Origin of the sequence: Pseudomonas sp. RIT-562 (assembly GCF_026241895.1) — a bacterium.
GTDB lineage: Bacteria > Pseudomonadota > Gammaproteobacteria > Pseudomonadales > Pseudomonadaceae > Aquipseudomonas > Aquipseudomonas mandelii_F.
Map to the genome: position 1 here is coordinate 1 of NZ_JAPJIV010000030.1, position 56,497 is coordinate 56,497.

General features: G+C 60.6%; 53 protein-coding genes and 1 pseudogene (1 of these 54 cut by a window edge). 29 read left to right on the plus strand and 25 right to left on the minus strand.

Going from position 1 to position 56,497, the window contains the following annotated elements; translation table 11 throughout:
- Positions 1-28: 28 nt before the first annotated feature.
- The 5 genes from ORL50_RS26415 (at position 29) to ORL50_RS26435 (ending at position 8,540) form a co-directional block, all read left to right on the plus strand.
- Positions 29-1,477, plus strand: a complete 1,449-nt coding sequence (locus ORL50_RS26415; protein ID WP_266019396.1) for a sensor histidine kinase — start codon at positions 29-31, stop codon at positions 1,475-1,477.
- 185 nt (positions 1,478-1,662) lie between these two features.
- Positions 1,663-4,470, plus strand: coding sequence for a multicopper oxidase domain-containing protein (locus ORL50_RS26420; protein ID WP_266019398.1), 2,808 nt, complete (start codon positions 1,663-1,665; stop codon positions 4,468-4,470).
- Positions 4,467-5,495, plus strand: coding sequence for an SCO family protein (locus ORL50_RS26425; protein WP_266019399.1), 1,029 nt, complete (start codon positions 4,467-4,469; stop codon positions 5,493-5,495). Before ORL50_RS26420 ends, ORL50_RS26425 begins: the two co-directional genes overlap by 4 nt.
- 158 nt (positions 5,496-5,653) lie before the next feature.
- The gene (locus tag ORL50_RS26430) at positions 5,654-7,144 is read left to right on the plus strand and encodes a sensor histidine kinase (protein WP_266019400.1); all 1,491 of its coding nucleotides are present in this window, start codon (positions 5,654-5,656) and stop codon (positions 7,142-7,144) included.
- Entirely contained in the window at positions 7,113-8,540 is a 1,428-nt protein-coding gene (locus ORL50_RS26435; RefSeq protein WP_266019402.1) for a sigma-54-dependent transcriptional regulator, read from the plus strand. The genes ORL50_RS26430 and ORL50_RS26435 overlap by 32 nt, the downstream gene beginning before the upstream one ends.
- Positions 8,541-8,545: 5 nt before the next feature.
- Here the strand turns inward: ORL50_RS26435 and ORL50_RS26440 are convergent, their stop codons facing one another.
- Complete coding sequence (locus tag ORL50_RS26440) at positions 8,546-8,923, minus strand: hypothetical protein (protein ID WP_266019404.1); 378 nt, start codon at positions 8,921-8,923, stop codon at positions 8,546-8,548.
- A 183-nt stretch (positions 8,924-9,106) separates the two neighbouring features.
- On the opposite strand from ORL50_RS26440, the gene ORL50_RS26445 reads away from it, so the two are divergent.
- Together ORL50_RS26445 and ORL50_RS26450 are read left to right on the plus strand one after the other, a co-directional pair.
- Positions 9,107-9,913 (plus strand): class I SAM-dependent methyltransferase, encoded by an 807-nt coding sequence (locus ORL50_RS26445; protein WP_266019406.1) that lies wholly within the window; start codon positions 9,107-9,109, stop codon positions 9,911-9,913.
- A gap of 59 nt (positions 9,914-9,972) precedes the next feature.
- Positions 9,973-10,353, plus strand: a complete 381-nt coding sequence (locus ORL50_RS26450) for a c-type cytochrome (RefSeq protein WP_266019408.1) — start codon at positions 9,973-9,975, stop codon at positions 10,351-10,353.
- Between the two features lie 1,169 nt (positions 10,354-11,522).
- On the opposite strand, the pseudogene ORL50_RS26455 reads toward ORL50_RS26450, so the two are convergent.
- The 3 genes and pseudogenes from ORL50_RS26455 to ORL50_RS26465 all read right to left on the minus strand — a co-directional run.
- Positions 11,523-11,843: pseudogene (locus ORL50_RS26455) on the minus strand (phage infection protein); the annotation flags it as partial.
- 122 nt (positions 11,844-11,965) lie between these two features.
- Entirely contained in the window at positions 11,966-12,538 is a 573-nt protein-coding gene (locus ORL50_RS26460) for a chorismate mutase (RefSeq protein ID WP_266019412.1), read from the minus strand.
- A gap of 151 nt (positions 12,539-12,689) precedes the next feature.
- On the minus strand, positions 12,690-13,307 hold the full coding sequence (locus ORL50_RS26465) for a LysE family translocator (RefSeq protein ID WP_266019414.1): 618 nt from the start codon (positions 13,305-13,307) through the stop codon (positions 12,690-12,692).
- Positions 13,308-13,562: 255 nt separating this feature from the next.
- Between ORL50_RS26465 and ORL50_RS26470 the strand changes: the two genes are divergently transcribed.
- Positions 13,563-14,030 (plus strand): Lrp/AsnC family transcriptional regulator, encoded by a 468-nt coding sequence (locus ORL50_RS26470; RefSeq protein ID WP_266019416.1) that lies wholly within the window; start codon positions 13,563-13,565, stop codon positions 14,028-14,030.
- Positions 14,031-14,193: 163 nt separating this feature from the next.
- On the opposite strand, the gene ORL50_RS26475 is transcribed toward ORL50_RS26470, so the two are convergent.
- A complete protein-coding gene (locus tag ORL50_RS26475; protein WP_266019418.1) occupies positions 14,194-14,595 on the minus strand; it encodes a hypothetical protein in 402 nt (133 codons plus the stop codon).
- A 175-nt stretch (positions 14,596-14,770) separates the two neighbouring features.
- Between ORL50_RS26475 and ORL50_RS26480 the strand changes: the two genes are divergently transcribed.
- The 3 genes from ORL50_RS26480 (at position 14,771) to ORL50_RS26490 (ending at position 17,743) form a co-directional block, all read left to right on the plus strand.
- The gene (locus ORL50_RS26480) at positions 14,771-15,367 is read left to right on the plus strand and encodes a histidine phosphatase family protein (RefSeq protein WP_266019420.1); all 597 of its coding nucleotides are present in this window, start codon (positions 14,771-14,773) and stop codon (positions 15,365-15,367) included.
- A gap of 109 nt (positions 15,368-15,476) precedes the next feature.
- A complete protein-coding gene (locus ORL50_RS26485) occupies positions 15,477-16,823 on the plus strand; it encodes an MATE family efflux transporter (RefSeq protein ID WP_266019422.1) in 1,347 nt (448 codons plus the stop codon).
- A 356-nt stretch (positions 16,824-17,179) separates the two neighbouring features.
- Positions 17,180-17,743 carry a YceI family protein gene (locus tag ORL50_RS26490; RefSeq protein WP_266019424.1) on the plus strand — a complete coding sequence of 188 codons (564 nt, stop codon included), beginning with the start codon at positions 17,180-17,182 and terminating at the stop codon, positions 17,741-17,743.
- Positions 17,744-17,784: 41 nt separating this feature from the next.
- Here ORL50_RS26490 and ORL50_RS26495 read toward each other — a convergent pair whose 3' ends face one another.
- Entirely contained in the window at positions 17,785-18,678 is an 894-nt protein-coding gene (locus tag ORL50_RS26495) for a LysR family transcriptional regulator (protein WP_266019425.1), read from the minus strand.
- A gap of 103 nt (positions 18,679-18,781) precedes the next feature.
- Here ORL50_RS26495 and ORL50_RS26500 point away from each other — a divergent pair, with 103 nt between their 5' ends.
- Entirely contained in the window at positions 18,782-19,255 is a 474-nt protein-coding gene (locus ORL50_RS26500) for a (R)-mandelonitrile lyase (protein WP_266019426.1), read from the plus strand.
- 90 nt (positions 19,256-19,345) lie between these two features.
- On the opposite strand, the gene paoC is transcribed toward ORL50_RS26500, so the two are convergent.
- From paoC to paoA, 3 genes are read right to left on the minus strand one after another with little or no spacing between them, the layout of a single operon-like run.
- Positions 19,346-21,544 (minus strand): aldehyde oxidoreductase molybdenum-binding subunit PaoC, encoded by a 2,199-nt coding sequence (gene paoC, locus ORL50_RS26505; RefSeq protein ID WP_266019428.1) that lies wholly within the window; start codon positions 21,542-21,544, stop codon positions 19,346-19,348.
- Entirely contained in the window at positions 21,541-22,497 is a 957-nt protein-coding gene (locus ORL50_RS26510) for an FAD binding domain-containing protein (RefSeq protein WP_266019430.1), read from the minus strand. Before ORL50_RS26510 ends, paoC begins: the two co-directional genes overlap by 4 nt.
- Positions 22,494-23,135 (minus strand): aldehyde dehydrogenase iron-sulfur subunit PaoA, encoded by a 642-nt coding sequence (gene paoA, locus ORL50_RS26515; RefSeq protein ID WP_266019432.1) that lies wholly within the window; start codon positions 23,133-23,135, stop codon positions 22,494-22,496. The genes ORL50_RS26510 and paoA overlap by 4 nt, the downstream gene beginning before the upstream one ends.
- A gap of 194 nt (positions 23,136-23,329) precedes the next feature.
- Here paoA and ORL50_RS26520 point away from each other — a divergent pair, with 194 nt between their 5' ends.
- A complete protein-coding gene (locus ORL50_RS26520) occupies positions 23,330-24,010 on the plus strand; it encodes a GNAT family N-acetyltransferase (RefSeq protein ID WP_266019434.1) in 681 nt (226 codons plus the stop codon).
- Between the two features lie 273 nt (positions 24,011-24,283).
- Here the strand turns inward: ORL50_RS26520 and ORL50_RS26525 are convergent, their stop codons facing one another.
- A complete protein-coding gene (locus ORL50_RS26525; protein ID WP_266019436.1) occupies positions 24,284-25,588 on the minus strand; it encodes an ATP-binding protein in 1,305 nt (434 codons plus the stop codon).
- The gene (locus tag ORL50_RS26530; protein WP_266019438.1) at positions 25,585-26,325 is read right to left on the minus strand and encodes a response regulator; all 741 of its coding nucleotides are present in this window, start codon (positions 26,323-26,325) and stop codon (positions 25,585-25,587) included. Before ORL50_RS26530 ends, ORL50_RS26525 begins: the two co-directional genes overlap by 4 nt.
- Before the next feature lie 306 nt (positions 26,326-26,631).
- On the opposite strand from ORL50_RS26530, the gene ORL50_RS26535 reads away from it, so the two are divergent.
- Together ORL50_RS26535 and ORL50_RS26540 are read left to right on the plus strand one after the other, a co-directional pair.
- Positions 26,632-26,895 (plus strand): DUF2790 domain-containing protein, encoded by a 264-nt coding sequence (locus tag ORL50_RS26535; protein ID WP_266019440.1) that lies wholly within the window; start codon positions 26,632-26,634, stop codon positions 26,893-26,895.
- A gap of 162 nt (positions 26,896-27,057) precedes the next feature.
- Complete coding sequence (locus ORL50_RS26540) at positions 27,058-28,266, plus strand: cytochrome c biogenesis protein DipZ (RefSeq protein WP_266019442.1); 1,209 nt, start codon at positions 27,058-27,060, stop codon at positions 28,264-28,266.
- Between the two features lie 130 nt (positions 28,267-28,396).
- Here ORL50_RS26540 and ORL50_RS26545 read toward each other — a convergent pair whose 3' ends face one another.
- Complete coding sequence (locus ORL50_RS26545) at positions 28,397-29,371, minus strand: AraC family transcriptional regulator (protein WP_266019444.1); 975 nt, start codon at positions 29,369-29,371, stop codon at positions 28,397-28,399.
- Between the two features lie 181 nt (positions 29,372-29,552).
- Between ORL50_RS26545 and ORL50_RS26550 the strand changes: the two genes are divergently transcribed.
- Together ORL50_RS26550 and ORL50_RS26555 are read left to right on the plus strand one after the other, a co-directional pair.
- On the plus strand, positions 29,553-29,822 hold the full coding sequence (locus ORL50_RS26550; protein ID WP_266019446.1) for a DUF4242 domain-containing protein: 270 nt from the start codon (positions 29,553-29,555) through the stop codon (positions 29,820-29,822).
- A gap of 36 nt (positions 29,823-29,858) precedes the next feature.
- Positions 29,859-30,671: a class I SAM-dependent methyltransferase gene (locus ORL50_RS26555; RefSeq protein WP_266019447.1), complete on the plus strand. Its 813-nt coding sequence runs from the start codon at positions 29,859-29,861 to the stop codon at positions 30,669-30,671.
- A 123-nt stretch (positions 30,672-30,794) separates the two neighbouring features.
- Here the strand turns inward: ORL50_RS26555 and pcsA are convergent, their stop codons facing one another.
- Positions 30,795-31,517 carry a phosphatidylcholine synthase gene (gene pcsA, locus ORL50_RS26560; RefSeq protein ID WP_266019448.1) on the minus strand — a complete coding sequence of 241 codons (723 nt, stop codon included), beginning with the start codon at positions 31,515-31,517 and terminating at the stop codon, positions 30,795-30,797.
- 264 nt (positions 31,518-31,781) lie between these two features.
- Between pcsA and ORL50_RS26565 the strand changes: the two genes are divergently transcribed.
- From ORL50_RS26565 to ligD, 4 genes are all read left to right on the plus strand, one after another.
- Complete coding sequence (locus ORL50_RS26565; RefSeq protein WP_266019449.1) at positions 31,782-32,504, plus strand: tellurite resistance TerB family protein; 723 nt, start codon at positions 31,782-31,784, stop codon at positions 32,502-32,504.
- A gap of 225 nt (positions 32,505-32,729) precedes the next feature.
- Complete coding sequence (locus tag ORL50_RS26570; protein ID WP_266019450.1) at positions 32,730-34,115, plus strand: iron-containing redox enzyme family protein; 1,386 nt, start codon at positions 32,730-32,732, stop codon at positions 34,113-34,115.
- 11 nt (positions 34,116-34,126) lie between these two features.
- Positions 34,127-35,119, plus strand: a complete 993-nt coding sequence (locus tag ORL50_RS26575; protein ID WP_266019452.1) for a class I SAM-dependent methyltransferase — start codon at positions 34,127-34,129, stop codon at positions 35,117-35,119.
- A 3-nt stretch (positions 35,120-35,122) separates the two neighbouring features.
- Positions 35,123-37,735, plus strand: a complete 2,613-nt coding sequence (ligD, locus tag ORL50_RS26580) for a DNA ligase D (protein ID WP_266019454.1) — start codon at positions 35,123-35,125, stop codon at positions 37,733-37,735.
- Positions 37,736-37,741: 6 nt separating this feature from the next.
- Here the strand turns inward: ligD and ORL50_RS26585 are convergent, their stop codons facing one another.
- The 3 genes from ORL50_RS26585 to potE form a co-directional block, all read right to left on the minus strand.
- A complete protein-coding gene (locus ORL50_RS26585; RefSeq protein ID WP_266019455.1) occupies positions 37,742-38,143 on the minus strand; it encodes a hypothetical protein in 402 nt (133 codons plus the stop codon).
- A gap of 129 nt (positions 38,144-38,272) precedes the next feature.
- On the minus strand, positions 38,273-40,558 hold the full coding sequence (locus ORL50_RS26590) for an Orn/Lys/Arg family decarboxylase (protein ID WP_266019457.1): 2,286 nt from the start codon (positions 40,556-40,558) through the stop codon (positions 38,273-38,275).
- Complete coding sequence (gene potE / locus ORL50_RS26595; RefSeq protein WP_266019458.1) at positions 40,555-41,964, minus strand: putrescine-ornithine antiporter; 1,410 nt, start codon at positions 41,962-41,964, stop codon at positions 40,555-40,557. Before potE ends, ORL50_RS26590 begins: the two co-directional genes overlap by 4 nt.
- 183 nt (positions 41,965-42,147) lie before the next feature.
- Between potE and ORL50_RS26600 the strand changes: the two genes are divergently transcribed.
- Together ORL50_RS26600 and ORL50_RS26605 are read left to right on the plus strand one after the other, a co-directional pair.
- On the plus strand, positions 42,148-42,477 hold the full coding sequence (locus tag ORL50_RS26600) for a hypothetical protein (RefSeq protein WP_266019459.1): 330 nt from the start codon (positions 42,148-42,150) through the stop codon (positions 42,475-42,477).
- Positions 42,478-42,698: 221 nt separating this feature from the next.
- On the plus strand, positions 42,699-43,352 hold the full coding sequence (locus ORL50_RS26605) for a peroxiredoxin (protein ID WP_266019460.1): 654 nt from the start codon (positions 42,699-42,701) through the stop codon (positions 43,350-43,352).
- Position 43,353: 1 nt separating this feature from the next.
- Here the strand turns inward: ORL50_RS26605 and ORL50_RS26610 are convergent, their stop codons facing one another.
- From ORL50_RS26610 to ORL50_RS26630, 5 genes are all read right to left on the minus strand, one after another.
- On the minus strand, positions 43,354-43,875 hold the full coding sequence (locus tag ORL50_RS26610) for a cytochrome C (RefSeq protein WP_266019461.1): 522 nt from the start codon (positions 43,873-43,875) through the stop codon (positions 43,354-43,356).
- Positions 43,876-44,106: 231 nt separating this feature from the next.
- Positions 44,107-44,628, minus strand: a complete 522-nt coding sequence (locus tag ORL50_RS26615; RefSeq protein ID WP_122838498.1) for a methylamine dehydrogenase light chain — start codon at positions 44,626-44,628, stop codon at positions 44,107-44,109.
- Positions 44,629-44,646: 18 nt separating this feature from the next.
- Entirely contained in the window at positions 44,647-45,267 is a 621-nt protein-coding gene (gene mauD, locus ORL50_RS26620) for a methylamine dehydrogenase accessory protein MauD (RefSeq protein ID WP_266019462.1), read from the minus strand.
- 3 nt (positions 45,268-45,270) lie between these two features.
- Entirely contained in the window at positions 45,271-45,810 is a 540-nt protein-coding gene (locus ORL50_RS26625) for a MauE/DoxX family redox-associated membrane protein (protein WP_266019463.1), read from the minus strand.
- Positions 45,811-45,822: 12 nt separating this feature from the next.
- Positions 45,823-46,971 carry an amine dehydrogenase large subunit gene (locus ORL50_RS26630; protein WP_266019464.1) on the minus strand — a complete coding sequence of 383 codons (1,149 nt, stop codon included), beginning with the start codon at positions 46,969-46,971 and terminating at the stop codon, positions 45,823-45,825.
- A 379-nt stretch (positions 46,972-47,350) separates the two neighbouring features.
- On the opposite strand from ORL50_RS26630, the gene feaR reads away from it, so the two are divergent.
- On the plus strand, positions 47,351-48,271 hold the full coding sequence (gene feaR, locus ORL50_RS26635) for a transcriptional regulator FeaR (RefSeq protein ID WP_266019465.1): 921 nt from the start codon (positions 47,351-47,353) through the stop codon (positions 48,269-48,271).
- 93 nt (positions 48,272-48,364) lie between these two features.
- On the opposite strand, the gene ORL50_RS26640 is transcribed toward feaR, so the two are convergent.
- Positions 48,365-49,687, minus strand: a complete 1,323-nt coding sequence (locus tag ORL50_RS26640; protein ID WP_266019466.1) for an alginate export family protein — start codon at positions 49,685-49,687, stop codon at positions 48,365-48,367.
- 276 nt (positions 49,688-49,963) lie between these two features.
- Between ORL50_RS26640 and ORL50_RS26645 the strand changes: the two genes are divergently transcribed.
- Positions 49,964-50,353 (plus strand): c-type cytochrome, encoded by a 390-nt coding sequence (locus tag ORL50_RS26645; RefSeq protein WP_266019468.1) that lies wholly within the window; start codon positions 49,964-49,966, stop codon positions 50,351-50,353.
- Positions 50,354-50,400: 47 nt separating this feature from the next.
- Complete coding sequence (locus ORL50_RS26650; protein WP_266019469.1) at positions 50,401-51,891, plus strand: aldehyde dehydrogenase family protein; 1,491 nt, start codon at positions 50,401-50,403, stop codon at positions 51,889-51,891.
- Between the two features lie 87 nt (positions 51,892-51,978).
- Here the strand turns inward: ORL50_RS26650 and ORL50_RS26655 are convergent, their stop codons facing one another.
- Together ORL50_RS26655 and ORL50_RS26660 are read right to left on the minus strand one after the other, a co-directional pair.
- Positions 51,979-52,419, minus strand: a complete 441-nt coding sequence (locus ORL50_RS26655) for a helix-turn-helix domain-containing protein (protein ID WP_266019470.1) — start codon at positions 52,417-52,419, stop codon at positions 51,979-51,981.
- Between the two features lie 3 nt (positions 52,420-52,422).
- Entirely contained in the window at positions 52,423-52,746 is a 324-nt protein-coding gene (locus ORL50_RS26660; protein WP_266019471.1) for a DUF4258 domain-containing protein, read from the minus strand.
- A gap of 104 nt (positions 52,747-52,850) precedes the next feature.
- Between ORL50_RS26660 and ORL50_RS26665 the strand changes: the two genes are divergently transcribed.
- Positions 52,851-54,050 (plus strand): alkaline phosphatase family protein, encoded by a 1,200-nt coding sequence (locus ORL50_RS26665; RefSeq protein ID WP_266019472.1) that lies wholly within the window; start codon positions 52,851-52,853, stop codon positions 54,048-54,050.
- Positions 54,051-54,068: 18 nt separating this feature from the next.
- Here ORL50_RS26665 and ORL50_RS26670 read toward each other — a convergent pair whose 3' ends face one another.
- Complete coding sequence (locus tag ORL50_RS26670) at positions 54,069-54,947, minus strand: LysR family transcriptional regulator (protein ID WP_266019474.1); 879 nt, start codon at positions 54,945-54,947, stop codon at positions 54,069-54,071.
- A 151-nt stretch (positions 54,948-55,098) separates the two neighbouring features.
- Here ORL50_RS26670 and ORL50_RS26675 point away from each other — a divergent pair, with 151 nt between their 5' ends.
- On the plus strand, positions 55,099-55,524 hold the full coding sequence (locus ORL50_RS26675; protein WP_266019475.1) for a VOC family protein: 426 nt from the start codon (positions 55,099-55,101) through the stop codon (positions 55,522-55,524).
- Between the two features lie 111 nt (positions 55,525-55,635).
- Positions 55,636-56,497, plus strand: the 5' portion of a protein-coding gene (locus ORL50_RS26680) for a cation:dicarboxylate symporter family transporter (protein WP_266019476.1). Its footprint extends 389 nt past the window's final position; 862 of the gene's 1,251 nt are visible here — the first part of the coding sequence; the start codon lies at positions 55,636-55,638; its stop codon lies off the right edge, out of view.

A 56,497-nucleotide genomic window follows, 5' to 3' on the forward strand; every position in this document is an offset into this window, starting at 1 on the left:
ATAGGGGAATCCGTCCGGAACACTATCCATGGCCAGGTCGACTCAAACACTCGCGTCCCACCAAGGCGATGCCCGCGTTGGCTCGCGCAAGCAGCCGTTCAATCTGCTGCGCTGGTTTTCGCTGATCAGCATGGCGGTGATCGGTACGGTGGCAATCGCTCTGGGCGCGGTGTCGACTCGTTTTGTCATCACCGAAAGCATTCAGCGTGATGCCTTGCTGACTTCACAGTTCATCCAGGCGATTGCGTCGGCCGAAGTGCGCCACGTCTCCATCCCGCATGTACGGACCATGGGCGAGCTGCTCGACCCGCGCCAGGACCGCAATTTCCCCGACGTCGACCCCCTGGCTCGGGCCAGCGCCCGCGGCGAATTCCTCGACCATATCGAGCACCTGCCGGACGTGATCCTGGCCAACATCTACGCCCCTGACCGCACGGTAATCTGGTCGACCAACCCGTCCCTGATGGGCACCACCATTCATGCCGACGAAGACCTCGACCAGGCGTTCAGTTCGCGGATCCCGGTGTCCGCCAGTTATCACGACGTCGACAAGAACCGCATGGAGCAGAAGTTCGTCACCCCGCCGGAATACATCTTCATCGAGAACTACATCCCGCTGTTCGATGCCGACGGCGACAAGGTCACGGCGATGGTCGAGATCTACAAGGAACCCAAGGACCTGATCGATCGCATGGAGCGTGGCCTGGTGCTGATCTGGCTGGCCACAGCCTTGGGCGGCGGGCTGATTTACCTCGGGCTGTATTGGATCGTGCGGCGTGCAGCGAATTTGCTGGCGACTCAGCAGAAGCAACTGATCACCAATGAAACGTTTGTCGCCCTGGGCGAGATGTCCTCGGCCGTCGCCCATAGTCTGCGCAATCCCCTGGCGACCATTCGCTCCAGCGCCGAGCTGGCGCTGGAATTCGACACGGGCGCAGCACACAAGAACATCAACGACATCATCGGCCAGGTCGATCGCATGTCGAAGTGGGTGCGCGAGTTGCTGCAATCCCTGCGTCCGCTGAGCGAAGAAGCCGAGCCGGTGAACCTGGTAGCGGCGTTGCACGACAGCCTGATGGCCTTCGAACAGCAGATCGCCAAGGGGCAAATCACTGTTGTGTTCGAGCCCACCCAGACGCCCATGGTGCGCAGCCAGCAGGTGCAACTGAACCAGATCCTCAACAGCCTGGTATCCAATGCCCTGGAGGCCATGGACAAGGGCGGCACCTTGACCATACGGCTGGAGCCGATCGATGTGCGCAGTGTCAGCGTGGTGATCAGCGACAACGGCAAGGGCATGAATGCCGAACAGCGCACCATGGCCTTCCGCCCGTTTTTCACCACCAAGCAGGGTGGGCTGGGCGTCGGGCTGGTGTTGGTCAAGCGGATCATGGAGCGCTTTGGCGGCTCGGTGAAACTGGAAAGCCGCGAGGGCGAGGGCACTTGTGTGCGCCTGTCATTCAAGCTGATTCCCTGAACTTGGGGATGATTTCCCCCCGTTAGCGGGTGGCATTCCCCAGTCCGCCGGCCAGGGGTATGGCACATTGATGTTGTTAAGCCATTGTATTTAATGCCATCGATATCTTTGTAAAACTTGGTTACAAATTTGGCGAGCTCCTTGCACTTCCACCAGTACCCCTTCTGACTGTGAGGCGGCTGGTGATGGACAGGAAATCGACGTACCCCTGCAAACGAATCAACAAATGGTTCACGCCCCTTGGCATCCTCCTGATGACGCTGGGTGCTTCCACCTTGCGTGCCAGCCCGATCGACGACGAGCGACAGCCCGAGCCCTCGGACCCTTCGGCATATTACGATGAGCCCGAGGACAAGGCGGGCGCGCTCAACGCGATTCTCAGCATGCCCGAGGCCAACGAGGACTCCTTCGACTTGCCCGATGGCGTCAAGGGCAGCCGCGACACGCCGCGTCAGGAAAATATCCTGCCGCCGGCGGTGCAGACCAGTTTCAACTACCCCACCAATGGCAAGCCGAGCCCATTGTTCGGTGCGCAGCCGTTTACCCAGCAACTGGTACTGTTCGAAGAGTTCGGCCCGGAAAAACTCGACCCGACGACCCCGGCCGCGCCCCTGCCATTTCCACCCGTGGCCATCGGCCCGGCGCCGCAACAGGACCCGACCAATGCGGCGCGCAGTGCACCCCCCAGCGCAGCCCTCGACGCGTTCCTGCGGCAACCGGGGCTGACGCCGTTCCCCGGTCAGTTCGCCAACGTGGTGGACCGCAACCCCTGGCAGGCGCAGATCGAGTTCTTCCTCAACCGGCACATCGGCTCATCCGCAGAAGGGCGTCCGCCGGGAAAAGGCTGGTCGCATCAGCGCTGGAACGAGTTCTACCCGCAGCTGGCCTACAAGACCGTGCAGACCGGCGCCCGGGTTAACGGCGGGCTGCGTGACAGCCGGCAGATGCATGGTTATGCGCTGGGCGAATTCGGCCCCGGCGGCCTCTACCACAACGTCGCCGGGGTGCCGGCCACCGACGGCACCGCCAAAGGCGTCGACGCGCGCTTTCACCCGAACATGCCGGTGCAAAACCATAATTCGGTGTGGACCTTCGACGGCACCTTACCGCCAAAATTGTTGATGGTGCGCTACGGCCAGCCGGTGCTGATGCGCCATTACAACGGCTTGCCGATCGACCCGGCAGCCAACATGGGCTTTGGCCTGCACACCATCAGCACCCACGAGCACAACGGCCACGCGCCTGCGGAAAGCGACGGCTATGCCAACGCGTTTTTCTTCCCCGGCCAGTACTACGACTATCGCTGGCCAATCCAGCTGGCCGGCTACGACAGCATCAACACCGACGCCCAGGATCCGCGCGCGGCATTCCCCTGCGCGCCGGGCGAGACCCTGTGGACCAACGACCTGACGCCCAGCCGCAAAACCTGCGACCACGGCACGATCAAGATCCGTGGCGACTGGCGCGAGACCATGAGCACCCACTGGTTTCATGATCACATGCTCGATTTCACCGCGCAGAACGTCTACAAGGGCAACGCGGCGATGATGAACTACTACAGCGCCCTGGACCGCGGCAACGAGTCGGTCAACGATGGCGTCAACCTGCGTTTCCCCAGCGGCAGCGCCTTGCCGTGGGGCAATCGCGACTATGACGTCAACCTGGTGATTGCCGACAAGGCCTGGGATCAAAGCGGCCAGTTGTGGTTCAACCCGTTCAACACCGACGGCTTCCTCGGCGACCAGATACTGGTCAACTGGCAGTGGAAACCGACCCTCGACGTGCGTGCCCGCAGTTATCGCCTGCGCATCCTCAACGGCTCGGTTTCACGTTACTTCAAGCTGGCCATCGTCCGCGAAATCAAGGGCAGCAGCGGCGAGTTTCCGGGCCCGAAAAACTCCGGGGTGTCCTATAGCCGGGTGCCGTTCCACATGATTGCCAACGACGGCAATATCATGGAGCACAGCGTGCCGTTCGACGGCAGCATGGACCTGGATGCCGACGGTGATAAACAGAATCACAACGCGATCCTGCCGACCCAGGGCATTGCCGAGCGCTTCGATATCATCGTCAACTTCGCAAAAAACGGGATCAAGCCGGGGGACAAACTGTTCGTGGTCAACTTGCTGGCCCACGACGACGGCAAGGGCCCGAAAGAACCGATCCCGCTGGGCGATGTGCTGTCGGAAAAATACCTGGCGGTGATCAAGCAATCGAGCAAAGGCCCGCAGTGGGACAAGGGTGACCCGGGCGTGGGCAAACTCCTGCAGCTCAACGTCAAGGCTTACACCGGCCAGGACCTGGCGATGGACCCCGCCGCCTATGAGCCGGCCAAACCGGGCAAGGCGGAAGGCATGGTGATGATCCCGCTGAAGATCCATCGCGACAACGCCGCCGACAAGGTGCTGCTGTCCCAGGCTCGTCACCGCACCTTCACCTACGGTCGCTCGGACGGCACCGACGCCGCGCCCTGGACGGTCAAGACCGACGGTGGCTTCGGCTTCCACATGGACCCGCGGCGCCTGAACACCTCGATCCAGCTGAAAACCGGACCTACCGACGCTGGAGTCAGTGGTTTCGGCACCCTGGAAGTGTGGAACATCAAGGCCGGTGGCAAGGGCTGGAGCCACCCGGTGCACGTGCACTTCGAGGAAGGGATCATCCTCAGTCGCGGCGGCAAGGCGCCACCGGAATGGGAAAAATGGGCACGCAAGGACGTTTACCGCATCGGCTCGGAAAACGATGGCCTGGACAGCGTGGAATTCGCGATCAACTTCCGTGAATTCGGCGGAACCTACATGGAGCACTGTCACAACACCCAGCACGAAGACAACTCCATGCTACTGCGCTGGGACCTGGAAAAACCCGGGCAATTGCAGCTGATGCCGACGCCTTTGCCGAGCTGGGACGGGGTGCGCTACGTCAACTCTGCCGCACTGCCAACCTTCCGCACCGGCGATGGCTTCGGCCCGCAAGTGACGGTGAAAAAATGAACCGCCCGGGAGCCGACCAGCCACTGCACACGCCGCGCTCCCGCGCCCTGGGCATGCACCTGGTGCTGATGTTGGTAGCCTGTCTGCTGGCTAGCCGCTTGCTGGTTGCGCACGAGGTGGCGCCAGCGGCGGATGGCTCGGGGACGCCCTGGGGCGCCGACTATTTCCCCAACACCTTGCTGACCGATCAGGACGGTCGGCAGGTGCATTTCTTCGATGACCTGATCAAGGGCAAGGTGGTGGTGATCAACTTCATCTTCACCTCCTGCAGCGATTCCTGTCCGCTGGAAACCGCGCGCTTGCGCCAGGTACAAAACTTGCTGGGGGATCGGGTCGGCAAGGACATTTTTTTCTACTCGATCAGCATCGATCCGCTGAGCGATACGCCCGCAGTGCTCAAGGCCTACGCGCGACGCTTCAAGGTCGGGCCGGGCTGGCAGTTTCTCACTGGTGATTTCGCTGATGTGACCGAGTTGCGACACAAGCTCGGGCTGTTCATCGAAGGCGTCGACAACGGTCGCAACAAGGACCACAACCTGAGCCTGATCGTCGGCAATCAGGACACCGGGCGCTGGATGAAAGCCTCGCCCTTTGAAAACCCGTGGATCCTCGCCGATCAACTGGCCAACACCCTGCAGAACTGGAAGCAGCCGAGCATTGAGCAAAGTTATGCCGACGCGCCGCAGATTCGCCCGCCGAGCAGCGGTGAAGAATTGTTTCGCACCCGTTGTGCCTCGTGTCACAGCCTAGGTCCGCAGGATGGCCAGGGCATTGGCATGCGCAGCATCGGCCCGGACCTGGTCGGTGTGACCGGCCGCCGCGATCCGGCCTGGCTCAGTCGCTGGATTCGCGAGCCGGACCGGATGCTGGCCGAGCGCGATCCGATTGCGACGGCGCTGTTCGAACGCTTTGAAAAAATCCCGATGCCCAACCTGCGCCTGGATGAAAACTCGGCGCAGGCGATCATCGAGTTTCTGCGCGAAGAGACCGATCGCCAGCAGACGCTGGCGGCGCAAACACAATAGCGGCTATTTACTATCATTGGACCGTCGGTGGTGATGAATGCCACCTACACTGATCTGCAACGCGACGGTGGGAACACGACTTGCATGGCTTGCAGAAAATGGCGTCAAACAGTTCGCCATCGCCGGCAAGCCGGGCTCCTACGAACCGGGATAGGCTCATGCACAAACCAGAACAACAAAAAGTATCTGTGCCAGCACTGGCCGCAGTGCATGAAGGCTGGCCCGGTCAGTTCAATCTGCTGCGTTGGTTTTCCGTGGGCAGCTTCGTCATCATTGCCGCCGTCGCCTTGGGCCTGGGCTATATCTCCACGCGGTTTGTGGTCGAGGAGAGCATCGAGCGTGATTCCATGCTGACCGCACAGTTCATCCAGGCCATCGGCGAGGCTGAAATCCGCCATGCCTCGATCAATCCGCGCCGGACCATGGGCGAGATGCTCGACCCGCGGGATGACCACGCTTATACGGATGTCAGCCCCGAGACCCGCGCCTCGGCCCGCACTGAATTTCTCGATCACGTGGAGCACCTGCCGGACATACTGCTGGCCAACGTCTACGCGCCGGATCGCACGGTGGTGTGGTCGACCAACCCCGAATTGATCGGCGTGCACATCGCCGACGACGATGAGCTCGACGAGTCCTTCAAGATGAAGGAAGCGGTGTCCACCAGCTATCACGAGGTCGATGACGAGCGACCCGAACAGCGCTTGCTGCGCGAGCCGGATTACCTGTTCATCGAGAACTACATCCCGATGTTCAACGCCGACCGCAGCAAAGTCATTGCCATGGTGGAAATCTACAAGGAGCCGGTAGACCTGGTGGCACGTATCCAGCGCGGGTTCAAGGCCATCTGGCTGGCGACTGCCCTGGGCGGCGCGGCCATCTACCTGGGCTTGTTCTGGATCGTGCGGCGCGCCGCCAGGCTGCTGCAGGCCCAGCAGAAATTGTTGATCGCCAACGAGACCTTCGTCGCCCTGGGTGAAATGTCGTCGGCGGTGGCGCACAGCTTGCGCAACCCGCTGGCGAACATCCGGTCCAGCGCCGAACTGGCCCAGGACATCGCCAGCCAGAGCGCGCAGAAAAACATCGGCGACATCATCAGCCAGGTTGATCGAATGTCGCGCTGGGTCCGCGAGCTGCTGGTGTCGCTGCGCCCGGCCAATGATGACTCTGAAGCGGTGGATCTGCTGCTCGCCGTCGAGGACACGCTGAACGCGTTTGAACCGCTGATCCAGCGCTCGAACGTCGAGGTGCGCTTCACCCCGCGATCGATCGAACCGGTCGTCAGCCAACGGGTGCTGCTCACGCAAATTCTCAATAGCCTGTTTGCCAATGCTCTGGAAGCCATGCCCAAAGGCGGCGTACTGACCATCGACCTCGATTCGTCGCAGCCGGGGCAGTTGAGCCTGACGTTGAGCGACACCGGCAAAGGCATGAACGCGCAGCAACAGCAAATGGTCTTCAAGCCGTTTTTCACTACCAAACAAGGCGGGTTGGGCGTGGGCCTGGCCCTGGTCAAAAGAATAATGGAGCGTTTCGAAGGCTCGGTCGAACTGACCAGTCGGGAGCTGGAAGGAACCCGCGTATGTCTCAACTTCAAAGTGGCAACGGGAGGGGAATATGGAGCACAGCATACTGCTGGTCGAGGATGACGAACTTCTCGCCGAGAATATTCAGACCTACCTGGAGCGCAAGGACTTCGAGGTCACGGTCTGCCACTCGGCTGAAGATGCACTGGAGCAATTGCGCACGTTCGCGCCTGATGTGGTACTGACCGACAACTCCTTGCCGGGCATGAGCGGTCACGACCTGATTCAGAAGCTGCGCATCAGCGCGCCGGATCTGAAAGTGATCATGATGACCGGCTATGGCAACGTCGAAGATGCCGTGGTGGCGATGAAAGAGGGCGCCTTTCACTACGTGACTAAACCGGTGGCCCTGCCGGAGCTCAAGCTGCTGCTGGACAAGGCCCTGGCGACTGATCGCATGGAGCGTACGCTGTCGTTTTATCAGGAGCGCGAAGCACAGAAATCCGGGGTGCAGGCGTTGATCGGCGAATCGGCACCCATGCAATACCTCAAGGGCACCATCGCCCAACTGCTCGACGCCGAACGGCGGATGGCCAACACCGACTTGCCGCCGGTGCTGGTGGAGGGCGAGACCGGCACCGGCAAGGAACTGGTGGCCCGTGCCTTGCATTTCGACGGGCTGCGCAGCAAAGGGCCGTTCATTGAGTTCAACTGCGCCTCGATTCCATCGAACCTGGTGGAGTCAGAGCTGTTCGGCCACGAAAAAGGCGCCTTCACCGATGCCAAGGACCGGCGGGTCGGGCTGGTCGAAGCAGCCGACGGCGGCACCCTGTTCCTTGATGAAGTGGGGGAGATGGACCTGCTGCTGCAAGCCAAGCTGCTCAAGTTGCTGGAAGACCGCACTATCCGCCGGGTCGGTTCGGTGAAGGAACGCAAGGTCGACCTGCGGGTGATCAGCGCCACCAACTGCAACCTCGAACAGATGGTCCAGCAGGGCAAGTTCCGCCGCGACCTGTTCTTCCGCCTGCGCATCATTTCGATCAAGGTGCCGCGCCTGTATGCCCGTGGCGAAGATATCCTGCTGCTGGCCCGGCACTTCCTTGCGTCGCACGGCAAGCGATATGGCAAACCGCATCTGCATTTCAGCGACCAGGCCGAAGAACTGCTGCTCAGCTACAGCTGGCCGGGCAACGTGCGCGAGCTGCGCAATATGCTTGAGCAGACCGTGCTGCTGGCCCAGAGCGACACCATCGCCGCCCATCAATTGAACGTGTGCCTGAGCCTGGTGGACGACCCACCGATCATCCAGGAGGCGCAACACCACGAGCCGCGCCCGGTGTACAACGGCACCGAGTCGATGAACCTGCCGGAAGTCGAGCGCGACATGGTGCGTAAGATGCTCGACAAGACCGACTGGAATGTCACCAAATCTGCACGCCTGCTGGGCCTGAGCCGCGACATGTTGCGCTACCGCATCGAAAAGCTCGGCCTCTCGCGTCCGGACAAGCGCCAGTGGTAGCCAGGCTACAGCGCCGGGCCCTGGCGGCTCAGGCAGGCCAGGAGGCACGTCGGGTCGCTGACTTCTTCGTTGACGTACACCCCGCGCTCCGGGTCATAGGAGCGAATGAACACCCGCACGCTGGCGTCCGCGATGGTTGGCAGGCGTGAGTCGGAAAATTCGTGCTGGCTGGCAATCGGGATGAAGTCCTGGGGCGAGCGCGAGATGTATGACCCGGGCGGTACGGTGCTGATGGAGGGCGGCGAGGGGTGGGCGAAGGGTTGATCCGCGCCGTAGTAGTTGAACTCGCTGTTGTAGGTTTGCGTCTGCATCGGACTGTCATCGGCCTGGGCGCTGTTGACGGCGAGCAGGCATACAGTGAACGTCAGCATGATTTTTTTCATGGAATCACCCGGTTTTTGGCATTTCCCCAAGGTCATTAACTATAGACCCTGCTGCGCACAGACACGTTCATCCGGGCAAACAGCACTCACTTACAACAATCCAACAATCCCCCAATAGGATTTGCCAAATCCCTCGCCTAAACTCCTCCCCGGTCAATCGAGACCCGACCTCTGGAGCCTGCAATGGAAATGCCGACCAAAGAAAATGCCATCGCCAGCAATCGCGAGGCCTGGAACGATTCTGCGCGTCATCACCGTGACAACCCTGAATGGCCGGCGCTGCTCAAAGCGGTGGAACGTGCGGATTTCAGCTGCATCGACGACACCTTGCGCACAGTGCTGGAGCAAGTCGGCGTCGCCGGAAAAGACTTCGTCCAGGTCGGCTGCAACAACGGCCGTGAAAGCCTTTCGCTGTTCGCCCTCGGCGCTCGCAGCGTAGTGGGCATCGACCAATCCGCCGAGTTCCTCGAACAGGCGCGGGAACTGGCCGCGCGCTCACCTCATAACGCCCAATTCGTCGCAGCGGACATTCATCACCTGCCCAGCGAGCTGCACAACCGGTTCGATGTGGCGCTGATCACCATCGGCGTATTGAACTGGATGCCGGACATCGGCGAGTTCTTCCGTCACGTGGCCCGCATCCTCAAGCCCGGTGGCGCGTTGGTGATCTACGAGACTCACCCGTTCCTGGAGATGTTCGACCCCGAGACAGATGATCCTTATCGCCTGCAAAGCTCGTACTTTCGCCGTGAGCCATTTGTGCAAACCCAGCCGATTGTCTATGAAGGCAAAGTGGAACAGCAGTCGGCGGCGTCCTACTGGTTTGTCCATTCCCTGGGCGACATCTTCACCGGTGCCCTCGATGCAGGTTTGGCGATCAGCCATTTCAAGGAGTACCCGCACTCCAACCGTGAAGAACTGTACGACCGCTATGAACAGCAGGAGGCGCAGTTGCCGTTGTGTTTCACCTGGGTGGCGCTGAAAAGTTGATTGAGAACCCGTATCCTGTGACGCCAGGTTCAACGGTGCCTGGTTGATCAGGAGTGAAAATGAACACCACCGCCGGTCTCACGGTTGCCCTGTTGATGCTGTTCGCCACACCGGCCAATGCCGCCGGTGATGCGCAGGCAGGGCAGAAACTGTTCGGACGCATCTGTGGCGGCTGCCATCAGGTCGGCGAGTCCGCCAGGGCGTCGTTCGGTCCGCAGCTCAACCACATCTTCGGGCGGATGTCCGGCAGCACGTCGGATTACCAGTACTCCGACGCGATGAAATCCGCCGGCATCGTCTGGACCACCGAAACGCTTACCGCGTACCTGGAAGCACCGAAAAAAGTAGTGCCCGGAACCCGTATGATCTTCTGGGGCCTCAGCGACCCGGAGAAAGTCGCCGATGTGCTGGCTTACCTGCAGACATTCCAGAAAATCTGAACCGATCCCCCGAAATCGCCATCGCCGGCAAGCCGGGCGCCTACGGATCCGCGCCAAGCCCAAACCCCGCATACACCCTAGGCCCCTGTAGGAGACTGGCTTGCCAGCGATGGCGTCCTTGAAATCGCCATCGCCGGCAAGCCGGGCTCCTACGGGTCCGCGCCAAGCCCAAATCCCGCATACACCCTCGGCCCTTGTAGGAGTCTGGCTTGCCAGCGATGACGTCCGCAAAATCGCCATCGCCGGCAAGCCGGGCTCCTACGGATCCGCGCCAAGCCCAATCCCGCATACACCATAGGCCCTTGTAGGAGACTGGCTTGCCAGCGATGACGCCCGCAAAATCGCCATCGCCGGCAAGCCGGGCTCCTACGGATCCGCGCCAAGCCCAAATCCCGCATACACCCTAGGCCCTTGTAGGAGACTGGCTTGCCAGCGATGACGTCCTTGAAATCGCCATCGCCGGCAAGCCGGGCTCCTACGGATCCGCGCCAAGCCCAAATCCCGCATACACCCTAGGCCCTTGTAGGAGACTGGCTTGCCAGCGATGGCGTCCGCAAAATCGCCATCGCCGGCAAGCCGGGCGCCTACGGATCCGCGCCAAGCCCAAATCCCGCATACACGCTAGGCCCTTGTAGGAGACTGGCTTGCCAGCGATGGCGTTTTCGAAATCGCCATCGCCGGCAAGCCGGGCTCCTACGGATCCGCGCCAAGCCCAAATCCCGCATACACCATAGGCCCTGGTAGGAGACTGGCTTGCCAGCGATGACGCCCGCAAAATCGCCATCGCCGGCAAGCCGGGCTCCTACGGATCCGCGCCAAGCCCAAATCCCGCATACACCCTAGGCCCTTGTAGGAGACTGGCTTGCCAGCGATGACGTCCTCGAAATCGCCATCGCCGGCAAGCCGGGCTCCTACGGATCCGCGCCAAGCCCAATCCCGCATACACCCTAGGCCCATGTAGGGGTCTGGCTTGCCAGCGATGGCGTCCTTGAAATCGCCATCGCCGGCAAGCCGGGCTCCTACGGATGGGTGTCGTGGCCCAACTCCACTGCTAACTCAACGCGCTGTATTTGCGATGTTCCTGACAACCAATAAACAACAGGCATAAAAAAACCCGGCTGTTGAGACCGGGCTTTTCGTCGAAGATTTCTCGTTAAAGCATGCATTCATGCGTTGCGGCTTTCGATCAGACGATCAGAACCGCCTTCCGCAACACGACGTTCCAGCAACCGATCAGAACCGCCTTCCGCAACACGACGTTCCAGCAACCGATCAGAACCGCCTTCCGCAACACGACGTTCCAGCAACCGATCAGAACCCCCTTCCGCAACACGACGTTCCAGCAACCGATCAGAACCACCTTCAGCCACACGACTTTCTATCAGGCGATCCGACCCACCTTCAGCGACGACGGGCTGAGCGGAAGTGGCGGCAAAAGCGTTAACTGCAAGAACCGAGAATGCGATGCTGAGAAGGACTTGGCGTTTCATGGTGGTGTGCTCCGGGGTGTTTATTGGTTGGTATGGAGCAGATGTTACGCCGTGGATTTTTTATGAGAACTTCATTGAGTTGATGGTGACTATCGACGCCAGCAATGGATGCCCATCACCCATCACTGGGCGGTGATGCACAGATCACCCGTCGCCCGAATCAACGCCTGGCCATGCAGGGTATCCTTGATCAGGCGAGACCGGGCAGTCGCCAGCCACGCCGGGCAGTTCGGGTCTGTACGATAACGCGCGAACGCGCTGTACTCGTTCAACAGCCGGACCTGCAGTTGATCCAGGCGCGGCCTCACCTGCGTGGAAAGGTCCGGCCGTGGTCTATCAGGTGCCTTGCCAGCCGCCTGCCAATGGGCGAGCAGCCCGTATTGCACCAACTTGCTGGCCTCAATCTGCGCGGCGATCAACTCGGCCACCTCATCCGGGTCGAGCTTGCGCTCGAGCGCCTGCTTCCTGGCGTTGGCAATTACCTGCGTCTCACGGGCAGTATCCTGCGTCGGTTGGCGCGTGTCCCATTTGCTCAGCGCCACCTGATCGGCAATGTTCAACCGTTCATTCATCGTCACCAGCAGCGGTTGTAAACTGTCGGGCGCCGGGGAGGACGCAGCCGCCTGCGCTTCACATATGAACAGACCGAGCATGGCGACGGATAACAGCTTGGGTAGTGACGGGCAGAAGCGCATTGGGAAAAACCTCATGGGCACAGTGTTTACTACTTATTGGTTATGTAACACAGGTACACCAGAGGGGGTAAGCGGCTGATCGGGTTTGCCTACAAAAAAGCCCGCCTTGCTGAGGGCGGGCTTTTGGTGTGCATTGATCCAGAGACGTTCTTTATTCGACTTGTGCGAGCGACCAAGCGATCGTTGCGACCATTAAAGTGGCGAAGCTAACATTCAGTATTCGACTGCAAACAGGATTGACGAATAGGGTGCGAAGCTTGCTTCCTGCGAAGAGCCATAAAAAATCTGACGTGATGCAAATAATGATACAGATCATCGCTTTTGTAGCTTGCTCCCATTGCTGGGTTAACCCCAGCGTAAAACTGCCGAGGAGGGCGGCAAATGCGATATATGCTTTAACGTTTGTAATGCCTATTGTAAGGCCCAAGCCGAAACCAGGTGATAGCACAAACTTTTCATCTTTTATGGGTGCAGCCATGGCGATGCAGTAGGCCAGATATAAAATATATAGTGCGGAGATCGTCATGAGTATATTGCCCAGGAAGCTAAAATTTCTAACGATGACGTATAGCCCGCTAGCGACGCAAAATATGGCAAGTATCAAGCCAAAAATTACTCCGAAGTAAAACTTTAAAGATTTTTTTATCCCGTATGCGGCGCCACTGGCAGCTAGGGCGAGTGTGGCTGGACCAGGCGTGGCCAGTAGTACAATTGCAGCAATGATGAAAGTCAGCGTTGAATGGTAGATTGTCTCCGTTATCTCGATCATTGCAACTTCCTGTCAGTGGTATGTTAGTGGTGTTTCGTGTTAATGGCAGAAATTAATTGTCCGGTGGTTTGCCCTGTTGAGTGGATTCCCCGGTTCCTAAGCGAAGGCTCTTACTTGTTATTTAAAATGCGCGAAAAGTTTGTCGAGGAAAAACATAATTGCCCCAGTTGGAAAAATCCATTTTTTTTTTTTTTGACGTAGCTGTGGTATGTAAGGTTTAAGATTTTTTTACTCGAAATTTGTAAGGTGCATCGTATGAAAAAGCTTACAGGCGATGATCAGAAATTCGATTCAATTGACCGCGCTTTGATCTGCGCGCTTCATTCCAACGCCCGGGCGTCGCTTCGCGCGCTCAGTCGTGAAATTGGTTTGTCTGCTCCCGGATGCACCGAGCGGCTAAAACGTCTGGAGAATGCAGGTGTGATTGCCGGCTTCAGTGTCGACCTGGACGCAGAGGCGCTTGGATTTCCTCTACAGTCGATGGTCCGTGTGAAACCTTTTCCTGGAAAGCTGCTGGAGGTAGAAAAACTATTAAGGGAGATGCCCGAAAATATTGCCTGTTTCAAAGTCACGGGAGATGACGGGTTCGTATGTCATCTGTATCTACGCTCGGTTAGCCATTTAGATGAGGTGTTGCATAGAATTATAAAGTTTGCCGATACCAATACATCAATAATAAAAATGGTCGAGAGGAAACTTCCTCCTCTAAAGGTTTCGAAGTAGACAAGAATCCCTACTGGCATCGTCTTGGATTGACGTCGATTGCTGTATTGAATTTTTAACGTCAACTTGCCATTTTATGTAGCTGATTTCGAAAAAATTCAGGCGTAAAAAAACCGGCTGATTAAGCCGGTTCTTTGTCGGGCGCCGCAAGGAAGACGTCCACTCATACGGTGCGGTTCTGGATCAGGCGATCAGAACCACCTTCAGCAACACGGCGTTCCAGCAGACGATCGGAACCACCCTCAGCCACACGGCGTTCCAGCAGACGATCAGAACCACCTTCAGCAACACGGCGTTCCAGCAGACGGTCAGAACCACCCTCAGCCACACGGCGTTCCAGCAGACGATCAGAACCACCTTCAGCAACACGGCGTTCCAGCAGACGATCAGAACCACCCTCAGCAACAAGGCGTTCCAGCAGACGATCCGACCCACCTTCAGCCACACGACTTTCAATCAGGCGATCCGAACCACCTTCAGCGACGACAGGCTGAACGGACGTAGCGGCAAAAGCGTTAACTGCAAAAACCGAGAATGCGATGCTGAGAAGGATTTGGCGTTTCATTATGGTGTGCTCCGGGGTGTTATTGGTTGGTATGGATGCGATGTTACGCCCCAGGATTTTTATGAGAACTTCATTGGGTTGATGGTAACTATCGACGCCAGCGATGGACTAAACATAGGATTCGAAACAGCCTGATCTGGCTTTCCCATACCTATTCCCCCAAGAGATGGACTTCATGCACCTGCACGTCATACGCCACGGAGAAACGGCCCCCAACCTCGAGCGACGTTACGTCGGTTCACTCGACCCGCAACTCACCGAAAAGGGCAGGGCCCAAGCGCAGGAGCTGGTCAGTCGACTTCCCGTCACCATTGACGCAATCATCGTGTCCCCGCGCTTGAGAGCGCAACAGACGGCGCAGATTCTCAACGCACACTTGAACCTGCCGCTACTGACCATGGACTGCTTCGCAGAACGCAATGTCGGAGTTTTCGAAGGGCTGACCCAGACTGAAGCACGAGAGCGCTTCCCGCAGCTGTGGTCGCAGAACATCACTCGTCAGTGGCACAGCGCACCAACGGGCGGTGAGTCGGTTGCCGAGGTGGTGAGCCGGGTGCGAGAAGGCTTGATCGAGTTGGCCACCGCCTATCCCTCGCAAACCGTGGTCCTGGTTGCCCATGGGTTTGTCGCCAAGGTCATCCGCGCGCTGGAGAAATCGGACTTCAGCGACTTCTTCGACTGGCAGCTCGCGAACGGTAAAGTGCTGGCGCTGGAAAACTTCAGGACTCCATCGTGCACCCTTGAGCATCTGCGCACGTCGCTGCAGACCTAGCTGCGCGATTTACATTTCGCGCCGTTCCTGCACCTTTGATTCCATTGCCCCCGGCCCTGGGGCTATCCTTGCGCACTCACCCTGCGCAGTCGAGACGGACCTCCCCTTCATGTCAACCCAGCCTCTCTGGAAAACCTACCTGCTGTTCCTCGCGCCCATGGTCCTGTCCAATTTCCTGCAGTCCATGTCGGGCACCATCAACAGTATCTACATCGGTCAGATGCTCGGCACCCAGGCCCTCGCTGCGGTCTCCGGGATGTTCCCGATCGTGTTCTTTTTCATTGCGCTGGTGATCGGCCTCGGCGCCGGGGCCGGCGTGCTGATCGGCCAAGCGTGGGGCGCGCGGGAGCCGCACATGGTCAAGGCCATCGCCGGCACGACGTTGTTGCTGGGGGCGATGATCGGCCTGACTGCCGCCGTGCTTGGCAGTGTATTCGCCCGGTCGGCGTTGCAGGGACTGGGGACGCCGGCTGACGTGCTGGACGACGCGGTTGCCTATGCCCACGTGATGATGTGGATCATGCCGTCGTTGCTGGTGTATGTGCTGTTTACCCAGTTGCTGCGCGGGGTCAGCGATACGATGTCGCCGCTGATGGCGTTGCTGGTATCGACCTGTATCGGCCTGGCACTGACGCCGGCGTTGATTCGTGGCTGGCTGGGTTTGCCGCCGATGGGGATTCAGAGCGCCGCGTACGCCGGGCTGGCGGGTAACCTGACGGCGATGGGGTGGCTGGCGTGGCGATTGATCGCCAGGGGGCACCCGCTGGCGCCGGACCGGGAGATGTTCAGGGCGATGCGGCTGGACCGGGTGATCCTGGGCAAAGTGTTGCGCATTGGCTTGCCGACGGGTTTGCAGATGGTGGTGCTGTCGTTGTCGGAGCTGGTGATCCTGGCGCTGGTGAACCAGCACGGTTCCCAGGCGACGGCGGCGTATGGCGCGGTGACGCAGATCGTCAATTACGTGCAGTTTCCGGCGCTGTCGATTGCCATCACCGCCTCGATTCTCGGCGCCCAGGCGATCGGGGCCGGGCGTCTGGAGCGCATGGGGCCGATCCTGCGCACCGGGCTCTGGATCAACGTGTGCCTGACCGGTGGCCTGGTCCTGTTGGGCTATCTGTTGTCGCACTGGTTGCTGGGGTTGTTTCTCACCGACGACTCGACCCGGGCGATGGCCGAACACTTGCTGCACATCATGCTCTGGAGTCTGTTGATCTTCGGTTTCCAGGCAATCATCGGCGGCATCATGCGCGCCAGCGGCACGGTGCTGGTGCCGATGGCAATCTCGATCGTCTGCGTGCTGCTGGTGCAGTTGCCCGTGGCGTATGGGCTGGATGGGCAGTTTGGTCTGCAAGGGGTGTGGATGGCGTTTCCGGTGGCGTATCTGGGAATGCTGGCGTTGCAGATGGCGTACTACAAGTTCGTCTGGCTGCACCGCCGTATCGAGCGGCTGGTTTAGAAATACATGAAGCGCTCGGCGACTTGCTGAGGTGAACTTCAGGCCGCCATCGCTGGCAAGCCAGGCTCCTACAGGGGGCAGGGTGTTCGCGGAATAACCGCTCGACACAAATCCGTAGGAGCCTGGCTTGCCGGCGATGGCGATTTCGCGGGCGCCATCGCTGGCAAGCCAGCTCCTACAGGGGGCAGGGTGTTCGCGGAATAACCGCTCGACGCAAATCCGTAGGAGCCTGGCTTGCCGGCGATGGCGATTTCGCGGGCGCCATCGCTGGCAAGCCAGGCTTCTGCGACAGTGGAACAACGCGGGTTTCTTTGCTTTAGTCCATCTACCGCACTCGCCCTTTCCCGGAGCATCCCATGCGCCTCCGATTCCCGTGTTCCATCGCCTTGGCGGTGACTGTCATCATGGGGGCGTGGGCCCAGGCCACCGAGTACACCCGAGTAAACCCCACGGCGAGCGCCATCAGTTTTACCTTCAAGCAGATGGGCTCCGAGGTTTACGGCACGTTCAGCCGGTTCGAAGCGACCCTCGAGTTCGACACCGCTAACCCGACGGCGGCCCATACCCGGCTGGTCATCGACATGGCCAGCATCGACGCCGGCAGCAGTGACGCCAACCTCGAACTGCAGAAACCCGCCTGGTTCAACACCCCGCAATTTCCTCAAGGCGTGTTCGAATCGACCCGGGTCAAGGACGTCGGCGAAAACCGGTATGCCGTGGACGGCGACCTCACGATCCGCGGCATGACCCGGCAAGTGCAGGTCCAGGTCGAGTTAAACCCGCAGAGTGGCATTGGTCTGTTCAATGGCGAGTTCATTCTCGACCGCGATCTCTTCGGGATCGGCGCAAGGGAGTGGGCGGACTCCGTGGTGTCCAAGGATATTAAAATCAAGTTTCGGATCGTGGCCCCTGAGCGTTAAGGAGTGGATGGCAATGCGCGATCAAAAGGCCTGCCAAGGCTTCAGGGTCGGTACCGCAACGCCTCCAGCAGCAACGCAAACGCCGGCGAAGCCTGGCGTCTGCTCGGGTAATACAGGTGGAACCCGGCAAACCAGGGGCTCCAGTCCTCCAGCACGTGCACCAGTCGCCCGGCTGCAACGTGCGGCGCGACCAGGTCTTCGGGGATGTAGCTGAGGCCGAATCCATCCAGCGCGGCATCCAACAGTTGATACACGCCGTTGAACGTAACCTGGCCCGACACCCGCACGTTGAGGGTATCCTGGCCCTTCTTGAATTCCCAGGTATACAGCCCGCCATTGGTGGGTAGCCGCAGGTTGTTGCAGGGGTGGTCGGTGAGATCGCGTGGGGTCTGCGGAATTTGCCGATGGGCAAAATAGCTGGGCGAGCCCACCACTGCCATGCGCATGTCCGGCCCGATGCGGGTAGCGATCATGCCCTGGGCGACATCCTCACCCAGGCGCACGCCGGCATCAAAGCCTTGGGCGGCGATGTCGACGAAGCCATAGTCGCAACAGACTTCCACCGAGATGTCCGGGTACTTTGCCAGGAAGGGCTTGAGCACCGGCCAGAGAATGTAGTCCAGCGCATGGTCCATGGCGTTGATGCGGATATTACCCGCAGGCGTGTCGCGCAGGTCACTGAGCGCCGCCAGTTCGATTTCGATCTCTTCGAAGTGCGGGCCGACCGTCTCCAGCAGGCGCTGGCCGGCCTCGGTCGGCGATACGCTGCGGGTCGTGCGTGTCAGCAGGCGCAACCCCAGGCGCGCTTCCAGGCCGCGAATGGTGTGGCTCAGCGCCGATTGGGACACTCCCAGTTTGCCGGCCGCCTTGGTAAAGCTGCGCTCCCTGGCCACGGCCAGGAAGGCGAGCAGGTCATTGGCATTTTCCCGCAACATTCATGAGTCCCCTTCATAGGTCTAACCTGATTCTAGCGGCTAATCATTGCAACGCGTAGACGGTAAATTGGTCCGGATTTCAATCAACTTATCGAGGACAGCCATGAAGCACCTTGCAGCTACCGCGCTCTCGCTCTCACTGATGGCCTTTGAGTCCCAGGCACAGGAGGCTCCGATGCTGACCGTCACTCCCAACGGTTCCCAACCCTCGGCCAAAGGTCCGGCCGACTACTTCACCGGCACCGTGCGCGTCGATGCGCCGTTTAAGGGCACCGCACCGGCGGCCGTCAGTGGCGCCACCGTGACCTTCGAACCCGGTGCGCGCACGGCCTGGCACACTCATCCGCTGGGACAGACGTTGATCGTCACTGCCGGCAGTGGCTGGGTCCAGGAAGCAGGCAAGCCGGCGCAATCGATCAAACCCGGCGACACGGTGTGGATCCCCCCGCATGTGAAGCATTGGCATGGGGCCACGGCGAAAACGGCCATGTCGCACATTGCCATTGCCGAGGTGCAGGACGGCCAGGTAGTGGAGTGGATGGAGCAGGTTGGGGAAGAGGAATATCCGCAGTTGTAGGAGCCTGCTTGCTGGCGATCGGTCTTGAACCATGTACCGCCCTGAAGACCGCATCGCCGGCAAGTCGGGCTCCTACCCAGGCATGGGCCATCAGATCATTGGCGGCAACTGGTCGATGATCTTGTCCAGGGTGATGGGGTAGTCGCGGACCCTGGCACCCGTCGCGTTGTAGATCGCATTCGCCACCGCCGCACTGACCCCGCACAGCCCCAGTTCACCGACGCCCTTGGCTTTCATGGGCGAGGACATCGGGTCCATTTCATCAAGGAAAATTACCTCCTGATGCGGGATGTCGGCGTGTACCGGCACCTCGTAGCCGGCCAGGTCGTGGTTGACGAAGAACCCCACTCGCTTGTCTACCGCCAACTCTTCCATCAACGCCGCGCCGACCCCCATGGTCATCGCGCCGATGACCTGGCTACGCGCTGAAGTCGGATTGAGGATGCGTCCTGCGGCGCACACCGCCAGCATGCGCCGCACGCGAGTTTCCCCCGTGGCGCTGTCCACCGCGACCTCGACGAAGTGCGCACCGAAGGTCGATTGCTGGTACTGCTTGCTCAGCTCGGCAAACTCGATCGAATCCTCGGCGACGATTTCACTGGCTTGTGCAGCGCTGCCCAGTGGCACGCTGTTGCCGGCAAAGCGTACCTGGCCATCGGCAAACACCGCTTCATCGGGGTTCATGTCCAGGCGCTGGGCGACCGCTTCGCGCAGTTTCACGCACGCCGCGTAGACCCCCGCGGTGGAGCAGTTGGCGCCGAACTGGCCGCCTGAACCGGCCGACACCGGAAAGCTCGAATCGCCCAGGCGTACCACCACTTTGTCCAGCGGCACGCCCATCATTTCTGCGGCCGTCTGGCCAATGATCGTGTAACTGCCGGTGCCGATGTCGGTCATGTCGGTTTCCACCGTGACGATCCCCTGATCATTCAGGCGCACTCGCGCCCCGGATTTCACCAGGGCATTATTGCGAAACGCGACCCTCACGCCCATGCCGATCAGCCAGCGCCCCTCGCGTTGAGTGCCGGGTTGCGCATGACGCTTGCTCCAGCCGAACTTTGCCGCACCGGTGCGCAGGCATTCGATCAACTGGCGGGTCGAATAGGGGCGCTTGGGATTGGTCGGATCGACCTGGGTGTCGTTGCGCACGCGAAACTCCACCGGGTCGAGCTTGAGCTGCTCGGCCATCTCGTCCATGGCAATTTCCAGGGCCATCAGCCCGGGCGTTTCCCCAGGGGCTCGCATGGCATTGCCTTCGGGCAGGTCCAGGTTCGACAGGCGCATGGTCACCAAACGGTTTTCCCCGGCATAGAGCAATTTGCTCGGCTGCGCGGCGCGTTCGACCTTGCCGCCGGGCAAGTCGCCGGACCAGCCTTCGTGGCCCATGGCGGTGATCTTGCCGTCGGCGGTGGCGCCAATACGAATGCGCTGGATGGTCGCCGGGCGGTGCGTGGAGTTGTTGAACATCATCGGCCGTGCCAGCGCGACTTTGACCGGCCTGCCGGACAGGCGCGCGCCCAATGCCGCGAGCACCGCGTCGCAGCGAATGAACAGTTTGCCGCCGAAGCCGCCACCAATGTAGGGCGATATCAGTCGCACCTTGTCCTTCGGGATGCCGAGGGTGGTGGCCAGGTCGGTGACGGACCAGTCGATCATCTGGTTGGAAGTCCACAGGGTCAGCTGATCGCCCTGCCAGGAAGCCATCGAGGCAAAGGGTTCCATCATGGCGTGGGCCTGGTCCGGGGTGGTGTAGGTCTGGTCCAGCTGTACCGGCGCAGCGGCAAAGGCTGCGGCGAAGTCGCCGTGGCTGACGTCGGCCATCTGGTCCTTGGCCTCGACCCCGGACTCGCGGGTGCTGGCGAGATCGAAAGCGCCCTCGGCGCTCACGTATTGCACCTTGACTCGCTCGGCAGCGGCGCGAGCCTGTTCGAAGGTTTCCGCAACGACCAGGGCAATCGCCTGGTGATAATGCTGAATCTGCGGCCCGCCGAGCAGCTTGGCGGTGTTGTATTTGCCGAGGCCGAGCTTGCCGGCATTTTCCGCCGTCACGATGGCGATTACCCCGGGCGCGGCCTGGGCATCGGCGAGGTCCATCGAGGCAATGCGACCCTTGGCAATGCCCGCGCCGACGGCCACCCCGTAGGCCTGGTTGGGCACGGCGGTATGGTGTTCGTAGGCGTAAGGTGCAAGGCCGGTGGTCTTCAGGGGACCTTCGATCCGGGTGGTGGGCTTGCCGACCACTTTCATCTGGTCGATGGGATTGGTTGTCGCGGGGGTATCGAATTTCATGCTTGGGCCCTCGCTTGCGCCATCACCGAGGCAAGCGTGCGCTCCACCAGTGTCAGTTTGAACGCGTTGTCATGGGTAGGGGTGGCACCGGCGAGCAGTTGTGCGCTGACGGCTTTGGCGCCTTGGCTCATCGCCGCCTCGGCTGCTTCGACTCGCCAGGGTTTGTGCGCAACACCACCCAGGGCAACTCGTCCGGAACCGTCGGCCTGAATCACCGCGGCCACCGAAACCAGGGCGAAGGCATAGGAGGCACGGTCACGTACCTTCTGGTAAATGTGCGTTCCGCCCAGGGGCGCCGGCAGTGTCACGGCGGTGATGAGTTCATGGGCGGCGAGGGCGGTTTCGATGTTGGGTGTATTGCCCGGCAGGCGATGAAAATCCGCCATCGGAATCACTCGCGTGCTGCCGTCGGGCCGCACCGTTTCCACCTGCGCATCAAGGGCGCGCATTGCCACTGCCATGTCGCTGGGGTGCGTGGCGATACAGGCTGCGCTGACGCCGAGGATGCCGAGCGGGCGACTGAACCCGCCAATGGCCGCACAACCGCTACCAGGCTGGCGTTTATTGCAGGCCTGATGAGTGTCGTAGAAATACGGACAGCGTGTGCGTTGCAGCAGGTTGCCTGCAGTGGTCGCCATGTTGCGCAACTGTCCGGAGGCCCCGGCCAGTAGAGCGCGGGACAGCAGGCCATAGTCCTGCCGGACCCGGGAATCGGCGGCGAGGTCGGTATTGCGCACCAGCGCGCCGATCCTCAGGCCGCCGTCGGACGTGGCTTCAATGCGGTCCAGGGCCAGGCCGTTGACGTCGATCAGGTGGGTCGGGACCTCGATGTCGAGTTTCATCAGGTCCAGCAGGTTGGTGCCGCCGGCAATGAACCTTGAGCCGTCAACCTGGGCGGCCAGTGCGGCGGCCTCGGCGGGGGACTTGGCGCGAAGATAGGTAAAGGGCCTCATGCGCTGGCCTCCGCCACTTCAGTGATGGCTTCGATGATGTTGGAGTACGCGCCGCAGCGGCAGATGTTGCCGCTCATGCGCTCCTGGAATTCACTGGCGATCAGTTGGGGCTTGTCAGTCAGGCTGGCGCTGACGTGGCTGGGAATGCCGTCGCGGATTTCCCCGAGCACCGCCACCGCCGAACAGATCTGCCCGGGAGTGCAGTAGCCGCACTGGTAGCCGTCATGCTTGATGAAAGCGGCCTGCATCGGGTGCAATTGGTCGGGGGTACCGAGGCCTTCGATGGTGGTGATGTTCGACCCTTCGTGCATCACCGCCAGGGTCAGGCACGAATTGACCCGCCGGCCATCGGCAAGCACCGTGCACGCACCGCACTGACCGTGGTCGCAACCTTTCTTGGTGCCGGTCAGCAGCAGGTGTTCGCGCAAGGTATCGAGCAAGGTGGTACGGGTATCGAGATCCAGGTTGCGCAACTGGCCGTTCACCGTCAGCGCCACCGTGGCCTTGATCGGTCGCGCCGCATTGGCCGCGCTGGCCTGGGCACAGATAAAGGGCGGCAATGCCAATGCCGTGGCCGAGACGGCGCCGACAATCAGGAATTTTCGTCTGGATATCGAAAGCGGGTCACGGTCGTCCATTGGTTCGATTCCTGTCATGGTTCGGCTTGGCCGATGATCGTCTGAAAGACTGACCCCCATAGTGGCAGAATGTTTTTGCGTATATCGGGCATAGAGTTATGCGCGCAGCTCATGAATTCGCGGCTGCCCACCTGACTTCCCCGCACCGCGTTATGATGAGCACCTTCAAGCGCCACCCAGACCCAGAGCCGCACATGCCCCAGATCAGCCATTTCAAAACACCATGCCCGGAGCATCTGACCAGTCAGATCCTGCAGCTGGTGGTCGACAACCTCACCGACATCAGCATGATTGCGATCCCGCCGAGCAACCTGCTGTACAACGTTTATCAGTACGCGATCGGCTATGAAGTGCATCTGTATCTGCAGGCGTTGAACGGCACCCAGGGCGTTGCCGTGGAGTTGCTGGTCGCCACCGATGACGATGACCCGGAGCAAGTCGTGGGTTTCCTGCTGTACCTGCCCATCCAGGACGACCCGGACGCGTGTGGCGTGGCGTACATGGCAGTGCAGGCCAATCATCGGCGGCAAGGGATCGCCCGGCGGATGTTGCGTGAGATGGTGGGGCGCTATCCCCACGCCGAACTGACGTGCGCGGTGGCCAAGGTGCCGTGGTTCGAATCCATGGGCTTCCAGGTGGTAGGCGTGCGCGGCACCCAGGTGCTGATGAACACCCGGGATCACAGCAGCGACGGGCTCATGGGCTTGCTGGACGTAGCGCCGATCTACAGCTCGCTGGAGGTGCGGCAGATTCATACTTACCTGCTGCAAAAGCACGGTAAGCGGGCGATGATCGATGCCGAAAAGCAGCGCGACCGACATCTGGATCAGCTGACGCACAAGGCCCACGAATTCGTGCGTGGGCGTGTCGTCTAAACGGGGATAACGCATGACCTGGTAGCAGCTGGCGAAACCTGTGGGAGCAAAGCTCGCTCGCGATGACGCCTGTCCATCCAATATCAATGTTAAATGTTATGCCGCCATCGCGAGCAAGCTTTGCTCCCACAACTGAGTCAACTGGTAAATCCGGTATATGCGGTTTATCAGGAAGGCCTCACCAGCAGGGTTTACGACTGCTTCGTCCGATCGCGGCCCGAACCGAACGCAGGCTTCGCCAGCTGCTACAAGGGTGGCGTCAGACGCAGGATGCTACAGGGCTGTTGGCAACCTCAACTCCGCGCACAGGCCGCCGCCTTCGCGGTTACTCAAGGTCAGTGAACCGCCCAGTGCCTGCGCCAGCTGTTGGGCGATTGCCAGGCCCAGGCCGGTGCCGCCGGTGCTGCGGTTGCGCGAGTTTTCTACTCGATAGAAGGGCTCGAGCACTTGGGCCAGCTCCTCCTCGGCGATGCCCGGGCCACGGTCCAGCACTTTGATCGATAAGGTGCCATCCGTCGGTGATTGCACCTGCAACTGCGCAGCGCCGGCGAACTTGAGGGCGTTGTCGGTCAGATTGACCAGCACCCGACGCAATGCGTGGGGCCGGGTGGTGATCACCGAGTGGCTCTTGCCTTCGAGGGACACCTCCTTGCCCATGTCCTGATAGTCAAACACCAGGCTGTCGAGGAATGAGTCGAGATTGGTCCGGCACACTTCCTCGGTGGCGCCATGCACGCTGCGCGCATAGGCAACGCCCTCGCGCACCAGGTGCTCGATCTCGCCCAGGTCGTTGCACAGTTTGTCCTTCTCGCTGGAGTCGTCCATGAATTCGGCGCGCAGCTTCATCCGGGTGATCGGGGTTTGCAGGTCATGGGAAATGGCGGCCAGTAGCTGCATGCGCTCTTTCAGGTACGCCGCAATTCGCGCCTGCATCGCGTTGAACGCCTTGGCCGCATGGGCGACTTCGGTGGGGCCTTTTTCGTCCAGATGCACCGGGCGAGCGTTCGGGTCGAGGGTTTCCACCGCTTCGGCAAGGCGGGTGAGGGGGCGGATGGCGATCCTCACGGCCAGCCAGGTGCACAGGATCAACAATGCCAATTGCCCCAGCAGAACCGCCGGTAACCACGGCGACAACGGCGCCATTGCCGGTCGGACGTCGATGGTCAGCGGGCTGCCATCGGTCAATTTCAAGTGCACCTGGAAATGCTTTCGGTCCCCCGGAATGTCGGTATAGGTCATCGGATAGTCTTTGCCGATGGCCGCCTTGATCGAGGTCATAGCCATTGGCGAATCGGTCAAGGCCACCCCAGGCGACCCTTGGCCGAGCAGATAACCGTAGTTGGGCCTGTTCAGCTGTTGCAGCCAGCTTGCGCGTTCATCCGCAGGCAGGCGGTCGAGGATGGCGATCGAGGTCGACACGTCGGTTTCCAGATTGCCGAGCATGGTGTTTTTCGCGCTTTCATAACGCTCGTAGTACTGCACGCCGAAGGACAGCGCCTGCGCCAGGATCAGCCCGACCAGGAAGATCAGCGACAGCCGCGAGGCGAGGGTGCGGGGCCAGCGCAGTGACAAACTCACGAGGGCGCCCCGATGATTTCAACCGCGAGGGAGAACACATAACCCTCGCTGCGCACGGTCTTGATGTACGCCGGCTCCCGCGCATCATCCAGCAGGCGCTGGCGCAAACGGCTCACCAGCAGATCGATGGAGCGATCGAACAGGTCGGCGTCGCGGCCCTGGGTGAGGTTCAGTAACTGGTCGCGGGTGAGCACCCGCTGGGGATGGTCGAGGAACACGCGCAGCAAGCGGTATTCGGCGCCACTGAGCGCGACCATGGTGCCATCTTCATCCAGCAGGTGCCTGGCCGAGGTGTCCAGGCGCCAGCGTCCGAAGGCCAGCAGGCGCCCGCTTTCGGTGACTATGAGATTAGGCGGGAGCATTCGCGTGCGGCGCAACACCGCGCTGATGCGGGCGAGCAGTTCGCGGGCGGCGAAGGGTTTGACCAGGTAATCGTCGGCGCCCATCTCCAGGCCAATGATGCGGTCGGTTTCGTCGCTGCGGGCGGTGAGCATCAATACCGGAGTGGCCTTGTGTTTGCCGGCGCGCAGCTCGCGGCACAGCAGCAGGCCATCGTCGCCCGGCATCATGATGTCCAGCACGATCAGGTCCACGGGAGTGGTTTCGAGGAATGCGCGCATTTGTCGGCCGTCGGCGACCACCGTGGTGCGCAGTCCGTTTTTTTTCAGGTAATTGCCGACCAGTTCGCGAATCTCGCGGTCATCGTCGACGATGAGAATGTGATCAACGTGTTCCATGGGCCGGGCCTCTATGAACGGGGGAATGTCGGGCAGTCTATCGAGCCTTCGCGCCGGCGACTCCTGCCCTTTGTATTGCAGTGTATCTGGCCTGTTGGCGGACACACGCAGACTCAAAAAGGATGATTTTCCGGGGTTTTGTATCGCTGTGTATCGGGAGGCGGTCCTGATACGTAACGATGAACCCGCGCCTGTTTACGACACAGAAGGGATACCTGGAGGGCTTTAAATGAGCTCCATCGAGGCCAACCCAAACCGCCTCGGCTCAATACCACGATTGACCCATTGAAGCCTTGAGGAACCGCCATGAACACCAAAGCCATCTACGCCGCCTGCCTGTTTGCCGCGCTGAACATCTGCACCCTGTCGGCTCGTGCCGAAGCCACGGTCAAGCCTGAAACCTACACCTACGGCACGCACCTGGACATCAAGAAAGTCCTCTCGATGACACAGGACGCCACGCCGTCCTGCGGAATCATCAACGCGCAGCTGACCTACCTCGATTCCCAGGACAACACCAAGGTCCTGGACTACCGCAAATTCGCCGACGGCTGCCAGGAAGACAACTGAGCCTGAAAGTTATGTCACCGCCACGCCACCATGCCTGTGTAGGAGTGAGCCTGCTCGCGATAGCGCACTTTCAGTCAACCCACGTTGAATGTTACGACGCCATCGCGAGCAAGCTCGCTCCTGCAAAGGGGCGTTGAACCGCTCATTATCTAGGTGATTCCCATGTTCCTCATCGCTTTCCTGGGCGGTATCCTCACCGTCCTCAGCCCGTGCATCCTCCCGGTCGTGCCATTCCTGTTCGCCGGAGTCGAGCGTAGCCGCCGCTCCATCCTGCTGACCCTCGGCGGCATGGTCCTGACCTTCGCCCTGGTCGCCAGCCTGGCGGTGGTCAGCAGCGAGTGGGTGGTGCAGGCCAATAACACCGGCCGCCACGTGGCCCTGATTGTCATGGCGCTGTTTGCCCTGTCGCTGATTTCCGCGCGCATTGGCGGCTGGCTGGCTCGGCCCTTCGTGCTGCTGGGCAATCGCCTCGATCCCGACACCCGTAAAATGTCCGGCCCATTGGGCTCCATCATGATCGGCGTGGCCACCGGCCTGCTGTGGGCACCCTGTGCCGGGCCGATCCTCGGGGTGATCCTCACTGGCGCCATGCTGCAAGGGGCGAATGCTGGCACCAGCCTGCTGCTGGTGGCTTATGGATTGGGCAGCGCGCTGTCGCTGGGTACCCTGATCTTCGCCGGGCGTGGCCTGGTCAACCGCCTCAAGGCCTCGATCCCGATCACCGGCTGGCTGCGCCGTGCTGCCGGCGTGACTGTACTGGCCGCCGCAGCGGTGATCTCTACCGGTGCCGACAAGACCCTGCTGGCCGGCACTTCGTCCGCAGGCATCAGCAGCGTCGAGAAAGGCCTGCTGGAAACCGTACCGAAGGTGCTCGACTACTTCGTCAGCAAGGTCAAGGCCGATACCCTGGATAACGCCCAGGGCGCCATGCCCTCGCTGGCCGGCGCGGTCCAATGGCTGAACTCCCCGGAGCTCAGCGGCGAATCCCTCAAAGGCAAAGTGGTGCTGGTGGATTTCTGGACCTACGACTGCATCAACTGCCAGCACACCCTGCCGTACGTGAAAGACTGGGCGAAGAAATACCAGAAGGATGGCCTGGTGGTGATCGGCGTGCACACCCCGGAATATGGCTTTGAACGCATCATCGACAACGTCAAGGATCAGGTGAAAAAGCTGGGCATCACCTACCCGGTGGCGATCGATAACAACTACGCAATCTGGCGCAATTTCGACAACCAGTACTGGCCTGCGCATTACCTGATTGATGCCAAGGGCCAGGTGCGCTACACCCACTTTGGCGAAGGCCGTTATGACACCCAGGAGCAAATGATTCAGCAGTTGCTCAAAGAGGCCAAGGCGTCAGGGGCATAATCGCGTAATCCCTGTAGGAGCTGCCGAAGGCTGCGATCTTTTGATCTTTGATCTTCTGATGTTTGGCATGGACGATACCCCCGAAAATCAAAAGATCGCAGCCTTCGGCAGCTCCTACCGGGTGTCAGGCTTACGGTCGTTGCTGCGCGGCCCCTGCCTGACACCGGCGCCAGGCCGCAGGCGGGGCGCCGAACTCGCGCCGGAAGGCGCGGCTGAAGGCGGTGTCCGTCTGGTACCCGACTTCCTCGGCAATGCGCGTCAACGAAGTATTGCTGCGGCTGAGCAGATTGGCCGCCAGCAGCATTCGCCACTGGGTCAGGTACTGCATCGGCGAGCTGCCAACCAATTGCTGGAAACGCTCAGCCAGCACTGACCTCGACGTACCGGCGGTGCGGGCCAGTTCTTCAAGCGTCCAGGCGTTCGCGGGGCTCTTGTGCAGGGCGTTCAGGGCGGCGCCGACAATCCGGTCGCCGACTCCCGCCAGCCACCCGGTGCGGCCTTCGCCGTGTTCATTCATGTACAGGCGCAGCACCTCGATGAACAGCACTTCCGCCAATTTTGCCAACACGCCTTCGCCACCAGGCCGGGGCGAGCGGGCTTCGGCCAAGGCGTAGCGCACGGACGACTCCAGCCAGATTCCGGAGTCCGAGCCGCGGACATTGACCCGCACGATGGCGGGTAGCCCGGTGAGCAGCATGCCCGCCAGCCGCGTATCGCACGCCAGGTAACCGCACACCAGGCGGGTGACGACGCCGCCTCCGCCGTAACTGAGTTGCCGCGGACGGCGCGCCAGCACCGCGTCCAGGCGCGCTCCCGTAGCAGGGGGCAGGCCCGGTGCCGAGCACATCCGATGGGCATCGCCCTGGGGAAATACCACCACATCGCCTGCGCTCAGCAGCAATGGCGGATCATCGCCGAGTTCGACGTAGCACTCGCCTTCGGTAATCAGGTGAAAGATCACCACTGGTTCGGCGCCAGGTTCCAGAAAGGGCGCGGCCGAGTCGGCGCTTGGCGACTGATAGCACCAGGGTGCAGTGAACCTGGCGTTGATAAAGATCGCGCCGACCAGGCGCACGACACGCAGGGTCTGGGACAGGGCGTCCATGGGGGTTTACCCGTGCAGGCGGGGGCTTTTTAAGTGTGGCCCGCCTGCCGCGCAATGCGCAATCTCCGGACGATCGGGCAGTCTTGCCCGACGATCGGGCAGGACGCCGCCCCGCTGCGGCGCGATAGTTTGTCTACAGGGCACAAGACCCTGTCACCCATAACAAGAATGAGAGGTTGTCATGCCTAAATTCGTCATTGAACGGGAGATAGCAGGTGCAGGAGCACTGTCGGAGCGGGATTTGAAAGCGGCGGCGCAGAAGTCCTGCCGGACCTTGCGTGATTTGCCCCAGGTGCAGTGGCAGCAGAGCTACGTCACCGGTGACAAGCTCTATTGCGTGTACATCGCACCGGATGCACAGCAGATCGAGGAGCACGCCAGGCTGAGCGGGTTTCCGGCCAACCGGATTTCCCAGGTGATGCACGTCATCGATCCCACCACGGCTGAATAAGCCAACTGCGTTCGTACCCGCAATGGAGCGGAATTCATGAGTACACCCATTGATCTCACTGCCTTGAAAAACCGCCAGATGGCCGCCTGGGCCAGTGGCGACTACGCCGTGATCGGCACTACCTTGCAAATCGTCGGTGAGCAGTTGGCCGAGGCCTGCGACCTGCTGTGCGACGAGCGCGTGCTGGACGTCGCCGCCGGTAATGGCAACGCAACGCTTGCGGCGGCCAGGCGTGGCTGCATCGTCACTTCCACCGACTACGTGGCGGCCCTGCTGGAGCGCGGCGAGGACCGCTCGCGGGCGGAGCGCCTGCAGGTGACCTTCCAGGTTGCCGATGCCGAGGCGCTGCCTTTTGAAGATGCGAGTTTTGATGCGGTGCTGTCGACCTTCGGCGTGATGTTCACCCCGGATCAATCGAAAGCCGCTGCGGAACTGGCCCGGGTTTGCCGCCCCGGAGGCCGCATCGGCCTGGCCAACTGGACGCCGGAAGGCTTTGTCGGCCAGGTGTTCAAGACCTTGGGCCGGCACATGCCGCCGCCACCGGGCGCGCAACCACCCTCACAGTGGGGCACCGAGGCCTGGCTGCATACGCACTTCGACGACCGTAACTTCCTGGTCCAGGTCACTCGTCGTACTTTCAATTTCCGTTATCGTTCGGCGTCGCATTTCATCGACACGTTCCGCAGCTGGTACGGCCCGGTCCACAAGGCGTTCGCGGCGCTGCCCCCCGATGGCGCCACGGCGCTGGAAGCGGATCTGACGGAGTTGTTGAATCGGATGAACAGGGCGGGAGAAAAATCGCTGGTGGTGCCGAGTGAGTACCTGGAGGTGGTCATCACCCGACGCTAGAAGCCCCCCCGTAGGAGCTGCCGCAGGCTGCGATCTTTTGATCCTGGCGATTGTAAAATCAAGATCAAAAGATCGCAGCCTGCGGCAGCTCCTACCTGGGGATAGTGTCCGTTCCACAAAGGGTTATTTATGCCGCGCCCCGTCGAACCACTCCAACGCCGTGCGCCAGATGCAGATCCCCAGGAAGTACGCCGACATCAGAAGCCACAGACCCATCACCAGCGGGTTGATCACCGGGTGGTTAACCACCAGCGACAAACTGCACAACAGCCAGATGGCTGTCACGGCAATGTTGATCGGCATGAACTTGCGCACGCGGAACGGGTGCAGGAACTTCATGCGGGTCACGGTCAGCAGTGCCAGGCCGATTACCGTGAGGAAGGTGATCCACGGCGAAGGCGCAATGATGTACAGGCACAACGCGACCACGTTCCAGGCAGCGGGAAAGCCCTGGAAGTAATTGTCCTTGCTCTTCATGTTGACGTTGCAGAAGCAGAACAGCGAAGAGACCAGGATCAGCGATACCGTGAGCAGCAGCGTGTAGTCCGGCAGCGGAATGTATCGATAGATAAAGAGTGCCGGAATGAACACATAGGTCAGGTAGTCGATGACCAAGTCGAGGATCGAACCATCGAAACTCGGCAGCACCGACTGCACATTGACCTTGCGCGCCAGCGCACCATCCAGGCCGTCGACGATCAGCGCGACGCCGAGCCACAGCAGGCAACTGGTCGGCCGGTTCTCCAGCAGGGCGAGGGTCGCGAGGAAGGCGGTGACCACGCCAGTGGCGGTAAAACCATGGGCGCCCCATGCTTTGAGCCTGGCGATGTGTAGGGTCGATATCACGGGGGCGTTCTCCAAAAAGTGAAGCAAGCCAGTCATCACCCTCGAGAGCGAGGGCGGCGGCAAACCGGTTCGGGTTGCAGGTATCGACCGAAAATCCGCGAATAAGGTTCACCGTCTGTAAATCTTAGCTGCGCCTGCGCAAATTACTTCGGCTAAATCCACGACTCAGCCGGCCGGGGCCCGGCAGCCCAACGGCGGTGGCAGATTGGCCGGCAGGTACTATTGTTTCCTGACCGTATTTCTTCCATCAATAAGGACGACGTCATGAACACCAGCGATCTGCTCGAACAACTGCTCAGGGGCCAAGCCTCGCAGCGAACGGGTGCCGCTTCCTCCCAGGGAGGCATCGGCGGTGATCTTGGCGGGTTGCTTGGTGGCCTGTTGGGGGGCGGTAGCGCCGGTTCCAGCATGGGCGGCGGGGGACTGGGAGGTTTGCTCGGTGGATTGCTCGGTGGCGGTTCAGCCTTGGGCGGGGCTCCCCAGGGTCGAGCCGGCCGCAGTGGCGGCATGAATTATGCGGCCCTGGCCTCGCTGGGGATGATGGCATTTCAGGCGTATCAGGCCTGGCAGCGCAATCAGGCGTCTGCGCCGCAGGACACTCCGCAAACCGCGAACCTTCTGGCCGGCCCGGAACTCGAAGAGCACAGCCACGCCATCCTGCGCGCACTGATCGCGGCGGCGAAGGCTGATGGCCGGATCGACGATAACGAAAAACACATGATCAGCAGCGAAATCGGCCGCCACACCGATGACCCGCAATTGCAGCAATGGCTGGATAACGAAGTGGCCCGGCCCTTGAGTGCCGCCGACGTGGCACAGTCAGCCACGGACCCAGGCATCGCTGCGGAAATGTACCTGGCGAGCGTGATGCTGGTGGACGACCAGCAAGATGCCGAACGCGCCTACCTGGACGAATTGGCAGCCGCCTTGAGCATCGATCCGCAGCTGCAAGTCCAGCTGGAACACCAGGCCAAAGGCACCGCCTGACCACTGGGCGCATGCTCGTCGGCAGACCCAACGCCGCCTGTAGGAGCCCGCTTGCTGGCGATCAAAACGCCGCGGTGTATCAGGTTGCTCCCACAGGCCACCCAAGCCCGTCTGTCCGGGCTTTTTTAACCCCGATTGAATTTTCTCCCCGGCTCATCGCTCTGCTGATGTAGAGACGTGTTGATTCAGCGTCCTGCCACTGGCCATAGACCGAGAGATGCGCCCATGACTGCCCTGACAAGACTTGAATCCCAGCCTGCCCGCGTAGAGTCGATTCCGACCGCCGGTAGCCTGAAGAATACCTACGCACAGCTGCTGCTCAACGTCGACCACGGCGAGCGCAAAAACCTTGCCCGGGAGTTCCTGGCCGAGCAACTCGAACAGGCGCAAGAGCTGCCTGAAGAGATGCCCCGGGACGTGTCGGCCCTGCAGGGTTTCGTCGAACAGCATTGCACCCACGTGGCTCGCCAGTACGCCGATTACCTGCAACAGCGCAAGGACGGCGGCCCCCGGCAGTTTTTCAGCAACAAGGCTCACGCACTGTTCTTTCTGCAAGCGGTCGGCCCCACCAAACTGGTGGATGGTGCCTGGCTGTACGGCTTGCTGCGCCATTGGCGCGACCCGCGTTTCGACGGGCTGATCTGCACCTACCTGGAAGAGTTGGGCGACGGCAATCCGGCGCAGAACCACGTGGTGATATATCGCAAATTGCTCGCCGAGCACGGCCTGGATGATACCAGCGCGCTGCCCGATGACCGCTACTTGCAAGGTGCAATACAACTGGCGCTGGGCGAGTGCAGCGATGAGTTCATGCCGGAGGTGATCGGCTACAACCTCGGCTATGAACAATTGCCTCTGCACCTGCTGATCAGTGCCTACGAGCTGAGTGAATTGGGCATAGACCCTTACTATTTCACCCTGCACGTCACCATCGACAATGCCAGCACCGGCCATGCGCAAAAAGCCGTGCAGTCGGTGCTGCAGTTGCTGCCGCTGGAAGGTGATCGCGAGGAATTTTTGCGCCGCGTCGCTGCCGGTTATCGACTCAACGATCTGGGGCAGGGCAGTCGCGCGATCATCGAGTCGTTCGACCTTGAGGAAGAACTGCTGGGCATGCTCGAACGCAAGCGTCCGTTCGGGCAGCACATGCATTCGGACTATTGCCGCTTCGAAGGCCAGACGGTTAATCAATGGTTGTCCTCACCCGAGCAACTGCCAGGCTTCCTCAGCGCCATGGAAAACAAGGGCTGGATCAAGCGGCACCAGGACCCCCAGGCCAGTCGCTTCTGGCAGCTGATTGTGGGCGATGGGGCGGCCATGTTCGGCGTGTTCAGCCCTTATGAAAAACAATTGCTGCACGACTGGATCGCCGGGGACTGGACGCCCGAGCGCGCCAAACCTGCGCATCGCCGGGTTGTCAGCAGCGCCAAGGTGCCCGAGCTGCCCGTCAGCGACCCTGACGTCCAGACCCTGCAAGCGTCGCTCGCCGGGCTGGATCCCCATGCGCAGATGGCGGTGTTGATCCCGTGGTTGTCAGCCCACCGTCATTCGCACCCTGCGGGCCTGCTGGCCACGCGGCGCTACATCGAACTCAAATCCAGTCTGCGTTAAGGGAGCGGCACATGAATCAGGAAGAACGACTGGACGCCGACGAGCTGGCGTTGCTGCAGCTGGGACGCCGTCTGCAGGCGGATGGTTATCGCTTTATCACGCCTACTCCACTGACTCACCAACGGGTGCTCGACCGCAGCGCGGCAAGCCCCGCCAAGAACCTGCGGGATGTCTACGGTTGGTCGCGCACGTTCGAGCCGGGGTTGCTGCCGGGCGATGAACAGCGCCAGTTGCAGCAGGCTGGCGTTCTGGTCGAGAGCGCTGGCCGGCTGAAGAGTCGCGTGCGCTGGTCAAGCCTGGACGGCCTGCTGTTCGCGCACTCGGGGTTTCCCACCGAAGCGGCAGATTCAGTGTTTTTCGGCCCCGACAGCTACCGTTTCGCGCATTTGATTCACAGCCACTTGCAGCACTGTTTTGCGCCCATCCGCCGTGCGGTGGATATCGGCTGCGGTGCCGGCGTCGGCGCAATCGTAATTGCCCGGGCGCGCCGTGAGGCCGAAGTGCTGGCGGTGGATATCAACCCAGCGGCGCTGCGCCTGACGGCGGTCAATGCCGCCTTGGCCGAAGTGGCCAACGTCACCGTGGAGACCAGTGATGTGCTGCAGGACGTCGACGGCCTGTTTGATCTGATCGTCGCCAACCCGCCGTACATGGCCGACCCAACCGAGCGCGCCTACCGCCATGGCGGAGGCGAGTTCGGCGAACAGTTGTCGGTGCGCATCGTCGAGCAGGCCCTCAACCGTCTGGCGCCTGGCGGCTCGCTGGTGCTCTACACCGGAGTGGCGATGGTCGAAGGCCGCGACCCATTCCTGGAGGCGCTGACGCCGCGCCTGGCCTCGCCCTTGCTGGCCTGGACGTATCGCGAGATCGATCCCGATGTGTTTGGCGAAGAACTGCTGACTCCCGGCTATCAGCGGGTCGAGCGGATCGCGGTGGTGGCGCTGATCGTCACGCGTAGCGGTCCCGGCATTGGGGGCAGTGTTGCAACAGCAATAGGGGCGTGAGCCATGGGCAAGAATCTCGATGATTACAATCGCATGCGCGATTTCTCCGCGACCTCGGAGCCTGCGGCGAAGCGCCCCGGCAAAAAGACCGCGAAGGACCATGCCTTGCAGTTCTGCATCCAGAAGCATGACGCTTCGCGCCTGCACTACGACTTCCGCCTCGAGCTCAATGGCGCCCTGAAGAGCTGGGCGGTGCCCAAGGGCCCGTCGTTGGACCCGAAGGTCAAGCGCCTGGCAGTACACGTCGAGGATCACCCAATTGATTACGCGACCTTCGAGGGCAGTATTCCCGAAGGGCATTACGGGGCGGGCGATGTCATCGTCTGGGATCGTGGAGTGTGGATTCCCCAGGAGGATCCGGCCGCAGCGTACGCCAAGGGCAAGCTCAAGTTCGAACTGCAGGGCGAGAAGCTCGGCGGCCTGTGGAACCTGGTGCGTACGCACATGCCGGGCAAGCAGGAGCAATGGTTCCTGATCAAGCATCAGGACAGCGCGGCCAAGCCCGAGAGCGATTACGACGTGGTGGTCGCCGAGCCCGACAGCGTGCTCAGCGACCGTACCATCCTGCCGAAAAAAGCCAAGGCAGCCGCCAAGCCCAAAGCCGTCAAGAAGCCTGCCCCCAAGGTCGCGCCGCAAGGCCGTTCGGCCAAGCTGACCGGGGCGCACAAGGCCAAGCTCCCAGAGCTGATCAAGCCGGAGCTGGCGACCCTGGTGGAAAAAGCCCCGGACGGCGAATGGAGCTACGAGATCAAGTTCGACGGCTACCGGATCATGGCGCGCATCGACCATGGCGAGGTCAAGCTGTTCACCCGCAACGGGCACGACTGGACCCACAAGCTACCGGCCCAGGCCAAGGCGCTGGCGGCTCTGGATCTCGAATCGGCCTGGCTCGACGGCGAGATGGTGGTGGCCAACGAGCAGGGGGTGCCGGATTTCCAGGCCCTGCAAAATGCTTTCGAAGAGGGCAGCAGTAGCAAGATTCTTTACTACCTGTTCGACATGCCGTATCTCAACGGCGTCGACCTGCGTGAAGTACCGGTGGAAGAACGCCGGGTGGCCTTGGCCACGGTTCTCAGAACCCACGAAGATCCGTTGCTGCGGTTCTCCGACTCATTCAGCGAAGCCCCGGATGCCTTGCTGACCAGCGCCTGCCAGATGCAGATGGAGGGGTTGATCGGCAAGCGCCTGGGCTCGCCTTATGTGTCACGGCGCAGCGGTGACTGGATCAAGCTCAAGTGCAAGCATCGGCAGGAATTTGTGGTGGTGGGTTACACCGATCCCAAGGGTTCACGCAGCGCGTTTGGTGCGTTGCTGCTGGGGCTGCATGATCGCGATAGCGGCCAATTGCGCTACGCCGGCAAAGTCGGCACCGGCTTCAACGAAACGACATTGAAGACTATCTACGAGCAATTGCTGCCGTTGAAGGCGAAAAAGGCCTCGGTGGCCAACCCGCCCACGGGTTTTGACGCCAAGGGCGTGCACTGGCTAAAGCCGGTGTTGCTGGCGGAAATCGCCTTCGCCGAGATGACCAAGGACGGCTCCGTGCGACATGCGGTGTTCCATGGCTTGCGTGATGACAAGCCCGCCAAAGACATTACTGAGGAGCGGCCTGCCGTGGCGAAAAAAAGCGCTGCATCTGCACCAGCGACTAAAAAATCTGCGACTAAAAAACCGGCCAGCAACAAGGCGGCCGCTGAAAAAGCCGCGCCGGCGCCCTCCCAGGCGGGACTGGCCGCGGGCAAGGTGCGCATCACCCATCCAGAGCGCGTGATCGATGCCAGCAGCGGCACGACCAAGATGCAACTGGCCGAGTATTACGCCCGGGTCGCGGAATTTATCCTGCCCGAGCTCAAGGATCGCCCGGTCGCCCTGGTGCGCGCCCCGGATGGCATCGCCGGCGAGCTGTTTTTCCAGAAAAACGCCGAGCGCCTGGCCATCCCCGGCATTACCACGATGGACAAGGACGTGACCGGGCAGCCGGTGATGATCATCAACAACGCCGAAGCGCTGATCGGCGCAGTGCAGATGAGCACCGTGGAGTTGCACACCTGGAACGCCACGTCGGACAAGCTGGACAAGCCTGACCGCTTCGTCCTCGATCTCGACCCGGACCCGGCGCTGCCGTGGAAAAGCATGGTCGAGGCGACTCAACTGACCCTGTCGGTGCTGGATGAACTGGGGCTCACGGCATTCCTCAAGACCAGCGGCGGCAAAGGGATTCACGTGGTGGTGCCGTTGACTCGCAAGCTTGGCTGGGATGAGGTGAAAGACTTCAGTCACGCGATTGTCAGCCACATGGCCAAGTTGCTCCCGGAACGCTTTTCCGCAGTCTCGGGGCCAAAAAACCGCGTGGGCAAGATCTTTATCGACTACCTGCGCAACGGGCTGGGCGCGACGACCATTTGCGCCTACGCGGCGCGCACCCGTGAAGGATTGCCGGTGTCAGTGCCGATTTTTCGCGAGGAAGTCGCAGAGTTGAAGGGCGGTAATCAGTGGAACGTCAACAACGTGCATGAGCGCCTGGCCGAAGTAGGTCATGAACCCTGGGCAGGGCTCAAGAAAACCCGCCAGACCATCACAGCCGACATGCGCCGTCGGGTCGGCATGAAAAAATAGGCGCCATCAGGCATCCCGCAGCAAGTCACTGGCGTTGAGCAGTTCGTAAGCTACTTGCGGATGCTTCTCCAGCCCGCGCCGAATGGCTGCCGGGATCGATGCGCGGGTCTTGCGGCACAGGCCTGGCAAATCGGCGATGGAGATGGCGATGCCGCGCATGGTGCGCACCTCGTTGAACCCGGGCGCGATATCGACGCGAATGCCCAGTTGTTCGTGCATCCGCCGTTGCAGGCGTTCCAGGTCGCTCAGGCTCTGCAGGTTCTCCAGGCGTTCGAGCAGGCGCTTTTCTTCGGCACGCGTCAGCAGCAGGATGCGCACATCTGCGCCGGGCGTTTCCAACAGCGGGTCGCGCCCGCAATCGCAGGCACCGGGAGGGCAGGGTTGGCGCAACGTAGGCAGGTTGGTCATGGTGACCAATCATAGAGTGCTACGAGGGACTTTGCCCAGAGGGTCATCCACGCGGCGTGCAGGGCAGGCGCTGACAATTTAGCGATGGCGGTGGTGAATGTTCCACCGCCATCGCTGGCAAGCCTGCTTCTACTTCAACACCAGCAACCGCGAAACCCCGTCCTCGGTTTCAATGCCGTGGGTATCGTGGGTGAAGCCCGGGAAGGATTTGTCGAAGTTTTCCAGCGCCTTCAGATACGCCAGCAAAGGCCCATCGGCAGGTCCTGCGTTCTCGCCCGGCATCAACAGCGGAATGCCTGGTGGATAAGGCACGATCCCGGTCGCGACAACGCGGCCGGCAGCTTCTTCCAACGTCACCAGTTCGACTTCGTTCCTCACCAGCTTCTCGTAGGCTTCCACTGGGCTGAACTCGGCCTGGGGCAGCATGCCGAAGGCCTGGGCCATGGTGGAAGTGGTCTTGTTCTTCTTCATGGCAGCGAAAATGTCGTCGGCCAGGTCCTTCAGGCCCACGCCGGCATAGCGCTGCTGGTTCGCGGCCAGCAGGTCTGGCAGGCACAACTCCAACTCGACGTTGTCGTCATAGTCGCGCTTGAAGTCGAGCAGGGCGTTGACCAGCGTGCCCCATTTGCCTTTGGTAATGCCGATGGAGAACAGGAACAGAATGGTGAAGTCGGTGGTTTTCTCGACCACGATGCCCTGGCGACCGAGGTACGCCGTGAGCACGCAAGCGGGAATGCCGGACTCCAGCAAATTGCCGTCGTCACCCATACCCGGGCTTAGCACCGAGACCTTGATCGGGTCGAGCATGCAGTAGCCGTCTTCGATGTCGCCAAAGCCGTGCCACACCTCGTTAGGATGCAGGACCCAGCAGTTCGGCTCGCTCTTGAGCAGTACAGGGTCGACTTCGTGGAATGGCACCGCTGCGGCGCCGACTTGCACGGTCGGTGGCTGCCAGCAGGTGAAGAACCACTGGTCATTGGCAGCCATCTCATGGTGCATGCGCGAGATGACCTGGCGGAAGCTGATCGCTTCTTCGATGGATTCAGTGGTGAGGATTTGCCCGCTGGGCGCTTCCATCATCGCTGAGCTGACATCGCAGGAAGCCATGATCGCGTAGTTCGGCGAGGTCGACGCGTGCATCATGAACGATTCATTGAAGCGCGCGTGGGGGATCGGATTACGCCCATTGCGCACGTGAATCATCGAGGCCTGGGAGAGGGCGGCGAGCAATTTGTGGGTGGAGTGCGTGGCGAATACGGTCGGCCGGGATTCGTCGTGATCTTCCGGGGCGCCATGCATCGCAAAGCGTTCACGGTACAGCGGATTGAACCGCGCGTAGGCGTACCAGGCCTCGTCGAAATGCAGGCGGTCGACACTTTCCCCCAGCAGCTTTTCAACCCGGCTGACGTTATAGGTCAGGCCATCGTAGGTAGAGTTGGTGATGATGGCGTGGACCGGCGTCGGATCGATGCCTTCCTTGACCAGCGGGTTATTGGCAATCGCCGCCTTGACGCCCTCGGCGCTCAACGTTTGCGGGAGGATCGGGCCGATGATGCCGTAACGGTTGCGGGTCGGCACCAGGTAGGTCGGAATGGCCCCCGACAGGGTCATCGCGTGTTCGGCGGACTTGTGGCAATTGCGGTCGCACAGCGCAATCTGATCGCGGGTGACGCTGGCCATCAGAATGACGCGGTTGGACATCGACGAGCCGTTGGTCACGTAATAGGTGCGGTGGGCGCCGAACACCTTGGCGGCGTAGCGCTCGCCCTGGCCGATCGGGCCGCTGTGATCGAGCAGCGAACCGAGCTCGCCGACCGAAATCGACAGGTCGGAGCGCAGCAGGTTCTCCCCGAAAAACTCGTAGAACGCGCGTCCCGCGGTGCTTTTCAGGAAGGCGGTGCCACCGGCATGGCCAGGGGTGTGCCACGAATACTCGTAAGAGCGCGAGAACTTGACCAGCGCGCCGAACATCGGCGGCAGGGCAGCCTGACGGTAGCGCTCAATGGCTGCCATGATGCGGCCGCTGAGGAAACGGCTGGTGTCTTCGGGCAGCCAGATGAAGTCATCGGCATGTTGCATGACCACTAGCGGAATGCTCGATGCGGTGCTGCGGTCGCTGATCAGGAATACCGGCACGCGAGTGTTGCGCTCGCGCAGGGTGGTCAGCAGCTTGATGCACTCCTGATGGCCTTCACTCTCGTCCATCTCCCAGCTGAGCAATACGCACTGGATGGCCGAGTCCGAACGCAGGATCGACGTCGCGTCGCTCAGGCTTTCCGACATCAGCACGCTGATGGAGCGTTGTTCCACGTCATGGATCAGTTGATCCAGGGCACGACCGAAGACGGTGCGTTTGTCCGGGGGAGAGCCTACGACCAGCGTGAGCATTCCCAGCGAATGTTTATATTCCGTCATGATCTAACCTCCACAGGTACAGCATTCAAGTGATTCACCGGCACCGGTTCGCCCGTAATGTGCCGGGCGCTGACCGTCTGTGTCGGCACGCTATTGTTGTGCGCTTCGAGCGCGATGAGGCGGTTGTTGACGAAGCTGAACAGGGTGTAGCCGAAGATCGTCGCAACGCCGCCGAGCATCAGTGCCTGCTCGCCGGAACTGTACAGCGCCAGATAGCTATAGGCCGTGGCGACCCAGGCAATGATGTTGGTAACCAGTGCCTTGCCTGCCGGTACGTTGCTGACCTTCTGGATCGTCATCAGTGCTGCCATGGACAGGATGTACGGGATCAGGTTGGTGACTACCGCCAGGTTGACCAGGATGTCGAACTGCTTGCTCAGGTCCGGGCTGATGGTCAGGAAACCGATCGCAGTCTGGATCGCCAGCAGGATCAACATGCCGACAATCGGCGTGCCTGATTTGGTGGCCTTGGCGAAGATCGGCAGGAAGTAACCGGTGTCTGCCGAGCTCTTGAACACCTGGGCAATGGTGAACTGCCAGCCCAGCAACGAGCCAATGCAGGCCAGGATCATCGCCGCCATGACGATGTTACCGATCATTGGGGTGAACATCTTGGCGAAGACCAGCCCGAAAGGGGCGGTGGAGGAGGCCAGTTCCGGGTTGCCGACGATGCCGGCGATCACGTTGGTGGAAACGATGTAGATCACCGCAGCGCCCAGGGTGCCGCCAAGTACGGCGATGGGTACGTTCTTCTCTGGGTTTTCCACGGCGTCGGTGTTGGCGCACGCCGATTCCAGGCCCAGGAATGCCCACAGGGTGATCGCTACAGAAGCCCCTGCCGCTTCCAGATAGCCCATGTTGTGCGGGTTCCATCCCGCCGCATAAACACTACTGTCGAACCAGAACCAGCCGATGGTGGATACCAGTACCACAGGCGCGATAACGCCCCACACGGTGACCGATCCGATCTTGCCGGTGATCCGCGCGCCGCCGAAGTTGGCAAAGGTGGTGATCCACAGCAGGGCGATGGTCGCCAGGCCGACTTGCAATGAATCGAGTTTGACGTCGAACAACGTCTGTATATAGCCGACCGCCGTGATACTGATCGCCACGTTGGCAATCAGCAGCGACACGCCGTAGGTGTAGTTGGTCAGGTAGTTGCCGGCCTTGCCGAAGGTGTATTCAGCGTAGCCGCCCATGCCGCCCGTCTTTCGACTGAGCATCCCGCAGCGCGCAAAGGCATACGCCAAAGCGAGGGAACCGGTGGCTGTGATCAGCCAGGAGAGGATTGAAATCCCGCCGACTTCGGCGAGTTTGGTTGGCAACAATATGATGCCGGAGCCCAACATGTTGACGGCCGTCAACATCGTCAGTTGCCCCACCGTCATTTTCTTTGCGACTGACATTCCGTTGCCTCACTTTCAGAACATTGGGAGTATTAGCTATAGCTAAGTTTTTGAATGTAGCAAGAAATGTCCAAGCTGTATCGAGAATTATTCTCGTGTACAGATAAGGCATTTTACTGGCCCCGCAAACCGCAACATTTGATCAAAATCAATGGAATTACAGATTGTTAGGATCGAATGTAAATGCGCAATGTGATGATCGCGTTAATGTCGTGCGGGCTGGCCAGCGTCGCAACGATGGCCGAAGCCAAGGAATTGAAGACGAATGATCGTTATATGTGCAGCTGGGGCGCGGGGACTGCGGCGAAGGCCCAAGAGCTGAAATTGGCCGGGGTTTCCCTGTACGCGGCGCGGCAGAAGCTGCAGACCTATAAATTCACCAAGCCCTGGATGCGCATGATGGCCATGGGCATCACCGAACAGACCTACGACAGCCCGTCTCGAATCAAACCGGCAGCGATCCGCCAGGGTTTTTATGACGATTGTGTACGGTACAAACTGGCGCGCCGGTGAATACGATTCTTGAAACCGCATGGACCCCTGTAGGAGCTGTCGAGTGAAACGAGGCTGCGATCTTTGATCCTGACAATCAAAAAATCGCAGCCTGCGGCAGCTCCTACAGGGTCAGGGCCATCCACGGGATTTGTGCAGCGCCGCAGAATCAATGTTCTCAACCGTCTCCTATACTGACCCGTCCAGCAGTTTCCCTACCCTTCACAGCGAGGAGAACGCACATGACCATCCGTATTGGCGACGAAGCACCGGATTTCACCGTCGAGAGCACCGAAGGCACGCTGCACTTTCATGAATGGATCGGCGACCAGTGGGCCATCCTGTTTTCCCATCCCAAGGACTTCACCCCGGTGTGCACCACCGAACTGGGCTACATGGCCGGGCTCAAGCCCGAGTTCGACAAGCGCAATACCAAGATCGTCGGGCTCAGCGTCGATCCGGTCGGCAACCATCAAAGCTGGGCCAAGGACATCGAGGAAACCCAGGGCCACGCCGTCAACTACCCAATGATCGGCGACGAGAACCTGGTGGTGGCCAAGCTCTACGACATGATCCACCCCAACGCCAGCGGCGGCGCGCGCACGGCCGTGGACAACGCCACCGTGCGCTCGGTGTTTATCATTGGCCCGGACAAGAAGATCAAGGCGATGCTGATCTACCCGATGAGCGCCGGGCGCAACTTTGATGAAGTGCTGCGACTGCTCGATGCCATCCAGCTCAACGCCAAGCACACCGTGGCCACTCCGGTGAACTGGCGCCCGGGGCAGGACGTGATCATTCCGACCTCGGTGTCGGATGAAGACGCGAAGAAGAAATATCCGGACGGTTTCAAAACGGTGAAACCTTACCTGCGCACGGTGGCGCAACCCAAGTAGGTCAGTTGCTCATCCCGTCTTCAATGGCGATGCCTTGCGCTCGCATCGCCTTGATCAACTCGGCGCGGGTGCCCGGCAGATTGAGCATGGTGGCGGCACGCAGCTGCGTGACTTCTTCGGCGCTGTACGGCTGGTAATGGGCGGGCATGCTTTTGCCGGCCATGCCGTCTTCGCGCAGCAGCCAGTTGAGCAGGTCGGCCAGTTGCGCGTTGTTCAGCGCCGACTGGGACATGCCCGGTACTCGCACAAGAAACTCGCGACCACCCGGCACCTTGAGAAAATTGCCGACGAACCCGGTCATGCGTGGCGTGTCGTTGGCGGGGGAGCCCATGCCGTTGCCCAGGTGACAACCGGCGCATTGCAGCTGGTAATTGACTGCGACGCTGTAGCCGGCTTCGGCGATCGGTTTCTGCAATTCTTCATTGCCTGGCGCATGCCGTTGCGCCGGGTTGGGAATGGCCCGCGCATGGGCGAGCGGGGCGGTCATGGCGCAGACGAGGCCGAGGATGAGCAGTTTGTGCATCAACAAATACCTCTGCGAAAGTCACGGTTGTTTTAAGTACCTGCGGAGTCGCGGCTGTTTATGTAGCAACTGGCGAAGGAGTGGGAGCAAAGCTTGCTCGCGATTGCGGAGGGCCAGTCACCATCAATTTGAATGTCGGCCCCCAATAGCGAGCAAGCTTTGCTCCCACGCTCCGCCAGCTGCTACAAGGGATCGCGTCGGTTGGGTGAGCAACCGACGGGTTCCTGCGCGTTAAACGGCGACGCCGCGGATGATCGAAACCGTGCAGTGATAGATGTGCGATTTGGCAGCCAGGCACCAGTTCACGTCATTGTTGTTGAACGGGCGGTAGGCCGGTTCTTCACTGTCGTTGCGGGTGCAGGCGCATTGCGCGCAGCTTTGTTTACCGCAGCAGTCGTTGTACGAAATGATGTAGTCCTTGTTGTCGGCCGGGTTGCGGCATGTGCCGATCCAGGTCACTTGCGAGGCTTCGGTGCCCGGTGGGCAGGACGTCACCGAACCGCCACAGCAGCTGCACAGGAAGCCGTCGATGGAACAGTAGCGCCAGTAGTCGCAGCTGTTCGGGTCCCCCGGATCGCCGGCTTTGGGGTTATCGGCGGCCAGTGCCTTGCTGGTGCGGTCCAGCGGCAGCAGCAAGGGCAACGCGGCACCGGCAACCATCAGCGAGCCCATGCGCGCCAGCAGTTTGCGTCGCGAAGTGGTATCGGCGACGCGCCGGGAAGAGCGTTCGAACAACAGATCCAGCAATTTCATATCAGTCTCCCTGGCTTATCAGTGGCTATGGCTGTGGTCATGCGCGTGAGGGTGCGGCTGGCTGTTCAGGTACTCCTGCAGCGTCGCGCTTTTCAGGTGCTCGACCTCGAACAGGCTGTCCAGGTGCTCGCGGGAATTGACCAGGCCTTTGGCGCGCAGGGTGCCGGTCTTGTCGATCAGCGCGGCGTAGGGCAGCTTGCCGATCTGGTAGGTCATGCCAACTTCCGGTCCGACCACGTAGGTGACGTCGTCGAGTTTGTGTTCGCGGATCAGCGCCTGCTGCGCGTCCATGTCGCCGTCACTGATAAACACCACATCCAGGCGATCCGCCTGTTCCTTGGCAATTGACTTGATCGCCGGCAGCAGCGACTTGCAGATCGGGCAGGTCGGCGAGAGGAAAAACAGCAGCTGGGATTTCTCCCCGGCATATCCGAAGTTCACCGGACGACCCTTGCGGTCGGACGCGGTAACTTGCGGCGCGGGTTCGTTCACGGCCACGCCTTTATCGACCATCAGTGCGCCGGCCGGGGCGATGCGCCCGTGCAGCACGCCAATCTGACGAACCAGGCCCATCACGGCGAACGCCAGGGCCAAGAGCAAAATCCAGAGCAACGCGTTGGAAACGATTAAGCCGTCCATTGATCACCTACCAATCAGTTTGAGCAGAAGAGGGGAGTTCGCCAGCAAGCCATCGGCTGCGGCGTAAATCAGCAGCGCCACGGCGCTGGCGGCGATGGTCACAAAGCCGTCGAATAGATGCAGGTCACGGGCAATCGGCGCCAGGCTGGCAAGCAGCGCCAGGCCGATGAGCACGCTGTTGCGCAGCAGCAGTACCGGGCGCAACGGTTGCGCCTGGTCCGGGCCGGCGCAGCCACAGTCGATGTCACGCCGACCACGCCACAAGTTGATGCCGATCGCGCTGGCGTACAGTGCGATCAAGCCAGCGGCAGTCAGCGCGGCCCACGAACGGCTGAATGGCACCAGCAACGCGAAGGCAATTGCCAGTTCCAGTAGCGGAGTCACCCGGCCCAGCGGACGCACCAGGGCGTCGGGCAGCAACTGGTAATCCGCCAGCTGTCTGGCAAACCGTGCCGGCGCGCGCAACTTGTGGCTGGCGGCGCTGGCCAGCAGCACGGCGATGGCCAGGGCGCTGGCAATGATGAAGATCGGATCGATAGACATGGCCGAACCTCGTTAGTAGCTCATGACCTGGGTCGCGGTTTTCGCGACCTTGGCCATGCTGCCGGTGAGCTTGTTGGTCTTGAGGTCGAAGATCTGCAAGCCGCCTTCCACATCAGTGCCAAGCAGCAGCGGATTGTCGTCGCCGGTCGCCTGCATGCTCCACACCGGAACCGGTGCTTGCAGGGTGGCGATTTTCTTGTGGGTTTTCAGATCGAAGGCCCAGATCAGTGGGCTGGGGTCTTCCCACTTCATCGGCTCATGGGCGTCGTGCATCAGCACGTACAGGCGATTCAATTTCGGCGCGACCGCCATCAGCTGCCAGCCACCCGGCGCCCAGCCGGCCTGCTTTTCCGCGTCGCTGGTGAGCGACCAGGACGGCAGGATTTTTGGCACATCGGCGGCAAAGTCCACTGGGCGTACGGTGCCGGTGGTGGTGGTGAAGTAGTAGGTATCGCCGACATTCACTGCGCGCTCCACCAGCTTCTCCGCATTCGGGTCGAAGAACGGCGTGCGGCTGCGGGCGGTTTCCAGGCCCTGATCATTCAGGGTGACGACCTGCAAGGTGCCGTCGCCGCACAGCGAGGCGAAGCGGCGATTGCCCACCGGGTAATTGAGCACGCAGCCAGGGATGGCGATCTCCGAGGTGACGGCCTTGGCCTGGGTGTCGACCACCGTCACCGAGGTCGACGGGGTGAAGTTGTAGACGTAGACGAAGCGATCATCGCCGCTGGTCTTCAGGCCGTAGCGCTGGGTCAGCGACTCGGCGCGCTTGGTTGGAATCAACAACTCCCAGGCCGGCGACAGGGTCGAGCTGTCCCAGGCGGTCAGCACATCGGTGCGGGTGCCGCGGGTGCCACGGGAATAGAAGATGTCGGCGCTGTAGAGGGTTTTCTGGTCGTGGCTGAGCGTCGAGGGCGCGGCGAAACCGGTCGGCACCATGCCGAGGATGCGTTTTTTATCGGGGTCGACCACGGTGACGCGGCCCGCCACGAAACTCTCGAATTCGACATCGACAACGAACGTGCGGTGGGCTTCCGGTGGGAAGGCCAGAACGGTCTGGCCGATCGTATCAGCGGGCAGGTCCGCGCTGGCATGGTTCAAACCGAGTACTAGCAGGCTCAGACTCAGCGCTGACTGTACGGTGATCCTGGTGGCTCGCATTAGGGGCAACTCCCTGAATTATTGTTCACGCGAATCGCGGGTGCAGAGGCAGATTTTTGCAGTTCGATTCTGCCTTGCCGGGCAAACCGGAGAATTGCTGTGGCTGCCAAGTGGTTGTGTGTCTGTGCCAGTCATTGGCAAATGCTTGCCGAACGAGTAAAAATTCCCCGGCACAAAGGTTTTTGACTACTTGTGCCTGGCGTTTCCGCTCGTCTGGTAGTGGCGCTTGCACCGTAAACAACGCTGGCAAGCCGCCGCTGGAGCCTGAAGAATGGCGAGCCGGTGGCAGTCAAGGGAGGGGCGCAGCCAGGTGCGTACATTTGCCGAACCGCTCGACGAAGCGGTCGAAAAATAAAAAAACACGTGAGGCTTTGCAGTGATGATGAGTTCTTCGACGGTTCGCAATGAGGCGTTCGAACAATGGCTGAGCCAGGTTAATCAGGCCTGCGGACGTTTTGATGCGCGGGCGCTGGACAGCGATTTTTATGGTGAGCTGGCGGAGTTTCGCAGCGGCGCCATCAACCTGAGTGTCGCCGACATGGCGCACGTGCACCTGTATCGCACCAGCAAGGACGTCAGCGTCAGCAGCGACGGGCATTACTACGCGGTGTTCCAGATGCGCGGCAGCTCGCAGCTGGAGCAGGGCGACAATCGTGCGCTGCTCGGCATGGGCGACATTGCCCTGATCGACGCGAGCCGCCCAAGCGACATGACCTATCACGAAGACTCCCGGCAGTTGTCATTGATCCTGCCGCGCCAGGTGGTGGAGCGCGGCTCGCATTTCAGTGGGCTCAATTGCGCCACGCGTATCGCCGCCGGCACGCCATTGGCGGCAATGGCCAACAGACTGGTGCTGGAGACCCGCCAGCAGGGCGGCCTGGACATGCAGGAAAGCGAAGCGGTGCTGGATGCGTTGGCCAGCCTGTTGCTGCCGGGCATCAGTGCCCGGGACAGCGGCGGCGATGTCCACGAGCGGCAATTTCGCAAGATCATTGCCTACATCGACGAGCACATCAGCACCGAAGAGCTATGCCCGGAGTCGATTGCGCAAGACGTGGGGATTTCGGTGCGCGGCCTGTACCGGATGTTCTCCAAGCGCGGGCTGGTGGTAGCGCAATACATCAAGCACCGGCGCCTGGATTTCTGCGCGCAAAACCTGCGCGACTGCCATGGCGAGCAGAAACTCTCGGCGCTGTGTTATGCCTGGGGATTCTCAGATTCCAGTTACTTTTCCTCGGCCTTCAAAGCCCGCTTCGGCGTATCGCCTGGTGCGTATCGCAAGCGGTACAGCCCGGCCTGACTACGCGACACAGCCGCTGTAGGAGCCTGGCTTGCCAGCGATGGCGTCCGCAAGATCGCCATCGCCGGCAAGCCGGGCTCCTACGCATCCAGGTCAAAACGTCGTGGCAAACACCACCTGGCTATACAGATTCCTGTCGTTGCTGCCCAGCTGGGTACCACCTTGCTCAGCGCTCTTGTCCGGTTGATACAGACCCACCAGCGGCATCACCGTCAGGTGCTCGTTGACGTGCCATTCGGCATACAGGTCGATCTCGTGGCCATCGGTATTGCCAAGATTGCGATCGATGGTGTCGTAGTCGAAGTACATCGCCCCGACGCTCAGGTTCTCCAGGGGCGCGACCTTCAGCGTCACGTTCTGAATCCGCGAGTTGGTATTGAATGGGCCCGCATAGTTACCCGCTACTTCGCCCTGGAACCAGGTGCCAAAACCACGGCTGAAACCATAAAACAACGTGTCATAACCTTCCGAAAAACGGCTGTAGCGATAGCTGACGTACGGCGTCCAGGGCACGTCGGCGAAGGTCCAGCCAGCTTCCAGGTACCAGGCGTCTTCGCTGGCGGTGTGGGGTTTGTCCTGTTTGGCATATTCGCCGGAGAGGAACAGGTTGGGGACACCGGCGTTGCCTTGCGCCCGCAGGCTGTAGGTCTTCATGCCGTCGCGCTCCAACTGCATGGGCGAGGCGTATTGCTCGTCGACGTCGGTGGAGTCGATGTAGGTCAAGCCTACGGTTCCGGCCTCGCTGACGTGCTCAAGGGTGCCGACGTACATCTCGGTTTTCGCTTGCGCGCGGTTGTTCGACTTCAGCCACATCAGGTCGCTACGCCAGCCTTCCTTGCCACCCAGGCGTAACACGGCGGTCTCGTCGAAGGCCTTGCGCGCCGCCAGCCAGTAGGCGCCGCCACGGTTGAATTCACCGTCGGCCAGGCCTTTGCCGAGGTTCAGGGCGTCACCATTGATCAGGAATCCGTCGCCGACCACGATGTTCTGACGGCCGAACGAGAGGTCGACGCCATCTTCGCCCAGCACCTCGAACAACTTGCCCGAGCGCCAGCCAAGGTAAGCGTCTTCGAACTTGGTGGTGCGCTCGGATCCATCGCTGAAGCCGGCGGCATCGCCGTCTCCCCAGGTGCCGGAGCTGAGCAGGTTGGCCGCGCCATACGCGGTGCCTGCTGCAGCCAGGCCTTGGTCGAAGCTCAGGCCATATTTGATGTAGCCCTCGCGCCACGATGACGAACCCTGGTCGAGGCGGCCGGACAGCGCATAGTTTTCCTGACTGTGGAAAATGCCGAAGACCGCTTCCAGGGTGGCGTTCAGGTGGGTGTCGTCATCGGCGTAGAGCTCATGGGCGCCGGCATTGCCGGTGCTGATCAGCAGCGCGAGCGTCGAGAGGCGAAGCAAGGGGGACTTGGGCATTGTGTGGCATCCGTTCTTGTTCTTGAGCGCAGGGTTGCGGTCTGTCTCGATACTACGGCGGCGAATTTCCAAGGCCTTTTGTGTGGTTGCCAAAGAGTTGGCTGTGCTTGCCAAAATGCCCGGTTTGGCAGCCCCGCCAATACGACTGGCACGCAGGGCAAATCCTCCAGGCCAACGACCATCGACAATCCGCTGCAAGCTCCCGGTGCCTGCGCATCGGTATTTCAGTGTTGCTGCCCGCCACCTGCGGGCACGCGGATTTCAGGGTCGTTTCCTATGTTCACCTCGCTGCGCTTGTCTCTTCTCGGTCTGCTCTCTTACACCTTGGCCAGTGCCGCGTTGGCCGCGGACTGTGCGCCAGACCAAGGCCACGGCGCCCAAGTGTTCGCCAATGAATGCGCGGTCTGCCACTCGGTGACCAAGGGGGTGGTCGGGATGATGGGGCCCAACCTTGCAGGCGTGGTCGGACGCAAATCCGGTTCCCTGGAAGGCTTCAATTATTCCCAGGCCATGCGCAGCAAAGACATCGACTGGCAGGCCGAGAACATCGCGCAGCTGATCGCCCAGCCCCAGGCGTTCGTGCCGGGAACCTACATGCCCTATATGGGCCTGGCCTCCGCGGACGATCGCCAGGCGGTCGTGTGCTACCTCAAAGAACAAAAATAATCGGCCGGTGTGCGCGCCGGACAACTCGTCTGAATGAAAGGTGACTTATGAGCAACGTTGAAATCCTGCCCCAGGTGGCTGCTTTCCTTGAGCGCCGGCATGGCTGTTTTATCGATGGCCAGTGGGTGTTTGCCGAAGGGCCAGGCATTGCCGTCATAAACCCGGCCACCGGACTGACGCTGTGCGAGACCCTCGACGCACCGCTGGAAATCGTCGAGCAGGCCGTGCAGTCATCTCATGCCGCATTCAAGTCTGGCGTCTGGTCGGGCCTGCGTCCGGCGGATCGCGAGCGCATCCTGCTGAACTTCACCCGCCTGGTTGAAGAGCACGCCGAGGAACTGGCGCAGCTGGAAACCCTAAGCCAGGGCAAGTCGATCAACATGGCCCGCGCCCTGGATTTGAACGCCACCGTGGAGTTCATGCGCTACATGTCCGGCTGGGCCACCAAGATCGAAGGCCAGACGTTCGACGTGTCGATCCCGCTGCCACCGGGTGCCAAATTCACCGCGTTCACCAAGCGCGAACCGGTGGGTGTCGTGGTCGGGATCGTGCCGTGGAACTTCCCGCTGCTGATCGCGGCCTGGAAACTGATGCCGGCGCTGGCCACCGGTTGCACGGTAATCATCAAGCCGGCCATGGAAACCCCGCTGACCGCCATGCGCCTGGCAGAGCTCGCCCTGGAAGCGGGCATTCCAGCCGGTGTCTTCAACGTTGTGACGGGTGGCGGCGCCTCGGTGGGTGGCGTGCTGACTGCACATCCGCTGGTGAGCAAAGTGTCCTTCACCGGGTCCACCGCAGTGGGCAAAAGTGTTGGCGTGGCGTGCATGGCGAACATGACGCGCTTCGCCCTGGAGCTGGGCGGCAAGAACCCGATGATCGTGCTGGCCGATGCCGACATCGACAAAGCCATCCAGGGTGCAATCCTCGGCGGCCTGTTGAACAACGGTCAGGTCTGCGCTGCGGCCTCGCGCTTTTATGTGCATCGCTCGATCCACGATCGCTTCGTCGAAGGCCTCGCTGCAGCGGTGTCAGCCATGCCGATCGGCGCCGGCATGAACTGCAACGCAGCGATCAACCCGCTGGTGTCGCGCAAGCAGCAGCAAGGCGTGCTCAAGCACATCGAACTGGCTCGCCAGGAAGGAGCGCGGGTGGTGTGTGGCGGGGAGTTGCTGGAAGGCGAAGGCTTCTATGTGCAGCCGACGATCCTGGCCGATATCAACCACGGCATGACCGTGAGCCGGGAGGAAGTGTTCGGCCCGGTGCTGGGCGTGATGCCTTTCGACGATGAAGATGCGGTCATCGCCCTGGCCAACGACAACCGCTACGGCCTGGCCGCGAGCCTGTGGACCAACGACCTGGGCAAAGCAATGAATCTGGTTCCGCGCATTGAAGCTGGCACCGTCTGGGTCAACGCCCACGTACTGCTCGACCCGGCGATGCCATTCGGCGGCGTCAAGCAGTCCGGCATGGGCCGCGAGTTCGGACGCGCGGTTATCGAGGCGTACACCGAGTTGAAGTCGGTGTGTATTGCGCACTGATCCATTTGTACTCGCTTGACACTGGGTGGCGAGGAGTCGACTTCCTCGCCACCGATTTTCGCCTGACGATGTTCAAATGCCGGCAACTCAGGCGCAGGTTTTGTCTTGCCTGTGCCAGCCGTTTTGAAACTCGAGGTTGAGCTTGTGAAGCTCATGGTCGAGGTCGTTGATGGTGTTGATGGCGGCCAACAGATCTGCCCCGCCAGTTTTGGCTTCCAAATAAAGTCCGCGCAGGTAGCGGTCATTGACGGTGGGAATCTTGTCGGTCTTTTCCCATATGGCCACTGCCTGTGAGGTCAACCCGACAATATTGGCCAGCCGTTCTTGCGACAAACCCAGCTCCTTGCGCAGAAACCGAAATTCCGCGCCGGTCAGCGCTGCCGGTTTTTCCGCAATCGTCTTGCCGATAAAGTCGTGTAGACCTTCGACGTCCGTGATAGCAACAGACTCGCCATAGGCTGTCTCTTTCACCACGTAGCCATTGCTGAGCCAGATATTTGGCAGGCCGCTTTCAACGTAGTGGTACATAAATTATTTCTCCTTTTGCATCGCGGTCACTACGACGAGAAACTTCCCGTCGTCGTCGACGTCGATCGCGCCGACAACTTGAAGGGGTGATCCGGCCCTGAACCATGAAATCGTAAATCTCCAATCGCCCCCGGGTGCAGGATAGGGTCCATCGGTGATTTGTCCTCTGCGCAGGCAATCCATCACATCAGGCATGGATATCTCACGCTCAATCATCCGCGAACGTGCGTGCCTGGAATAAAAGACACGCTGGGATTCGGTCGAAATCTCCCTGATTATGTCCCGGGCTTTCTGTCTGGACAGCGGAAACGGAAGTAGGTCGGTCATGATTTATCTATAGTATTTATAGGTTGTGCCAGACTAAAGCTCAAGCGCTGACTTTCAAAGCGAGGAAATAAAATGAGACACGTGGCAGAGTGCGGATGAAGGACATGGAGTCCTTTCAGACTAAACGCCACCAGGCGTTAAAAAGGAGATGCCCCATGCCCCAGCCAACAACATCTGGCCTGGCCGCCCTCACCAGGTCGATTTTCACAGCCTTGGGAATCGGCAATGACGCTGCGGGCATCGACTTGCCACGGTGCCGTCATGCAGTGCTTTGCCTTGTCGACGGATTGGGCGCCGGTCTGCTGGAAACCTACGCCCACAAGGCTGCGTATCTTGCTTCCCTGAACGGTGCAGGACAGCAATTGCGTTCGGGTTTTCCATCGACTACAGCGTCCAGCCTGGCGTCGCTGGCGACAGCAGCGGATAGCGGTGGGCATGGTCTGGTGGGAGCTGCTTTCAACCTGGACGACCGTCACTTCAATCCTCTGACCTGGCAGCTTTACGACCCGATCACCGGGGCTCGCGACACAGCTGCAAGTGAAGACAACGTCGTGTTGAGCAGGTCTGGATGGCGGGACGCGGTCGCGAATGGTGTGTCGATCAGTGCGTTTCTGCCTGCCGCCATCGCCGGTTCGTCATACACCCGGACAGTGTTCAACGGCGCCGCAGTCATCCCGTTCGGTAATCCGCAGGATCTGCTCGAGCAATTTCGATCACTGCCAAAAAACACCCAGCCGCAGATGTCGTATCTGTATTTCGGCGAGCTTGATCATGTCGGGCATCTGTATGGCCCAGGATCCGAGCAGTGGCAGGATGTTCTTCAAGACATCGATCAACGCATCCAGCGCCTGCGCGAATGCATCGACAACGATAGCGTCTTGATCGTCACGGCAGACCATGGCATGACCACACTGGACGACGCCAAAGTGGTGGATTTCGATTTGAATCCGGCCCTGCAGATCGGCGTGGCAAGCATTTGTGCGGATATTCGCGCCCGGCATGTTTATCTCCAGGACCCCGCTGATCGTGAAGTGCTGCCACGCTGGCAGGACATCCTTGGCGCGCATTTCAGGGTGCTTTCACGAGAACAAGCAGTGGCCCGTGGTCTGTTCGGTGCGCACGTTGCGCAGTCTGCCAGCACGCGTATCGGTGATCTCGTGGTGGTTGCAGAAGAGGGCGCAGGGTTGATTCGATCGCTCCGCGAGCCGTTCCAGAGTTCCTGGATCGGCCATCACGGGGCGCTGACGGATGCGGAGCAATTGGTGCCGTTGCTCATCGCGAATGGCACTGGCATCTCTGCGTAGAAACGCAAGGCACACTTTTTATTCAGCGCTGGCCGCCACCTGTTCGGTTATCAGCTGCGCCAGTATCCGCACGGGTTCGGTGAAAGTTTGCCGAGACCGGTGGACCAGCCCGATATCGCGATGGAATGTGTGTTGACCGAGGTCTAGCACCCTCACGCCCGCAGGCCATTCCCGAAGGGTCGCGGTCTGCGGAACCAGGGCGACACCGACGCCGTTTTCAACCAGCTTGACGATGGCGTCCAACTCATCCAGCTCGCAAACCTCACGCAGGTTGAAATGCGTCTGCCGCAGGAAGCGGTCGACCTGCCGGCCGCCGAATGAGGATCGGTCGTACCGAATGAAAGGCTGACTGCTAAGCAGCTCTGACCAGTCTTCCCCCTCCATTTCCTGCGGGACTATCAGGCGGTACGGCTCAAGCGCGAGGGTGGTCCAGCGGAGATCGCTCTGGAGCGAGAAGGGTGGGCGGATGATTGCCGCCATGTCGATCTCGCCGGCATCCACCAGGTTGACCAACTCCATCGACAGGCCAGGTATTACCCGGGTACGGCACTGCGGGCACTGCTGGTGAAATTTCGCCAGTGCATCCGGCAAATAGGACCGCTGAACCGAAGCGATCGCTCCAATGTTCACCAGCACGCTGGCGGGCAGTCCCACGCTGCTGGAGCCCAGGTTGTCGTACAGGCGCAGCAGTTCCTGCGCCTGCAGGAGTATTTGATGGCCCATGCGGTTGAGGTGGGCCGAGCGGCCTTTGCGATCGAATATCTCGAAGCCGAGCTCGGCCTCCAGACGCTGGATTTGAGCGCTCACCGCAGCCTGGGTGAGACCGATCCTGTTGCCGGCAGCAGCGAACGTGCCTTCACGGGCAACGGCGATGAGTGTCTTGAGTTCTTTGATCATTCACAAATATTAATTGTGTTTCTAAGAAAATTATATTGATTTTTTTACTTTTAGAGGCGCTCTAGGATGGCTTCACTCTCAATAAACAATTGGAGGGCCCCCGAGGATCCTCCGCTATTTCACCCACAATAATCATGTCAACGGAGTACTGATGAACCTTTCTCCTTTCCACCTCGCAATTCCGGTTTACGACCTCGCTGCAACGCGAGCTTTTTACGGTGAAGTGTTCGGGCTTGAAGAAGGTCGTTCCAGCAACCAATGGGTCGACTTCAACTTCTATGGCCATCAGTTAGTCATCCATGAACATCCCAAGACCGCCTCCCAGGAGAGTGTCCACAGCAACCCGGTAGATGGGCACAATGTTCCCGTTCCTCACTTCGGCATCATCCTCAACTGGGATGAATGGGAGGCACTGGCCGAGCGGCTGAAGTCGTTTGGCACTGAATTTGTGATCGAGCCCTACATCCGTTTCAAGGGGCAAGTGGGCGAACAGGCCACCATGTTCCTGTTCGACCCCTGCGGCAATGCCCTGGAGTTCAAGGCCTTCAAGGATATGAGCCAGCTGTTCGCAAAATGACGACCCCAGTGGCACAGCCCGGCTGTGCCATTTTATTCAAGTGAGCTGGAAGCTCATGACTCTAGCAACTGCCATTGCAGCAGTCCTTTCATTCCAACAAGAAGGCTAGACATGAAACGTATTCCCCTGGTGTGGCAAATCATTGCCGGGCTACTGCTTGGCGTGCTCGTTGGTTGGTACTTCAACACCCACCCGCATTATCAAGCATGGGTCAGTGCCGAAATCCTCAAACCGCTTGGCGACATCTTTATCAAGATGATGAAGATGGTCGTTGTTCCCATTGTGTTCTGTTGCATGATCCTGGGCATTGCCGGAGGAGGAGACAACAAGTCCTTTGGCCGCATGGGCGTGAAGTCGCTGACTTACTTTTTTGCGATCACCGCTCTGGCGATTGTTATCGGACTGGTGTTCGCAAATATCTTCGAACCGGGCACAGGCACCGATATTTCAGGCATTTCCCACAGTGCGGCGGCGATTAACATGGAGCCTTCCAAAGGCGCCCTGGTGGTCTTGCAAAACATTGTCCCTGATAACGTGATCGGCGCGATGTCGGAGGCGAAGTTGCTCTCGGTACTATTCTTCGCGGTATTGCTCGGCATGGCATTGAACGCTCTACCGAGGGAGAAGAGCGCGCCAGTAGTCGCGGTGGTTCAAGGCTTCTCCGACGCGATGTTCAAAGTTGTCTCGATCGTCATGGCTTACGCGCCGATAGGGGTGTTCGGCATGATCGGCGCAACGGTCGCAACCTTCGGTTTTGCCTCGCTCTTGCCTCTGCTCAAGCTGATTGGAGTGGTCTACCTGGCGCTGATTATTTTTGCGTTAGTCGTGCTCGGCGGGATGTGTTATTTGATCGGCGAGAATATTTTCAAACTGATCAAATACTTCCGTGATGAACTGATTCTTGCGTTCTCCAGTGCTGCCTCTGCGGCAGTGATGCCGCAATTGATGAGTAAACTGGAGAGCTACGGCGTTC

Bases quoted from the DNA above. Each gene is read 5' to 3' on its own strand.
- ORL50_RS26640 (WP_266019466.1), bottom strand. From the start codon at position 49,687: ATGCCCAAGTCCCCCTTGCTTCGCCTCTCGACGCTCGCGCTGCTGATC.
- ligD (WP_266019454.1), top strand. From the start codon at position 35,123: ATGGGCAAGAATCTCGATGATTACAATCGCATGCGCGATTTCTCCGCG.
- feaR (WP_266019465.1), top strand. From the start codon at position 47,351: ATGATGAGTTCTTCGACGGTTCGCAATGAGGCGTTCGAACAATGGCTG.
- ORL50_RS26645 (WP_266019468.1), top strand. From the start codon at position 49,964: ATGTTCACCTCGCTGCGCTTGTCTCTTCTCGGTCTGCTCTCTTACACC.
- ORL50_RS26675 (WP_266019475.1), top strand. From the start codon at position 55,099: ATGAACCTTTCTCCTTTCCACCTCGCAATTCCGGTTTACGACCTCGCT.
- ORL50_RS26630 (WP_266019464.1), bottom strand. From the start codon at position 46,971: ATGCGAGCCACCAGGATCACCGTACAGTCAGCGCTGAGTCTGAGCCTG.
- ORL50_RS26490 (WP_266019424.1), top strand. From the start codon at position 17,180: ATGCGCCTCCGATTCCCGTGTTCCATCGCCTTGGCGGTGACTGTCATC.
- ORL50_RS26625 (WP_266019463.1), bottom strand. From the start codon at position 45,810: ATGTCTATCGATCCGATCTTCATCATTGCCAGCGCCCTGGCCATCGCC.
- mauD (WP_266019462.1), bottom strand. From the start codon at position 45,267: ATGGACGGCTTAATCGTTTCCAACGCGTTGCTCTGGATTTTGCTCTTG.
- ORL50_RS26510 (WP_266019430.1), bottom strand. From the start codon at position 22,497: ATGAGGCCCTTTACCTATCTTCGCGCCAAGTCCCCCGCCGAGGCCGCC.
- ORL50_RS26670 (WP_266019474.1), bottom strand. From the start codon at position 54,947: ATGATCAAAGAACTCAAGACACTCATCGCCGTTGCCCGTGAAGGCACG.
- ORL50_RS26590 (WP_266019457.1), bottom strand. From the start codon at position 40,558: ATGACGGAATATAAACATTCGCTGGGAATGCTCACGCTGGTCGTAGGC.
- ORL50_RS26660 (WP_266019471.1), bottom strand. From the start codon at position 52,746: ATGACCGACCTACTTCCGTTTCCGCTGTCCAGACAGAAAGCCCGGGAC.
- ORL50_RS26585 (WP_266019455.1), bottom strand. From the start codon at position 38,143: ATGACCAACCTGCCTACGTTGCGCCAACCCTGCCCTCCCGGTGCCTGC.
- ORL50_RS26600 (WP_266019459.1), top strand. From the start codon at position 42,148: ATGCGCAATGTGATGATCGCGTTAATGTCGTGCGGGCTGGCCAGCGTC.
- ORL50_RS26460 (WP_266019412.1), bottom strand. From the start codon at position 12,538: ATGCGCTTCTGCCCGTCACTACCCAAGCTGTTATCCGTCGCCATGCTC.
- ORL50_RS26535 (WP_266019440.1), top strand. From the start codon at position 26,632: ATGAACACCAAAGCCATCTACGCCGCCTGCCTGTTTGCCGCGCTGAAC.
- ORL50_RS26665 (WP_266019472.1), top strand. From the start codon at position 52,851: ATGGAGTCCTTTCAGACTAAACGCCACCAGGCGTTAAAAAGGAGATGC.
- ORL50_RS26610 (WP_266019461.1), bottom strand. From the start codon at position 43,875: ATGCACAAACTGCTCATCCTCGGCCTCGTCTGCGCCATGACCGCCCCG.
- ORL50_RS26575 (WP_266019452.1), top strand. From the start codon at position 34,127: ATGAATCAGGAAGAACGACTGGACGCCGACGAGCTGGCGTTGCTGCAG.
- ORL50_RS26415 (WP_266019396.1), top strand. From the start codon at position 29: ATGGCCAGGTCGACTCAAACACTCGCGTCCCACCAAGGCGATGCCCGC.
- ORL50_RS26530 (WP_266019438.1), bottom strand. From the start codon at position 26,325: ATGGAACACGTTGATCACATTCTCATCGTCGACGATGACCGCGAGATT.
- ORL50_RS26655 (WP_266019470.1), bottom strand. From the start codon at position 52,419: ATGTACCACTACGTTGAAAGCGGCCTGCCAAATATCTGGCTCAGCAAT.
- ORL50_RS26540 (WP_266019442.1), top strand. From the start codon at position 27,058: ATGTTCCTCATCGCTTTCCTGGGCGGTATCCTCACCGTCCTCAGCCCG.
- ORL50_RS26465 (WP_266019414.1), bottom strand. From the start codon at position 13,307: ATGATCGAGATAACGGAGACAATCTACCATTCAACGCTGACTTTCATC.
- ORL50_RS26425 (WP_266019399.1), top strand. From the start codon at position 4,467: ATGAACCGCCCGGGAGCCGACCAGCCACTGCACACGCCGCGCTCCCGC.
- paoC (WP_266019428.1), bottom strand. From the start codon at position 21,544: ATGAAATTCGATACCCCCGCGACAACCAATCCCATCGACCAGATGAAA.
- ORL50_RS26555 (WP_266019447.1), top strand. From the start codon at position 29,859: ATGAGTACACCCATTGATCTCACTGCCTTGAAAAACCGCCAGATGGCC.
- ORL50_RS26480 (WP_266019420.1), top strand. From the start codon at position 14,771: ATGCACCTGCACGTCATACGCCACGGAGAAACGGCCCCCAACCTCGAG.
- ORL50_RS26485 (WP_266019422.1), top strand. From the start codon at position 15,477: ATGTCAACCCAGCCTCTCTGGAAAACCTACCTGCTGTTCCTCGCGCCC.
- ORL50_RS26650 (WP_266019469.1), top strand. From the start codon at position 50,401: ATGAGCAACGTTGAAATCCTGCCCCAGGTGGCTGCTTTCCTTGAGCGC.
- ORL50_RS26430 (WP_266019400.1), top strand. From the start codon at position 5,654: ATGCACAAACCAGAACAACAAAAAGTATCTGTGCCAGCACTGGCCGCA.
- ORL50_RS26495 (WP_266019425.1), bottom strand. From the start codon at position 18,678: ATGTTGCGGGAAAATGCCAATGACCTGCTCGCCTTCCTGGCCGTGGCC.
- potE (WP_266019458.1), bottom strand. From the start codon at position 41,964: ATGTCAGTCGCAAAGAAAATGACGGTGGGGCAACTGACGATGTTGACG.
- ORL50_RS26500 (WP_266019426.1), top strand. From the start codon at position 18,782: ATGAAGCACCTTGCAGCTACCGCGCTCTCGCTCTCACTGATGGCCTTT.
- ORL50_RS26435 (WP_266019402.1), top strand. From the start codon at position 7,113: ATGGAGCACAGCATACTGCTGGTCGAGGATGACGAACTTCTCGCCGAG.
- ORL50_RS26475 (WP_266019418.1), bottom strand. From the start codon at position 14,595: ATGAAACGCCAAATCCTTCTCAGCATCGCATTCTCGGTTTTTGCAGTT.
- ORL50_RS26615 (WP_122838498.1), bottom strand. From the start codon at position 44,628: ATGAAATTGCTGGATCTGTTGTTCGAACGCTCTTCCCGGCGCGTCGCC.
- paoA (WP_266019432.1), bottom strand. From the start codon at position 23,135: ATGGACGACCGTGACCCGCTTTCGATATCCAGACGAAAATTCCTGATT.
- ORL50_RS26565 (WP_266019449.1), top strand. From the start codon at position 31,782: ATGAACACCAGCGATCTGCTCGAACAACTGCTCAGGGGCCAAGCCTCG.
- ORL50_RS26605 (WP_266019460.1), top strand. From the start codon at position 42,699: ATGACCATCCGTATTGGCGACGAAGCACCGGATTTCACCGTCGAGAGC.
- ORL50_RS26440 (WP_266019404.1), bottom strand. From the start codon at position 8,923: ATGAAAAAAATCATGCTGACGTTCACTGTATGCCTGCTCGCCGTCAAC.
- ORL50_RS26470 (WP_266019416.1), top strand. From the start codon at position 13,563: ATGAAAAAGCTTACAGGCGATGATCAGAAATTCGATTCAATTGACCGC.
- ORL50_RS26545 (WP_266019444.1), bottom strand. From the start codon at position 29,371: ATGGACGCCCTGTCCCAGACCCTGCGTGTCGTGCGCCTGGTCGGCGCG.
- ORL50_RS26420 (WP_266019398.1), top strand. From the start codon at position 1,663: ATGGACAGGAAATCGACGTACCCCTGCAAACGAATCAACAAATGGTTC.
- ORL50_RS26445 (WP_266019406.1), top strand. From the start codon at position 9,107: ATGGAAATGCCGACCAAAGAAAATGCCATCGCCAGCAATCGCGAGGCC.
- ORL50_RS26520 (WP_266019434.1), top strand. From the start codon at position 23,330: ATGCCCCAGATCAGCCATTTCAAAACACCATGCCCGGAGCATCTGACC.
- ORL50_RS26550 (WP_266019446.1), top strand. From the start codon at position 29,553: ATGCCTAAATTCGTCATTGAACGGGAGATAGCAGGTGCAGGAGCACTG.
- ORL50_RS26570 (WP_266019450.1), top strand. From the start codon at position 32,730: ATGACTGCCCTGACAAGACTTGAATCCCAGCCTGCCCGCGTAGAGTCG.
- ORL50_RS26450 (WP_266019408.1), top strand. From the start codon at position 9,973: ATGAACACCACCGCCGGTCTCACGGTTGCCCTGTTGATGCTGTTCGCC.